This window comes from Streptomyces sp. NPDC127197, from assembly GCF_042672405.1.
Taxonomy (GTDB): domain Bacteria; phylum Actinomycetota; class Actinomycetes; order Streptomycetales; family Streptomycetaceae; genus Streptomyces; species Streptomyces flavusporus.
On record NZ_JBHXVG010000047.1, the window covers coordinates 1 to 50,833 of the forward strand.

45 protein-coding genes, 1 rRNA gene and 1 pseudogene are annotated in these 50,833 nt (G+C 70.3%); 28 read left to right on the forward strand and 19 right to left on the reverse strand.

Features of this window, described 5'->3' with window-relative positions; all coding sequences use genetic code 11:
- The 9 genes from rrf to ACFVJQ_RS39240 all read left to right on the forward strand — a co-directional run.
- Positions 1 to 86: ribosomal RNA gene (gene rrf / locus ACFVJQ_RS39200) — 5S ribosomal RNA — on the forward strand; the annotation flags it as partial.
- 62 nt (positions 87 to 148) lie between these two features.
- The gene (locus ACFVJQ_RS39205; RefSeq protein WP_385516116.1) at positions 149 to 793 is read left to right on the forward strand and encodes an HAD family hydrolase; all 645 of its coding nucleotides are present in this window, start codon (positions 149 to 151) and stop codon (positions 791 to 793) included.
- A gap of 91 nt (positions 794 to 884) precedes the next feature.
- The gene (locus ACFVJQ_RS39210; RefSeq protein WP_385790558.1) at positions 885 to 2,084 is read left to right on the forward strand and encodes an MFS transporter; all 1,200 of its coding nucleotides are present in this window, start codon (positions 885 to 887) and stop codon (positions 2,082 to 2,084) included.
- Positions 2,053 to 3,225 (forward strand): acetoin utilization protein AcuC, encoded by a 1,173-nt coding sequence (locus ACFVJQ_RS39215; RefSeq protein WP_385790560.1) that lies wholly within the window; start codon positions 2,053 to 2,055, stop codon positions 3,223 to 3,225. The genes ACFVJQ_RS39210 and ACFVJQ_RS39215 overlap by 32 nt, the downstream gene beginning before the upstream one ends.
- A gap of 362 nt (positions 3,226 to 3,587) precedes the next feature.
- Positions 3,588 to 4,403 (forward strand): phosphatase, encoded by an 816-nt coding sequence (locus tag ACFVJQ_RS39220; protein ID WP_385790562.1) that lies wholly within the window; start codon positions 3,588 to 3,590, stop codon positions 4,401 to 4,403.
- Between the two features lie 129 nt (positions 4,404 to 4,532).
- The gene (locus ACFVJQ_RS39225; RefSeq protein ID WP_004984898.1) at positions 4,533 to 4,745 is read left to right on the forward strand and encodes a helix-turn-helix domain-containing protein; all 213 of its coding nucleotides are present in this window, start codon (positions 4,533 to 4,535) and stop codon (positions 4,743 to 4,745) included.
- Positions 4,746 to 4,898: 153 nt separating this feature from the next.
- Positions 4,899 to 4,997 carry a 30S ribosomal protein bS22 gene (locus ACFVJQ_RS39230; RefSeq protein WP_003948845.1) on the forward strand — a complete coding sequence of 33 codons (99 nt, stop codon included), beginning with the start codon at positions 4,899 to 4,901 and terminating at the stop codon, positions 4,995 to 4,997.
- A 252-nt stretch (positions 4,998 to 5,249) separates the two neighbouring features.
- Entirely contained in the window at positions 5,250 to 6,311 is a 1,062-nt protein-coding gene (locus ACFVJQ_RS39235; RefSeq protein ID WP_385516112.1) for an NAD-dependent epimerase/dehydratase family protein, read from the forward strand.
- A 14-nt stretch (positions 6,312 to 6,325) separates the two neighbouring features.
- Complete coding sequence (locus ACFVJQ_RS39240; RefSeq protein WP_385516111.1) at positions 6,326 to 7,438, forward strand: lysophospholipid acyltransferase family protein; 1,113 nt, start codon at positions 6,326 to 6,328, stop codon at positions 7,436 to 7,438.
- 67 nt (positions 7,439 to 7,505) lie between these two features.
- Here the strand turns inward: ACFVJQ_RS39240 and ACFVJQ_RS39245 are convergent, their stop codons facing one another.
- The 3 genes from ACFVJQ_RS39245 to ACFVJQ_RS39255 all read right to left on the reverse strand — a co-directional run bounded on the left by ACFVJQ_RS39245 (position 7,506) and on the right by ACFVJQ_RS39255 (position 11,346).
- On the reverse strand, positions 7,506 to 8,789 hold the full coding sequence (locus ACFVJQ_RS39245; protein ID WP_385790564.1) for a DUF5667 domain-containing protein: 1,284 nt from the start codon (positions 8,787 to 8,789) through the stop codon (positions 7,506 to 7,508).
- Positions 8,790 to 9,067: 278 nt separating this feature from the next.
- Positions 9,068 to 9,838 (reverse strand): ECF subfamily RNA polymerase sigma factor, BldN family, encoded by a 771-nt coding sequence (locus tag ACFVJQ_RS39250; RefSeq protein ID WP_224736098.1) that lies wholly within the window; start codon positions 9,836 to 9,838, stop codon positions 9,068 to 9,070.
- Positions 9,839 to 10,434: 596 nt separating this feature from the next.
- On the reverse strand, positions 10,435 to 11,346 hold the full coding sequence (locus ACFVJQ_RS39255) for an HAD family phosphatase (RefSeq protein WP_129799447.1): 912 nt from the start codon (positions 11,344 to 11,346) through the stop codon (positions 10,435 to 10,437).
- 106 nt (positions 11,347 to 11,452) lie between these two features.
- Between ACFVJQ_RS39255 and ACFVJQ_RS39260 the strand changes: the two genes are divergently transcribed.
- The 6 genes from ACFVJQ_RS39260 to hemB all read left to right on the forward strand — a co-directional run bounded on the left by ACFVJQ_RS39260 (position 11,453) and on the right by hemB (position 18,312).
- Positions 11,453 to 11,740, forward strand: coding sequence for a glutaredoxin family protein (locus ACFVJQ_RS39260; protein ID WP_385516109.1), 288 nt, complete (start codon positions 11,453 to 11,455; stop codon positions 11,738 to 11,740).
- Positions 11,741 to 11,976: 236 nt separating this feature from the next.
- Positions 11,977 to 12,738 carry a redox-sensing transcriptional repressor Rex gene (locus ACFVJQ_RS39265; protein WP_385516108.1) on the forward strand — a complete coding sequence of 254 codons (762 nt, stop codon included), beginning with the start codon at positions 11,977 to 11,979 and terminating at the stop codon, positions 12,736 to 12,738.
- On the forward strand, positions 12,735 to 14,444 hold the full coding sequence (locus tag ACFVJQ_RS39270) for a glutamyl-tRNA reductase (RefSeq protein WP_385790567.1): 1,710 nt from the start codon (positions 12,735 to 12,737) through the stop codon (positions 14,442 to 14,444). The genes ACFVJQ_RS39265 and ACFVJQ_RS39270 overlap by 4 nt, the downstream gene beginning before the upstream one ends.
- Positions 14,441 to 15,400, forward strand: coding sequence for a hydroxymethylbilane synthase (gene hemC, locus ACFVJQ_RS39275; protein ID WP_385516106.1), 960 nt, complete (start codon positions 14,441 to 14,443; stop codon positions 15,398 to 15,400). The genes ACFVJQ_RS39270 and hemC overlap by 4 nt, the downstream gene beginning before the upstream one ends.
- Complete coding sequence (locus tag ACFVJQ_RS39280; protein WP_385516105.1) at positions 15,397 to 17,103, forward strand: uroporphyrinogen-III synthase; 1,707 nt, start codon at positions 15,397 to 15,399, stop codon at positions 17,101 to 17,103. The genes hemC and ACFVJQ_RS39280 overlap by 4 nt, the downstream gene beginning before the upstream one ends.
- A 216-nt stretch (positions 17,104 to 17,319) precedes the next feature.
- Positions 17,320 to 18,312, forward strand: a complete 993-nt coding sequence (hemB, locus tag ACFVJQ_RS39285; protein ID WP_385790570.1) for a porphobilinogen synthase — start codon at positions 17,320 to 17,322, stop codon at positions 18,310 to 18,312.
- 84 nt (positions 18,313 to 18,396) lie between these two features.
- Here the strand turns inward: hemB and ACFVJQ_RS39290 are convergent, their stop codons facing one another.
- Both ACFVJQ_RS39290 and argS read right to left on the reverse strand, forming a co-directional pair.
- Positions 18,397 to 19,200, reverse strand: coding sequence for a DUF4253 domain-containing protein (locus tag ACFVJQ_RS39290; protein ID WP_385790572.1), 804 nt, complete (start codon positions 19,198 to 19,200; stop codon positions 18,397 to 18,399).
- 43 nt (positions 19,201 to 19,243) lie between these two features.
- Positions 19,244 to 21,007 carry an arginine--tRNA ligase gene (gene argS, locus ACFVJQ_RS39295; RefSeq protein WP_385516102.1) on the reverse strand — a complete coding sequence of 588 codons (1,764 nt, stop codon included), beginning with the start codon at positions 21,005 to 21,007 and terminating at the stop codon, positions 19,244 to 19,246.
- Positions 21,008 to 21,317: 310 nt separating this feature from the next.
- Between argS and lysS the strand changes: the two genes are divergently transcribed.
- The gene (lysS, locus tag ACFVJQ_RS39300) at positions 21,318 to 23,060 is read left to right on the forward strand and encodes a lysine--tRNA ligase (protein ID WP_385790574.1); all 1,743 of its coding nucleotides are present in this window, start codon (positions 21,318 to 21,320) and stop codon (positions 23,058 to 23,060) included.
- Positions 23,061 to 23,121: 61 nt separating this feature from the next.
- Here the strand turns inward: lysS and ACFVJQ_RS39305 are convergent, their stop codons facing one another.
- From ACFVJQ_RS39305 to ACFVJQ_RS39315, 3 genes are all read right to left on the reverse strand, one after another.
- Entirely contained in the window at positions 23,122 to 24,444 is a 1,323-nt protein-coding gene (locus tag ACFVJQ_RS39305; RefSeq protein ID WP_385516100.1) for a DUF2637 domain-containing protein, read from the reverse strand.
- Positions 24,445 to 24,574: 130 nt separating this feature from the next.
- Positions 24,575 to 25,414 (reverse strand): DUF3558 family protein, encoded by an 840-nt coding sequence (locus ACFVJQ_RS39310; RefSeq protein WP_385790576.1) that lies wholly within the window; start codon positions 25,412 to 25,414, stop codon positions 24,575 to 24,577.
- Between the two features lie 154 nt (positions 25,415 to 25,568).
- Positions 25,569 to 26,423, reverse strand: a complete 855-nt coding sequence (locus tag ACFVJQ_RS39315; RefSeq protein WP_385790578.1) for a DUF3558 domain-containing protein — start codon at positions 26,421 to 26,423, stop codon at positions 25,569 to 25,571.
- Between the two features lie 214 nt (positions 26,424 to 26,637).
- On the opposite strand from ACFVJQ_RS39315, the gene ACFVJQ_RS39320 reads away from it, so the two are divergent.
- On the forward strand, positions 26,638 to 27,831 hold the full coding sequence (locus ACFVJQ_RS39320) for an RtcB family protein (protein ID WP_385790580.1): 1,194 nt from the start codon (positions 26,638 to 26,640) through the stop codon (positions 27,829 to 27,831).
- Positions 27,832 to 27,881: 50 nt separating this feature from the next.
- On the opposite strand, the gene ACFVJQ_RS39325 is transcribed toward ACFVJQ_RS39320, so the two are convergent.
- The 4 genes from ACFVJQ_RS39325 to ACFVJQ_RS39340 all read right to left on the reverse strand — a co-directional run bounded on the left by ACFVJQ_RS39325 (position 27,882) and on the right by ACFVJQ_RS39340 (position 30,585).
- Complete coding sequence (locus ACFVJQ_RS39325) at positions 27,882 to 29,147, reverse strand: GNAT family N-acetyltransferase (RefSeq protein WP_385516096.1); 1,266 nt, start codon at positions 29,145 to 29,147, stop codon at positions 27,882 to 27,884.
- A gap of 43 nt (positions 29,148 to 29,190) precedes the next feature.
- Entirely contained in the window at positions 29,191 to 29,346 is a 156-nt protein-coding gene (locus ACFVJQ_RS39330; protein WP_385516095.1) for a hypothetical protein, read from the reverse strand.
- Positions 29,343 to 30,116: an SDR family NAD(P)-dependent oxidoreductase gene (locus ACFVJQ_RS39335; RefSeq protein WP_385790582.1), complete on the reverse strand. Its 774-nt coding sequence runs from the start codon at positions 30,114 to 30,116 to the stop codon at positions 29,343 to 29,345. The genes ACFVJQ_RS39330 and ACFVJQ_RS39335 overlap by 4 nt, the downstream gene beginning before the upstream one ends.
- A 133-nt stretch (positions 30,117 to 30,249) precedes the next feature.
- Complete coding sequence (locus ACFVJQ_RS39340) at positions 30,250 to 30,585, reverse strand: YnfA family protein (RefSeq protein ID WP_385790584.1); 336 nt, start codon at positions 30,583 to 30,585, stop codon at positions 30,250 to 30,252.
- A gap of 164 nt (positions 30,586 to 30,749) precedes the next feature.
- On the opposite strand from ACFVJQ_RS39340, the gene ACFVJQ_RS39345 reads away from it, so the two are divergent.
- The 5 genes from ACFVJQ_RS39345 to ACFVJQ_RS39365 all read left to right on the forward strand — a co-directional run bounded on the left by ACFVJQ_RS39345 (position 30,750) and on the right by ACFVJQ_RS39365 (position 35,409).
- Positions 30,750 to 31,220, forward strand: coding sequence for a hypothetical protein (locus tag ACFVJQ_RS39345; RefSeq protein ID WP_385516093.1), 471 nt, complete (start codon positions 30,750 to 30,752; stop codon positions 31,218 to 31,220).
- Positions 31,221 to 31,328: 108 nt separating this feature from the next.
- Positions 31,329 to 32,420, forward strand: coding sequence for an LLM class flavin-dependent oxidoreductase (locus ACFVJQ_RS39350; RefSeq protein WP_385516092.1), 1,092 nt, complete (start codon positions 31,329 to 31,331; stop codon positions 32,418 to 32,420).
- Complete coding sequence (locus tag ACFVJQ_RS39355; protein WP_385516091.1) at positions 32,417 to 33,016, forward strand: FMN reductase; 600 nt, start codon at positions 32,417 to 32,419, stop codon at positions 33,014 to 33,016. The genes ACFVJQ_RS39350 and ACFVJQ_RS39355 overlap by 4 nt, the downstream gene beginning before the upstream one ends.
- Before the next feature lie 272 nt (positions 33,017 to 33,288).
- The gene (locus tag ACFVJQ_RS39360) at positions 33,289 to 33,999 is read left to right on the forward strand and encodes a response regulator transcription factor (RefSeq protein ID WP_385516090.1); all 711 of its coding nucleotides are present in this window, start codon (positions 33,289 to 33,291) and stop codon (positions 33,997 to 33,999) included.
- A gap of 27 nt (positions 34,000 to 34,026) precedes the next feature.
- Positions 34,027 to 35,409: an ATP-binding protein gene (locus ACFVJQ_RS39365; RefSeq protein ID WP_385790587.1), complete on the forward strand. Its 1,383-nt coding sequence runs from the start codon at positions 34,027 to 34,029 to the stop codon at positions 35,407 to 35,409.
- Positions 35,410 to 35,491: 82 nt separating this feature from the next.
- On the opposite strand, the gene ACFVJQ_RS39370 is transcribed toward ACFVJQ_RS39365, so the two are convergent.
- The 3 genes from ACFVJQ_RS39370 to ACFVJQ_RS39380 form a co-directional block, all read right to left on the reverse strand.
- A complete protein-coding gene (locus tag ACFVJQ_RS39370; RefSeq protein ID WP_385790589.1) occupies positions 35,492 to 37,120 on the reverse strand; it encodes a DUF6297 family protein in 1,629 nt (542 codons plus the stop codon).
- A 4-nt stretch (positions 37,121 to 37,124) separates the two neighbouring features.
- Positions 37,125 to 37,787, reverse strand: a complete 663-nt coding sequence (locus ACFVJQ_RS39375) for an ATP-binding cassette domain-containing protein (RefSeq protein WP_385790591.1) — start codon at positions 37,785 to 37,787, stop codon at positions 37,125 to 37,127.
- Between the two features lie 156 nt (positions 37,788 to 37,943).
- Positions 37,944 to 40,742 carry an ATP-binding protein gene (locus ACFVJQ_RS39380; RefSeq protein ID WP_385790593.1) on the reverse strand — a complete coding sequence of 933 codons (2,799 nt, stop codon included), beginning with the start codon at positions 40,740 to 40,742 and terminating at the stop codon, positions 37,944 to 37,946.
- Between the two features lie 134 nt (positions 40,743 to 40,876).
- Here ACFVJQ_RS39380 and ACFVJQ_RS39385 point away from each other — a divergent pair, with 134 nt between their 5' ends.
- A complete protein-coding gene (locus ACFVJQ_RS39385) occupies positions 40,877 to 41,233 on the forward strand; it encodes a VOC family protein (protein ID WP_385790595.1) in 357 nt (118 codons plus the stop codon).
- Complete coding sequence (locus tag ACFVJQ_RS39390; protein ID WP_385790597.1) at positions 41,230 to 41,682, forward strand: pyridoxamine 5'-phosphate oxidase family protein; 453 nt, start codon at positions 41,230 to 41,232, stop codon at positions 41,680 to 41,682. Before ACFVJQ_RS39385 ends, ACFVJQ_RS39390 begins: the two co-directional genes overlap by 4 nt.
- A gap of 172 nt (positions 41,683 to 41,854) precedes the next feature.
- Here ACFVJQ_RS39390 and ACFVJQ_RS39395 read toward each other — a convergent pair.
- The 3 genes and pseudogenes from ACFVJQ_RS39395 to ACFVJQ_RS39405 form a co-directional block, all read right to left on the reverse strand.
- Positions 41,855 to 42,058: pseudogene (locus ACFVJQ_RS39395) on the reverse strand (DUF397 domain-containing protein); the annotation flags it as partial.
- A 3-nt stretch (positions 42,059 to 42,061) separates the two neighbouring features.
- Complete coding sequence (locus ACFVJQ_RS39400; protein WP_385790599.1) at positions 42,062 to 43,285, reverse strand: cation:proton antiporter; 1,224 nt, start codon at positions 43,283 to 43,285, stop codon at positions 42,062 to 42,064.
- Positions 43,286 to 43,316: 31 nt separating this feature from the next.
- Complete coding sequence (locus ACFVJQ_RS39405; RefSeq protein WP_385790601.1) at positions 43,317 to 43,745, reverse strand: alkyl sulfatase C-terminal domain-containing protein; 429 nt, start codon at positions 43,743 to 43,745, stop codon at positions 43,317 to 43,319.
- Positions 43,746 to 44,644: 899 nt separating this feature from the next.
- Between ACFVJQ_RS39405 and ACFVJQ_RS39410 the strand changes: the two genes are divergently transcribed.
- Genes ACFVJQ_RS39410 through ACFVJQ_RS39420 form a run of 3 tightly spaced genes read left to right on the forward strand, consistent with a single transcriptional unit; the run spans position 44,645 to position 48,341 of the window.
- Positions 44,645 to 46,027, forward strand: coding sequence for a cytochrome P450 (locus tag ACFVJQ_RS39410; RefSeq protein ID WP_385790603.1), 1,383 nt, complete (start codon positions 44,645 to 44,647; stop codon positions 46,025 to 46,027).
- Positions 46,024 to 47,298 (forward strand): MFS transporter, encoded by a 1,275-nt coding sequence (locus ACFVJQ_RS39415; protein ID WP_385790605.1) that lies wholly within the window; start codon positions 46,024 to 46,026, stop codon positions 47,296 to 47,298. Before ACFVJQ_RS39410 ends, ACFVJQ_RS39415 begins: the two co-directional genes overlap by 4 nt.
- A gap of 11 nt (positions 47,299 to 47,309) precedes the next feature.
- Entirely contained in the window at positions 47,310 to 48,341 is a 1,032-nt protein-coding gene (locus ACFVJQ_RS39420; protein ID WP_385790607.1) for an aspartyl/asparaginyl beta-hydroxylase domain-containing protein, read from the forward strand.
- Here ACFVJQ_RS39420 and ACFVJQ_RS39425 read toward each other — a convergent pair.
- Entirely contained in the window at positions 48,336 to 49,427 is a 1,092-nt protein-coding gene (locus ACFVJQ_RS39425; protein WP_385790609.1) for a LuxR C-terminal-related transcriptional regulator, read from the reverse strand. The genes ACFVJQ_RS39420 and ACFVJQ_RS39425 overlap by 6 nt on opposite strands.
- A 129-nt stretch (positions 49,428 to 49,556) precedes the next feature.
- Here ACFVJQ_RS39425 and ACFVJQ_RS39430 point away from each other — a divergent pair, with 129 nt between their 5' ends.
- On the forward strand, positions 49,557 to 50,120 hold the full coding sequence (locus ACFVJQ_RS39430) for a GNAT family N-acetyltransferase (RefSeq protein ID WP_385790611.1): 564 nt from the start codon (positions 49,557 to 49,559) through the stop codon (positions 50,118 to 50,120).
- Positions 50,121 to 50,833: the final 713 nt, after the last annotated feature.

The following is a 50,833-nucleotide window of genomic DNA, read 5'->3' on the forward strand; positions in this document are numbered from 1 at the left end:
GTCACATTCCGAACCCGGAAGCTAAGCCTCACAGCGCCGATGGTACTGCAGGGGGGACCCTGTGGGAGAGTAGGACACCGCCGAACAATCTTTGAGAAAACCCCCGTGCCGTCCGGCACGGGGGTTTTCTGCGTTTAGGGTCGAGGTTATGCGCTATGACTTGGTCATCTTCGACAACGACGGGGTTCTCGTCGACAGCGAGCCCATCTCCAACCGGCTCCTGGCCGCCTATCTCACCGAGCTCGGGCATCCGACCTCGTACGAGGACTCCCTGCGCGACTACATGGGCGCCGCCATGCATCGCGTACACGATCTGGTGGAGGAGCGGACCGGGGAGCGGCTGCCGGTGGACTTCGATGATGTCTTCCATGGGCGGGTGTTTGCCGCCTTCGAGCGGGAGTTGACGGCGGTGGGTGGGGCCGTGGACGTGCTGGAGAAGCTGGCGGCGGACGGGGTGCCGTACTGTGTCGCGTCCTCCGGGAGCCATGCGCGGATTCGGGTGGGGCATCGGGCGGCCGGGCTGGACCGGTGGTTCGACGAGGAGCGGATCTTCAGTTCGGAGGATGTGGGGCGGGGGAAGCCGGCGCCGGACCTGTTTCTGTACGCGGCGGAGCGGATGGGGGTCGCGGCGGAGCGGTGTGTCGTCGTCGAGGACAGTCCGCTGGGGGTGCAGGCGGCTCTGGCGGCCGGGATGGATGTGTACGGGTACACGGCCATGACGCCGGCGGCGCGGCTTGCAGGGGCGACCGGACTCTTCGGTGGAATGGGGGAGTTGCTGGAGCTGCTGGTGTGAGCAGTCCGGCCGGCCGCCCAGGCTAACTTGAGGGAAATTCATCTTTGGCTGGATATACCCAGCGGTACACCGGGGCCCTACGCTCGCCGCCATGACTGATGTGCTGCGGCGCGGTAGGGCTTCGTTGGCGTTCGGCTTCTTTGCTCAGGGCGTGGCGTTTGCCCTGCTGGTGACGCGGATTCCGGCCATCCAGGACCGGTACGGAGTGTCGGATGCACTGCTGCCGGCCTTCCTGGCCGCCGTGCCGGTGCTGGCCGGTGTCGGGAGTGTGGCGACCGAGCGGCTGGTGAAGCGCATACCGCCAAGTCGGATGCTGCGGTGGTCGCAGCCGGTCGTGCTCCTGGCGCTGCTCGGGGTGGGCCTGGGGGAGCGGATGGTCGAGCTGGCGGTCGCGCTCGGCGTGTTCGGGCTGGCCGTGGGGGCGCTCGACGCCTCGATGAACATGCTCGGGGTGAGTCTGCAGCGGTCGTACGGGCGCAGCATCATGCTCGGGTTTCATGCTGCGTACAGCCTCGGGGGGATTGTGGGGGCTTCGCTGGCGTGGGTCGGGGCGCACTGGGATCTGGCGTTGGCCGTGTCGTATCTGCCGGTTGTGGTGGTGTTGTTGCCGGCTGCCCTGGTGGGGAGCCGGTGGTACGTCGACGGGGAGGGTGCCGGGGCAGCGGATGGTGGGGATGAGAACACGGCCGGGGGTGTCGTCTTCAAGGCGCTGTTGCCGTTGTGTCTGGTGATGACCTTCGCGTACATCGGGGATGCGACGGTCTCCAACTGGAGTGCGAAGTATCTGCAAGATGTGCTGGGGAGTTCGGAGCAGCTGGCGACGGTTCCGTACAACGTCTACATGGTGACCACGTTGGTGGGGCGGGCCGTGGGGGACTTCGGGGTGCGGCGGTTCGGGGCCGTGGGGGTCGTACGGGGTGGGGCGGTCGTGGCGGCGGTGGGGTTCGCCGTGGTGGCCGGGGCGCCTGGGGCGTGGGTCGGGATGATCGGGTTCACCTTGCTCGGGCTGGGGCTGTGTGTGCTCGTACCGCAGACGTTCGCGGCGGCGGGGCGGCTGTTTCCCGGGGCTTCGGATGCGGCTGTCGCGCGGCTCAATGTCTTCAACTACGTCGGGTTTCTGATCGGTTCGCCGTTGGTGGGGGCGTTGGGGGACGCATGGAGCTATCGCGGGGCGATGCTCGTACCGATGGTGTTGGTGCTGGTGACACTCGTGTACGCCCGTTCGTTCGCTGCTCAACCGGACCGATACGGTGGCGGGCATGAGCGGCCGCGCACAGCTGATGTGGGATGACGCAGTAACGGGTTACAACTTCGGGCCGGACCATCCGATGGATCCGGTCCGGCTGGCTCTGACCCGGAGACTGGTCGAGGCGTTCGGGCTCGATCGCGAGGTGGACGTCGTGGCGGCCAAGGCGGCCGGGGAGTCGACGTTGCGCCTTGTCCACCGGGCGGACTACATCCAGGCGGTGAAGGCGGCGTCGGTGGATCCCGGGGCGGCCGACCAGTCGTACGGGCTGGGGACGTTGGACGATCCTGCGTTCGCCGGGATGCACGAGGTGTCGGCGCTGATCGCGGGGCAGTCGGTGGGGGCCGCGGAGGCCGTCTGGCGCGGGGAGGCGCTGCATGCGGTGAACTTCGCGGGCGGGCTGCATCATGCGATGCCGGCGGGGGCGTCTGGGTTCTGCATCTACAACGATGCGTCGCTGGCGATCGCGCGGTTGTTGGAGTTGGGGGCCGAGCGGGTCGTGTACGTGGATGTCGATGTGCATCACGGGGACGGGGTGCAGGCGGCGTTCTGGGAGGATCCGCGGGTTCTGACGATCTCGCTGCACGAGCATCCGCGGACGTTGTTTCCGCAGACCGGGTGGCCGGAGGAGACGGGGGCGGAGTCGGCGGAGGGGAGTGCGGCGAATGTCGCGCTGCCGGCGGGTACCGGGGACGCGGGATGGTTGCGGGCGTTTCATGCGGTGGTGCCGGAGCTGATCGCTGATTTTCGGCCGCAGGTGCTGGTGACTCAGCATGGGGCCGATACGCATTTCGAGGATCCGTTGGCGCATTTGGCGGTGTCGCTGGATGCACAGCGGGCGGTGCAGGTCGCCTGTCATGAGTTGGCGCATGAGTACGCCGGGGGGCGTTGGGTGGCGCTGGGTGGGGGTGGGTACGCGGTGGTGGATGTGGTGCCGCGGTCCTGGACTCATCTGGTGGGGATTGCGGCGGGGCGGGCTGTGGAGCCGGAGGCGGTGATTCCGGAGGGGTGGCGGCAGGAGGTTTTTGCTCGTACGCGGCAGTTGGCGCCGATGCGGATGACTGATGGGCGGTGGCCTGTGGTGTGGGGGGAGTGGGAGGCGGGGTACGACCCTGCGGATCGGTTGGATCAGGCGGTGTTGGCTGCGCGGCGGGCGGTGTTTCCGTTGCGGGGGTTGTTGGCGTAGGGGTTCGTTGGCCTGGGTGCTGGGTGCTGGGTGCTGGGTGCTGGGTGCTGGGTGCTGGGTGCTGGGCGGGGGTGGGGTGCCGGGGTGCCGGGCGTGGGGGCTCGGTGGGGTGGGTCTCGCAGCCCGCGCTGACGGGGTGCCGCCCGCGCCCACCCGTGCCGCCCTGGGCGGCACGAATGCCCGCGGATTGACGCGGTGGCGGGTGTCGTCCGCGCCCGCCCGTGCTGCCCTGGGCGGCGCGAATGCCCGCGGATTGACGGCGGCGGCGTGAATGCCCGCGGATTGACGGGGGTTACGCCAACTGTGCGGTGTTTTTCGCGTTTTCGCGGTGGTCGTCGGGGTCCATCCGTCACGATCACCCCATGGTGACCGTCGGAGCTCTCCGTGCGCATCTTCTGGCTGCCCGGCTTGCCGGGGTTGTGGCGACCTCGCGGGAGGAGAGTCTTCGTAGTTACCGGTTGTTCGCTGCTCGGGATCCTCGGGTGCTGATCGGGATCGACCCCGAATGGTCATGGGGGCAGCGGGACTTGATCGGGTTGATGGCCGACAAGTGTGGGGTCTCGGCCGATCCTCGACATGTCTCCGGTCAGGACGTGATCGATCCGGAGCGGACGCTGGTCGCACTTGAGGCGTTCGCGGAGCGGCTCGCCCTGGTTGCCCGGCGTGGGGCTCCGGTGCTGCTCGGCACCGGGCATCCGCACCGTTTGCTCGGCTTCTACGCCGCCTTGGCGGACGCGCTGTCGGCGGCTGGATGTGCCGTACTCACACCGGCGAAGGGTCGCTGTGTCGACATAACGACCCGGTTCGGTCTACGCACGTACAACCTCGATTACGTGCAGGGTGTCGCGTTGGTGCGGGAACCCGGCGCTCCGGGCCCCGGTTGTGCGACCGGCGCACACACCCATTCGCCGCTCCCGGTTCGGACCGCGCTGGCCGCGATCGCCGAGGCCGGCGGGCCGCTGCCGGAGCTGGTGATCGGGGACCACGGCTGGGTCTGCGGAGCAGGTCAGCTGGGGTTGGAGGCCATCGGGCTGGCCGATACGGACGACCCCGCGCTCTTCGTCGGTGAGGCCGAGGGGCGCGTGTCTGTCGTCGTTCCACTTGATGACGCTGTGCGGTCTGATTACTACCGACCGCTTACCCGCTACGTACTCAATCGGGCGTGTCTGTCACAGTAGGCCGCCGATGGGTGCACCTCTTCCCCACTCGCATCACCCGCCCCTACATTGGGGAGTGAGCACGCAACGACGAAGAGTCACCGGAAGGGGAAGCCGGTGGCCGTCGAGTGCGGAAGGTTCAGGTGTGTCATGGCTGCAGCTGGCGAGAGGCCTCTGAACGAGGTTCAGTTCCTTACCGTGGCGGAGGTCGCCTCGGTGATGCGAGTGTCGAAGATGACCGTGTACCGGTTGGTGCACAGCGGTCATCTGCCCGCGATCCGGGTGGGGAGGTCCTTCCGAGTCCCGGAGCAAGCGGTACACGAGTACCTCCGCGAGAGCTACGTGGGGGTGGAAACCGCCTGACGGCGATCCGGGGGGATCGAGTACAGGGCACTTTCGATCTCCCCGGAGCCTCGATTACGACCTCAGCGCTCGGGCGGGTAGGCTAGCCCCTCGTAGGTCGTGTGGGCCCATGGCGCCCAAACACCGAGTGATGAGAAGTGAGCGAGGGTAGTCGTGGGCTCTGTTATCAAGAAGCGGCGCAAGCGGATGGCCAAGAAGAAGCACCGCAAGCTGCTCAAGCGCACGCGCGTTCAGCGTCGTAACAAGAAGTAGTACGGCGCACTGCAACGCCGCGAAAGCGTGTCTGTGGCCCTCCACCACACCCGGTGGGGGGCCACACGCATATCCCCGGACGGACAGACCGCATACGTCCGCCCGAGCACAGGTGACCGGCCCTGGTCGTACGACTGGGGGTTCTCGTCACTTGTTGCTTCGGGCAGTCATCACAGCGCAACATCAACCCGCTAAGTTGGCGAGCACACGGGGAACCCGGCAGGGACGAGGGCTGGAAGGAAGGCGCTGATCTTGGGCAAGGTCGTGCTCGTGACCGGAGTGGCCCGTCAGCTGGGGGGCCGGTTCGTACGACGGATCCAGCGCGACCCGGAAGTGGACCGGGTCGTCGCCGTGGACGCGGTACCGCCCGAGCACCATCTGGGTGGCGCCGACTTCATCCGCGCGGACATCCGGCAGCCCACCATTGCGCGCGTGCTGGCCGAGACGGCCGCCGACACGGTCGTCCACATGGACGTCACGGCCACCGCGCTGGGCAGCGGCAGCCGGGCCACGGTCAAGGAGACCAACGTCATCGGGACGATGCAGTTGCTGGGCGCCTGCCAGAAGTCCCCCACCGTCAAGCGGCTGGTGGTGAAGTCCAGCACCAACGTCTACGGTTCGGCCCCCCGCGACCCGGCCGTGTTCACCGAGACGACCCCGCCCAAGTCCCTGCCCAGCGGCGGCTTCGCCAAGGACACGGTGGAGGTCGAGGGGTACGTACGCGGCTTTGCGCGCCGCCGGCCCGACGTGGCGGTGTGCGTGCTGCGGTTCGCCAACATCCTCGGGCCGAGCGCCGACTCGCCGCTCGCCTCGTACTTCTCGCTGCCGGTGATGCCGACGGTGTTCGGCTACGACCCACGGCTGCAGTTCGTGCACGAGGACGATGTGATCGAGGTGCTGCGGATCGCCTCGCACGAGCCTCGGCGGGGCACTCTGAACAGCGGCACCTTCAACATCGCCGGCGACGGCGTCCTGCTGCTCTCCCAGTGCTCCAGGCGGCTCGGCCGCCCCACGGTGCCCTTGCTGCTGCCCGCGGTCACCTGGGCGGGCACCCTGGTGCGTACGCTGGGAATGACGGACTTCTCACCGGAGCAGTTCCGGTTGCTGACCCACGGCCGGGTGGTGGACACGACCCAGATGCGCGAGACGCTCGGTTTCCGACCGAAGCACACCACTGCAGAAACGTTCGCGGACTTCGCGCGCAGCCGCGGACCCGGACTCCTGCCGCCGGAGGCCCTTGCGGGGGCCGTCGACCGGATCGCCGCGCTGCCCATCGCGGGCGGCGGTCACCCCCCGACGCAGAGCGCCAACTGAGGAGCGCAACAACGATGGCGGACGCCAAGGTCATTCCGTTCGACGACGACCGGTCCCGCGGGAGCGCCGTGCAGCGGCCGTCGCGACGCCGGAGTGCGGGGAGCCGGCGGGGCGGCGGGGTCGGTGAGGGCCATGAGGTCGGTGAGGTGCAGGCCCTGCCCAGCCGGGCACATGCACAGGATGATGGACCTGTGCCTCGTGAGAAACAGCGGGAACAGCTGGACCACCTGCAACAACAGGAACGCCCGGACCAGCCCCACCAAGCCGCGCAGGAGCCGTCCGCCGCGGACGGTCTGGAGCGGCGCATCGCGGGCGGCCTGGCCTTCCTGCGCCGCCGCCTCACCGGCGACTACGAGGTCGACGACTTCGGCTACGACGCCGAACTCACCGACAATGTCCTGATGTCCCTGCTGCGCCCGGTGTACGAGAAGTACTTCCGGGTCGAGGTGAAGGGCATCGAGAACATCCCCTCCGAAGGCGGCGCCCTGATCGTCGCGAACCACTCCGGCACGCTGCCGCTGGACGGCCTGATGATGCAGGTCGCCGTCCACGACCACCACCCGGCGGGCCGGCACCTGCGCCTCCTCGCCGCGGACCTGGTGTTCGTCCTGCCGGTCGTCAATGAACTCGCCCGCAAGCTCGGCCACACCCTCGCCTGCGCCGAGGACGCCGAACGCCTCCTCAGGCAGGGCGAACTGGTCGGGGTGATGCCGGAGGGATTCAAGGGCATCGGCAAGCCGTTCAGCGAGCGGTACAAGCTGCAGCGCTTCGGCCGTGGCGGTTTTGTCTCCACGGCTCTCCGGCGGGGCGCGCCGATCATCCCGTGCTCGATCGTCGGGGCCGAGGAGATCTACCCGATGCTGGGCAACGCGAAGACCGTGGCTCGCCTGCTGGGCTTCCCGTACTTCCCGCTGACGCCGACGTTTCCGTGGCTGGGTCCGCTGGGTGCGGTTCCGCTTCCGACGAAGTGGACGATTCAGTTCGGTGAGCCGATTCCGACGGGTGGTTATCCGCCGGAGGCAGCCGAGGATCCGATGCTGATGTTCAATCTGACCGATCAGGTCAGGGAGCAGATCCAGCACACGCTGTACAAGTTGCTGGTGCAGCGCCGGTCGGTCTTCTTCTGACCGAGGTGGGTGTACGACAACGGGGACGCCCCTCCTGGGAAGGGCGTCCCCATCGTCGTACGGCCTCCTACTCGGCGTCCTCGCCTTCGATGCCCAGGCCGGGCAGCAGGCCCGGGAGCAGCGGTGGGAGGGTGACGTCGGGCTCGGTGGTCGGTGGCTTGGTCGGGGACGGGGAGCCGCTGCCGGTGTCCTTCGGGGGGTCGAGCAGGCCGCCGGTGTTGCCGCCGAGCAGGCCGTCGTCCTCGCTGTCGGAGTCGGCGGACCGGCTCGGGCCGTCGGTGCCGGTGCGCCCGGCGTCGGAGGAGCCGCTGCCGGTGCTGGGCGCTGTGGATCGTCCGGATTCGGCCGAACCCGGAGACTGCGCGGTGCCGGAGCCGCTCCGGCCGCCGTCCTCGCCGCCGCCCTGAGCCGGGGACTGCGGGAGCAGGGACTGCAGCGGGGCGACCTCCTGCTCTATGGCGTCGAACACCGACGACACCTGTTCGCTGACGTCCCCCAGTTGGACGGGCAGCCGGTCGCGCAGGGCGCCCCAGGTGTCGCGGTTCGAGCGGGAGAAGGAGGAGAGGGCCTGGATGGGCGCCAGCGAGTCGGGGTCGCGCTGGTAGGCCGCGCTCAGCAGGCGGTGGCCCTCGGAGGCGTCGTGCCGCATGCCGGACAGGGCGCGGCGGACCTCGCCCAGGGACTCGTGGTCGAGGGGGCCGCTGCGGTCGCGCTCCATCAGGCGGCGGGCTTCGTTCAGGCGGGTGGAGGCCTGGTCGAGGTACGCCTGTCCGCGCTCGTCGTCGCCGTTGGTGAGGCCGAGTTTGAAGTCCTCGATGCCGCGCTTGAGGCCGTACAGCGAGTCGCCGGGCAGGGCGTCACCGCTGGCGGCGGCGACTCCGCCGAAGGCGCCCGCGGCGACACCGACGCTGAGTCCACCCGCGGTGAGGCCCTTGGCCAGTCGCGTACGGGGCCGCAACTTCCCGAGCGGGGTTGCCCGGTGTGCGCCGCGGCCCCGGAAGCGCCCGCCCGTCTCCCGCCCCCGCCCTTCTGCGGAAGTCGCTGCGCTCCCTCTTTTTTGTTCGGGCAGCGCGGGGTCGGTCGCCTCGCCGCCCTCCTGCAGCATGGCCTCGAACTGGGCCACGAGCTGCGCTCGCTGGACGACCTTGACCTCGGGGTCCAGCTCCGGCTTGGGCAGCTCATCGAGACCGGCCGCTAGGGCCAACAGGCGGCCCTGCTCGGTCCGTTCCGCAGCAGCCGGGGCCGGTTCGGCTTCCTCGGACTGCTCGGCCACAGTGCCCCGCTCGGACTGCTCCTCCAGGGCCTGGGCGAAGGCGTTCGCCCGCCGGTGCGCCGATACGTTCGCGATCACTGGCGGCACCTCCTCTCGTCATGACGGTCGACTCCCCAGGGGGTCCTGAGGGTTGCACGCCCTGACCGCAACCACACGAACGAGGGATCGGAGTCGGCCAGGGAGTGACCACAGGGAGCCTGCATCCCGCACAACGAGCGGCGCGGCACTTCGGTTACGGACGGCGGATGAGTGGACCGTGAACTCAACAGAGCTTCACCGTTGGTGAGTTGGGGATTGCAGAGCGTATGGCTTCGGTGCGTGCGGGAGGCCGTTCGTCGTGGCCGCGTGCATGGCTGTCAGCGTGCGTCGTCCGGCAGGAGCCGGGCGAGGGTGCGTACGGCGCGGTACTGGAGGGTCTTGATGGCGCCCTCGTTCTTGCCCATCACGCGGGCGGTCTCGGCGACGGAGAGGCCCTGGAGGAAGCGGAGTGTCACGCACTCCTGCTGCTGGGGGTTGAGCCGGCGTACGGCGTCGAGGAGTGCGGCGTTGGAGAGGGACTCCAGGACGGAGTCCTCGGGGGAGCGTTCGACCTCGTTGGCGTCGAGCATCTCGCCGGTGGTCACCTCGAGGCGGAAGCGGCTCGACTTGAAGTGGTCGGCGACGAGGTTGCGGGCGATGGTGACGAGCCAGGCGCCGAAGTCGCGGCCCTGCCAGGTGAAGGTGCCGATCCTGCGCAGGGCGCGCAGAAAGGTCTCACTCGTGAGGTCCTCGGCGGTCGCCTTGCCCCCCACGCGGTAGTAGATGTAGCGGTAAACGGTGTCGCTGTACTGGTCGTAGAGGCGGCCGAAGGCGTCGGCCTCGCCGGCCTGGGCGCGCTCCACGAGGTCCATCATCCGGGCGCTGTCACTGTCGGCGGCCGGGCGGCGTGCGGTGGCCGCGCCGGCCGGGCGGCCTCGTCTGCCGACCGCGGCGCTGCCGTCGGCCAGTGCGTAGCACGGGCCCAGCGGCGCGGCGGTGGTGAATGCGGGGACGGCGTACGCGGTGGGGACGAAGCCGCGCAACAGGTCTTGGACCCTTGCGCGCAGCGTAGCCAGGCCCGAGGCGTCAACCCCGACGTGTGGGTACACGGGACTCCCAGAGGCAGAGCTTCCATCACGTGCAGTGCGGGACCTTTCACCCGTCGTGGCGACGGAGGGGTACCGGTTTGCGTCTGAGGAGAATAACGCTTCGTGCAGGCGCTGCTACGCCCAGTTGCTCAAATCATCGATTACGTCGCTTCTGTAACCGAATGACGCTCGGTCAGGTGCCGCAGAATGAACGGTTGTTGATTGGAAGGGTTCGGGTTTGGGGTGGGTAAGGGGCGTGTTGTGGTCGGGTGGGGGTGGGGGGACTGGTTGGGGGGTTGGGTGGGTACGGGAATTGGATTGGCCGGTGTTTCGGGTGCGCCCGGGCGTTGCGGCGGTGTCGGGGCGGGGGTTTTCGGGTGCGCGGCGTCAGGGTTGGGCGGGGGTGTCCAGGTGCCCGGCGTCAGGGCCGGGCGGGATGGGTTGCGCAGCCCGGCGCTGGCGGGGTGCCGCCCGCGCCCACCCGTGCCGCCCTGGGCGGCACGAATGCCCGCGGACTGACGAGGTGGCGGGTGCATCCGCGCCCCAAAGGGGCGCAGGGAACTGCGCGACCAGCCACGACGCACCCGCAGGTGGTGTACCCGGCTTCCGGCGGAGCGCTATCGGCGGCGGCGGTGGAGGGCGATGGCTGCTGCTGTGCCGCCTGCTACGGCGCCCACGCCTGCTGCTGCCGGGATGCCGACCTTGGCCGCCTTGCGGCCCGTGCGGTAGTCGCGCAGGCGCCAGTCCTTTTCCCGGGCGTGTTTGCGGAGCTTGCTGTCCGGGTTGATCGCGTAGGGGTGGCCCACCAGGGACAGCATGGGGATGTCGTTGTGGGAGTCGCTGTACGCGGCGCAGCGGGAGAGGTCCAGGCCCTCCGCGGCGGCGAGGGCGCGGACGGCCTCCGCCTTGGCCGGGCCGTGCAGGGGTTCGCCGACGAGCTTGCCGGTGTACACGCCGTCCACCGACTCCGCCACCGTGCCCAGGGCGCCCGTGAGGCCGAGGCGGCGGGCGATCACCTGTGCGATCTCCACCGGGGCCGCCGTGACCAGCCACACCCGCTGGCCGGCGTCCAGGTGCGCCTGGGCCAGTGCGCGCGTACCCGGCCAGATGCGCTCGGCCATGTACTCGTCGTAGATCTCCTCGCCGATGGACTGCAGCTCGGCGACCCGGTGGCCCTTCACGATGGAGAGGGCGGACTCGCGGACGTCCTGCATGTGGTCCGGGTCCTCGAACCCGGCCAGCCGGAACCACGCCTGCTGCCAGGCGAACTTGGCGAGGTCGCGGGTCTCGAAGAACTTCCGCTTGTACAGGCCGCGGCCGTAGTGGAACAGCGCGGCGCCCTGCATCACGGTGTTGTCCAGGTCGAAGAACGCGGCGGCCTTGTCGTCCCCGCGCACCGGGAATTCCGGCTCCTCGGCGGGGGTGACCTGCGTGGACTTGCGCGCGGCCTCCGCCGACGCCTCGCCTGCCAACACGCTCCGCGCCGTGGCGGAGCGCCTACGGGGAGTGAGCCATCCGAGAGCGGCCATGGCGTGAGCATAGCCATTCTGTGCGGCAGTTCCGGAGTCGGCAGGTTGGAACGCTGTGAACTCTCCGCGACCGTGCCGTTAAACAAGCGGCCGCCGCGGCGCGAGAATGGCCGACATGAGTCCCATCTTTCGGCGGAAGGCCGCCCCGGCTCCCCAGGACCGGCTCGTCACCCTCGTCCGTAAACCCGGTTGTCATCTGTGTGACGACGCACAGGTCGTGATCGAGAAAGTCTGCGGTGACCTCGGCGTGTCGTGGGAGCAGAAGGACATCACCGAGGACAAGGAACTCCATGACAAGTACTGGGAGCAGATTCCGGTCGTCCTGGTGGATGGCCGGCAGCACACGTTCTGGCGCGTGAACGAGGACCGGCTGCGCAAGGCACTGACCGAGTAGTCCAAAACGGCCGGAACGTCACCTGGGATCGACGGCGTCTTGGTCTCGGGGGCGGGAATCGTTGAGGAGAGTGTTCGGTTTTGGCCCCCGCATGTCTGCGCGTGACCCCGGTCACGTTGGCCGGACAAATCGGACACCATCTTTGTGCACGCGTTCACAAAGACATAGCCTGCTTTCGACGGGGCGGTCAGGGAACGTATGACCGCCTGCAGCCCCGCTCTACCCGCAGGAGCACCGTGGCAACTGGCCGAACTCACCGACCGGCGACCCGTAGCCGAGGGATTCCCGAGGCCACCGTCGCCCGGCTTCCGCTGTACCTCCGCGCCCTCACCGCGCTCTCCGAGCGCTCGGTACCCACGGTGTCCTCCGAGGAACTCGCGGCGGCGGCGGGGGTCAACTCCGCGAAGCTGCGCAAGGACTTCTCGTACCTGGGCTCCTACGGGACGCGTGGCGTGGGATACGACGTCGAGTATCTCGTCTACCAGATCTCCCGTGAACTCGGCCTGACCCAGGACTGGCCGGTAGTGATCGTCGGCATCGGTAACCTCGGCGCCGCGCTCGCCAACTACGGCGGCTTCGCCTCCCGTGGCTTCCGGGTCGCCGCGCTGATCGACGCCGATCCCGAGATGGCCGGAAAGCAGGTCGCCGGGATCACCGTCCAGCACAGCGACGACATGGAGCGGATCATCTCGGAGAACGGCGTCTCCATCGGGGTCATCACCACCCCGCCGGGCGTCGCCCAGCAGGTCTGCGAGCGGCTGGTGGCCGCCGGGGTCACCTCCATCCTGAACTTCGCGCCGACCGTGCTGTCGGTGCCGGACGGCGTCGACGTGCGCAAGGTCGACCTCTCCATCGAGCTGCAGATCCTCGCCTTCCACGAGCAGCGCAAGGCGGGCGAAGAGGCCGCGTCCGACGGTGGCGTCCCGGCCGCCGTCGCCCGCAAGCAGTCCGCCGACAAGGGGCCCGACGGGGACGTACCCGCCGTGATGCCGGCATGAGTCTCCTCGTCGTCGGGCTGAGTCACCGCAGCGCTCCGGTCAGCGTCCTGGAGCGGGCGGCACTGACCGCGGACGGCCAGATCAAGCTGGCCCAGGACACGGTCGCCGCCGAGCCCGCTACCGAGGCCGCGGTCCTCGCCACCTGCAACCGCATCGAGCTGTACGCCGACGTGGACAAGTTCCACGCCGGTGTCGCCGAGCTGTCCACGCTGCTCGCCCAGCACAGCGGTGTCGGCCTGGACGAGCTCACGCCCTACCTGTACGTGCACTACGAGGACCGGGCCGTCCACCACCTGTTCACGGTGGCCTGCGGGCTGGACTCGATGGTCGTCGGCGAGGGGCAGATCCTCGGCCAGATAAAGGATTCGCTCGCCCGGGCGCAGGAGCTGCACACCGCCGGGCGGCTGCTCAACGACCTGTTCCAGCAGGCGCTGCGGGTCGGCAAGCGTGCCCACTCCGAGACCGGCATCGACCGCGCCGGCCAGTCCCTGGTCACGTTCGGCCTGGAGCAGCTGGCCTCCGGCGGGGCTGTCGAGAAGTGGGCCCACGGCAAGCGGGCCCTGGTGATCGGCGCCGGTTCGATGTCCTCGCTGGCCGCCGCGACGCTCGCGCGTGCCGGGGTCGCCGAGGTCGTCATCGCCAACCGCACCCATGAACGCGCCGAGCGTCTCGCACAGATCCTCAACGAGGCCGACGACACGGACGTGCCGGCCCGGGCGGTACCGATGGAGTCGGTACGGGCCGAGCTGACACGTGCCGACATCGCCGTCTCCTGCACCGGCGCGACCGGGCTGGTCCTCGACGCCGAGGCGGTCGCCGCCGCGGTCGAGGGCCGTACGGGCCACGCCGTCGCCGTCGAGGAGAGCCACGAGGAGCGTCGTACGTCGACGAAGGCCGACGCACGGAAGACGCCGCTGCCGCCCGCCGGAGTCGGCGCCGACGAGGCCTGTCCGCTGGATCTGACGGCTCCGGGCTTCTCCGTGATGGGCGAGGCCGCCGTGGCCGGCATGGATGCGGCGACCCTGGAGCAGCACGCCGCCTGGGCCGCGGGCAGCGCCGTCGACCGGCGTGAGGCTGGGCGTCGTACGCCCGAGGCCGACCTCGAGCTGATCAGCGCGCTCGCCGCGACCGCGGCCACCGTCGGCCGGGTCCCCGAGCTCCGCAAGCCCGAGCCGGTCGCCGAGGTCCCGCGGCCGGAGCCGGTGCTCTTCCTGCTCGACCTCGCCATGCCGCGTGACATCGACGCCGCCGCGCACCGGCTGGCCGGGGTGCGGCTGGTGGACATCGAGTCGCTCGCCGAGGCCTCCGCGGACGCGCCGATGGCGGCCGACGTCGACCAGGTCCGGCGTATCGTCTCCGACGAGGTCGCCGCCTTCGGGGCGGCGCTGCGGGCCGCGCACATCACGCCCACCGTGGTCGCCCTGCGGACGATGGCCGCCGATGTCGTCGCCGGTGAGATCGCCCGGCTCGACGGGCGACTGCCCGGCCTGGACGACAAGCAGCGCAGCGAGATCCGGCAGGCGGTGCACCGCGTCGTGGACAAGCTGCTGCACGCGCCGACCGTACGGGTCAAGCAGCTCGCCGCCGAGCCCGGCGGCGCCGGGTACGCGGACGCGTTGCGCACCCTGTTCGACCTCGACCCCGAGACGGTGGCCTCCGTCTCCCGCGCCGAGGACAGCACCGAGAAGAACCGAGGGCCACAATGAGTGACAAGGCACTGAGGCTCGGAACCAGGCGCAGCAAGCTCGCCATGGCCCAGTCCGGGCTCGTGGCGGACGCCGTGAGCCAGGTGACCGGAAGGCCCGTCGAGCTCGTCGAGATCACCACGTACGGCGATGTCTCCCGCGAGCACCTCGCGCAGATCGGCGGCACGGGCGTGTTCGTGACCGCGCTGCGCGACGCGCTGCTCAGGGGCGAGGTCGACTTCGCGGTGCACTCGCTGAAGGACCTGCCGACCACGCAGCCCGCGGAGCTGGCGCTGGCCGCCGTACCCGAGCGCGAGGACCCGCGGGACGTGATCGTCGCCCGGGACGCGCTGAAGCTCACCGACCTGCCGCGCGGGGCGCGCATCGGCACCGGTTCGCCGCGCCGGATGGCGCAGCTGAACGCGTACGCGCGCAGCCACGGGCTGGACATCGAGACGGTCCCGATCCGCGGGAACGTCGACACGCGGATCGGATACGTCCGCGACGGCGAGCTCGATGCCGTCGTCCTGGCCGCCGCCGGACTGCACCGGATCGGCCGGATCGACGACGTGACCGACTTCCTGTCGGTCGACACGGTTCTGCCCGCCCCCGGCCAGGGGGCCCTGGCGATCGAATGCGCCGCGGACAACGCGGACCTGATCGCCGCGCTCGGTGAGCTCGACGACCCGTTCACCCGGGCCGCCGTGACCGCCGAACGGTCACTGCTCGCCGCCCTGGAGGCCGGTTGCAGCGCCCCTGTGGGCGCGTTGGCCGACTTGTTGGCCGACGGGCAGATTGTCAAGGAAATGCGCCTGCGCGGCGTCGTCGGCACGACCGACGGCACCCGGATGGTGCAGCTGTCCACCACCGGTCCCGTGCCCGAGACGCAAGACCGGGCAGTGGCGCTCGGCCGCGAACTCGCCGCCGAGATGCTCGCCCAGGGCGCGGCCGGTCTGATGGGGGAGCGAGCACAGTGAGCCCCACCACCCTTCCCGCCGCCGGTCCGGAACACGGGCACGTCACCTTCCTCGGTGCCGGACCCGGGGATCCGGGACTGCTGACTCTGCGAGCCGTCGAGGCGCTGGCGAACGCGGACGTACTCGTCGCCGAGCACGAGGTGCTCGACGTCGTACGTACGCACGCCAGACCTGGCGTCGCCGTCGTGAACACGGAGCCGGGTCCTTCTTCGGACCCCGTTCCGGGCACGGGCACGCCTCAGCTGACGGTTGTTGACGGCGCGTCAACAACCGCTGGGGTCCCCGCAGTGCGGGATGCCGCACATCTTGTCATGGAGGCCGCGCGGGGCGGCAGGCGGGTCGTCCGTGCGGTGTCCGGGGACCCGGGACTTGATACGTACGCCGCCGAGGAAATGCTCGCCTGCGCCGCGGCCGGTGTTCCCTTCGAGGTCGTCCCCGGTGTTGCGGCGGCGGTCGGTGTGCCCGCGTACGCGGGTGTGCCGCTGCGGGACGCGCAGGGCGCGGACGTCCGCTTCGTGGACGCGCGGACGGCGTCGGACCGGTGCTGGACGGAGGTGGGGGCGTCGGACGGGACGGTGGTCGTGTCGACGACCCTGGACTCCGTCGCCGCTGCCGCCGGGGAGCTGGTGTCGGCCGGGCGCAAGCCCGACACTCCGCTGACGGTGACCGTCGCCGGTACGACGACCCGGCAGCGGACCTGGACCGCCACCCTGGGAACCATCGCGCAGACGCTGAAGCAGGCGAAGGTGCTGCCGTCGCCGGAGGGCGGGCGGCCGGTGATAGCCGTGGTCGGTGAGCGTTCCGCCGCCGCTCAGCGGGAGCAGTTGTCGTGGTTCGAGTCCAAGCCGCTGTTCGGCTGGAAGGTGCTCGTGCCGCGGACCAAGGAGCAGGCGGCTTCGCTTTCCGACCAGCTGCGGTCCTACGGGGCCGTGCCGCACGAGGTGCCGACGATCGCCGTCGAGCCGCCGCGGACCCCGCAGCAGATGGAGCGCGCGGTCAAGGGGCTGGTGACGGGCCGTTACGAGTGGATCGCCTTCACTTCGGTCAATGCCGTCAAGGCCGTGCGGGAGAAGTTCGAGGAGTACGGGCTCGACGCCCGGGCCTTCGCGGGGATCAAGGTCGCCGCGGTGGGCGAGCAGACGGCGAAGGCACTCATCGCCTTCGGCGTGAAGCCGGATCTCGTGCCGTCGGGGGAGCAGTCGGCCGCCGGTCTGCTGGAGGACTGGCCGCCGTACGACCCCGTGTTCGACCCGATCGACCGGGTCTTCCTGCCGCGGGCCGACATCGCCACGGAGACACTGGTCGCCGGGCTGATCGAGCTCGGGTGGGAGGTCGACGACGTCACGGCCTACCGGACCGTGCGCGCGTCGCCGCCGCCGGCCGAGACGCGGGAGGCGATCAAGGGGGGTGGGTTCGATGCCGTGCTGTTCACGTCGTCGTCCACCGTGCGGAATCTGGTGGGTATTGCCGGGAAGCCGCACAACGTGACCGTGATCGCCTGTATCGGGCCGGCCACCGCGAAGACCGCCGAGGAGCATGGGCTGCGGGTGGATGTGATGGCTCCCGAGCCGTCCGTGCACAAGCTGGCGGAGGCGCTGGCCGACTTCGGCATGAAGCGGCGCGCTGCCGCGGTGGAGGCGGGGGATCCGGTGACGCGGCCCAGTGAGCGGCGGCCGGGGGCTCGGCGGAGGCGGACGACGTAGTCTTGCCCGGCGTTGGGGCTCGGGTGGGGTGGGTTGCGCAGCCCGGCGCTGCGGGGTGCCGCTGCGCCCACCCTCCCCCACTCTCGGCTTCGCTCGAGCGGGGGGACCCCCATCGCCCCAGCGGCACGACTGCCCGCAGCTACGGCAGCTGCGGGGGCGTGGGCCCCGACGTCCCGTCGGCAAAGGTGGGGGTCTGGCGGGCGTAGCGTAGGGCGTATGACGAAGTACGGATCCTTTCCCGGTTCGCGGCCGCGGCGGCTGCGAACCACTCCCGTCATGCGGCGCATGGTTGCCGAGACCCGGCTGCATCCGGCCGACTTCATCCTGCCCGCGTTCGTGCGGGAAGGTGTGAGCGAGCCGGTGCCGATCGCGGCGATGCCCGGGGTCGTGCAGCACACCCGGGACAGCCTGAAGAAGGCGGCCGTGGAGGCGGTGGAGGCCGGGGTCTCCGGGATCATGCTGTTCGGGGTGCCGGAGGAGTCGAAGAAGGACGCGGTCGGGACACCGGGGACCGACCCGGACGGGATCCTCCAGGTCGCGATCCGCGATGTGCGGGCCGAGGTCGGCGACGATCTGCTCGTCATGTCCGACCTGTGCCTGGACGAGACCATCGACCACGGCCACTGCGGAGTGCTCGACGAGCAGGGGCGGGTCGACAACGACGCCACCCTGGAGCGGTACGCCGAGATGGCCCAGGTGCAGGCCGACGCGGGCGCGCATGTCGTCGGGCCCAGCGGGATGATGGACGGGCAGGTCGGCGTCATCCGCGACGCGCTCGACCAGATCGGGCGCGAGGACGTGGCCATCCTCGCCTACACCGCCAAGTACTCGTCCGCCTTCTACGGGCCCTTCCGCGAGGCCGTCGCGTCCTCCCTCAAGGGCGACCGCAAGACGTACCAGCAGGACCCCGCCAACGTACGGGAGTCGATGCGCGAGCTGGCCCTCGACCTGGAGGAGGGGGCCGACATGGTGATGGTGAAGCCCGCCGGACCCTACCTCGACATCCTGGCGCGGGTCGCGGACGCCGTGGACGTGCCCGTGGCCGCCTACCAGATCTCCGGCGAGTACTCGATGATCGAGGCCGCCGCGGAGAAGGGCTGGGTCGACCGGGACCGGGCGATCCTGGAGACGCTGACCGGGATCAAGCGGGCCGGCGCGCAGAACATCCTCACGTACTGGGCCACCGAAGTGGCGCAGAAGCTGAGGTAGTCCGCGCATACGACGTCCCGCTGGGCGGCATCGAGAAGCCGGTGATGGTGCCGCTGGGCGGGCGGGGTGGCCCGGCCGGTGCGGTCAGTCCCACCAGAAGGACCAGATCTCCTGGTCGATCAGGTGATCGGCGTACGACCGCAGTCCGGGGGCGCTGCTCTGCAGGATGTTGTCCGGGCAGAACGCGAAGTGCTCGACGGCCACCGCCTCCGCCTCCGCCAGGGTGGCGGGCGGTGCCGCGACCGAGACGATCAGCTGGTCGAAGGTGAGCGCGACGACGCGTATGCCGAAGCGGTCCTCCCAGGAGCGGAGCACCGCGCAGAGGCGGGCCACGTCGTTCTCGTGGTTCAGCGGGCCCGACCAGCCGATCGCCGCCGGGATGTCCGCGCTACGGCGGGCGGGTACGAGGGCGAGGCGCGGCTCCTTCAGCCAGGAGCCGTCTGCCACCAGGAAGTCGGCTATCTCGGCGGCGAGTTCATCGGGATCGGGGTCGCCCGTGCCGCGGGCCGGCGCGGACGCCAGGCCCGGCCATTCGCCCTGCTCGGCCTCGTCCGCCGCGTACTCCTCCCAGTACTCGGCGAGTACGTCCTCCGGGTCGTGATCCCCCGCGTACGACATCTCGCCGGGCATCAACTCCCAGCTGTCCGGCCCTTCTTGGCTGCCGCCCACATCGACGAGCAGCGGGAGGAGCCCACCGGTCCGCCGGGCCGGTTCCAGCGCCGCCCAGGCACCGGCCGCCGCCGGTATGTCGGCATGCCACAGCAGCGGTTCGTGCCACTGCCCCTCGTCCGTCGCGTCGATCAGTCTCCCGGGCGGGAGTTCGAGCCCGAGGGCGCGGCCGGTGGGGTCGGAGGCCAGCTTCGGCAGCGGGTTGGGAAGAGTCGCCATGTCAGTGACTGTAGGCGCAGCCACTGACAATCGGACTTTGCGATCAGAGGCGCTCGGGGGTGCGGATGCCGAGCAGGGCCATGCCCTGGTGGAGGGTGCGGGCCGTGACGTCGCACAGGAACAGGCGGTTCTCTACCTGGGCCGGCGTCTCCGCCTTCAGGACCGGGCACTTGTCGTAGAACGTCGTGTACAGGGACGCCAGCTGGTAGAGGTACGCCGCCAGCTTGTGGGGGGCGTACTCCGCCGCCGCCTCCGCGACCGTCTCCGCGAACGCGTCCACGTGCAGGCCGAGGGCCCGCTCCGCCTCGTGCAGGTCCAGCTCGGGGTGCGCGGCCGGGCGTACCTCGCCGGCCTTGCGGAGGATCGACTGGATACGGGCGTACGCGTACTGGAGGTACACGCTCGTGTCGCCGTTCAGCGACACCATCTGGTCCAGGTCGAACTTGTAGTCCCGGTTCGCCGACGTCGACAGGTCCGCGTACTTCACCGCGCCGATGCCCACCTGGGCGCCGCGCTCGGCGATCTCCCCCTCGGACAGGTCCTGGGCCTTCTCCCGTACGACGGCCGAGGCGCGGTCGATCGCCTCGTCGAGGAGGTCGACCAGCTTGACCGTCTCGCCCTCACGCGTCTTGAACGGCTTGCCGTCCTTGCCGAGGACCGTGCCGAAGGCCAGCTGGTACGCCTTCACGTCGTCGTTCAGCCAGCCCGCCCTGCGGGCCGTCTCGAAGACCATCTTGAAGTGGAGGGACTGGCGGGCGTCCACGACGTAGATCAGGCTGTTCGCCTTCAGGTTGAAGACGCGGTCCCTGATCGCGGACAGGTCCGTCGCCGCGTAGCCGTAGCCGCCGTCGGACTTCTGGACGATCAGCGGGACCGGCTTGCCGTCCGGGCCCTTGATGTCGTCGAAGAAGACGCACAGGGCGCCCTCGGAGCGGACGGCGACGCCGGATTCCTCCAGGAGGCGGCAGGTCTCCGCGAGCATGTCGTTGTAGCCCGACTCGCCGACGATGTCCGCGTCCCGGATCTCCATGTCCAGCTTCTCGAAGACGGAGAAGAAGTAGATCTTCGACTCGTCGACGAACTTCTGCCACATGGCGAGCGTGTGCGGGTCGCCGGCCTGGAGGTCGACGACGCGGCGGCGGGCCCTGGTCTTGAACTCCTCGTCGGAGTCGAAGAACTTCCGCGCGGCCTTGTAGAGGCGGTCGAGGTTCGACATCGCCTCCTCACCGGTGACCTGGGCGTCCTTGTGGTCCAGCTCGTGCGGGTGCTCGTCCAGGTACTGGATGAGCATGCCGAACTGCGTGCCCCAGTCGCCGATGTGGTGGCGGCGGATCACGTTCTCGCCGGTGAACTCAAGGAGCTGGACGACCGAGTCGCCGATCACCGCGGAGCGGAGGTGGCCGACGTGCATCTCCTTCGCCACGTTCGGCTGGGCGTAGTCGATCACCGTCGTGCCGGGGTGCTCCGCGCGCGGCACACCCAGACGGCCCTCCGGGTCGGCGGCGCGGGCGGCGAGGTTGTCGGTGATCGCCTGGTCGGTGACCGTGATGTTGAGGAAGCCGGGGCCGGAGACCTCGACGTCCTTGATCACATCGCCGGTGGTGACCTGGGCGACGACCTGCGTCGCCAGCTCGCGCGGGTTCGCCTTCGCCTTCTTCGCGAGGGCCAGGATCCCGTTGGCCTGGAAGTCCGCCCGGTCGCTTCGTCGCAGCAGCGGGTCGACTCCGTCGGCTTCCGGGAGGGCGGAAGCGAGGGCGTCGGCGAGGTGCTGGTGGACGGAAGCGGTGAGGGACGTGACCGGGGCCATGGAGTGGGTGCCGTTCTCCTCGTGGGATGGATAGACACGGCCAGTATCCCATGGGGGGTAAAGGGGTTTTTCCGGGTGCCGTGAGCTGTGTGCCCCGGTGTGGGGGTGGGTCGCGCAGCCCGGCGCTGGCGGGGTGCCGCCTGCGCCCACCCGTGCCGCCCCAGCGGCACGACTGCCCGCAGCTGGGCGGGTGCGACTGCCCGCAGGCTCTCACCGCGGTGAAAAGGGGTTTTCGTGGATGCTCGGCTTGCTGGGAGAATGGAGCGGGCAGCCGTGTGACCGGGCCGGCTGCGGATGAGGAAAGAAGGACGTGCCGATCGTGGGTCAGAGCACCGAGACCACCGACTGGGTCTCCCGTTTCGCGGATGAGGTCATCGAGGAGTCGGAGCGTCGGGCCCCGGGCAAACCCGTTGTCGTCGCGTCCGGCCTGTCACCTTCCGGGCCCATTCACCTGGGGAACCTGCGCGAGGTCATGACGCCGCACCTGGTCGCCGACGAGATCCGGCGCCGGGGACACCAGGTCCGGCATCTCATCTCCTGGGACGACTACGACCGGTACCGCAAGGTGCCGGCCGGTGTCGCCGGGATCGACGAGTCCTGGGCCGAGCACATCGGCAAGCCGCTGACCTCCGTGCCCGCGCCGAAGGGCTCCGCCCACCCGAACTGGGCCGAGCACTTCAAGGCCGCGATGATCGAGTCGCTGGCCGAGCTGGGCGTGGAGTTCGACGGGATCAGCCAGACCGCGCAGTACACCTCCGGGGCGTACCGGGAGCAGATCCTGCACGCCATGAAGCACCGGGGCGACATCGACGCGGTGCTGGCCCAGTACCGGACCAAGCCCAAGGCCGGCGCCAAGAAGTCGCAGAAGCCCGTCGACGAGGCCGAGCTGGAGGCCGAGGAGGGGTCCGGCGCCGCGTCCGAGGACGACGGCAGCTCCGGAACCGCCGGGTACTTCCCGTACAAGCCGTACTGCGGCAACTGCGAGAAGGACTTCACCACCGTCACCTCCTACGACGACACCACCACCGAGCTGACGTACGCCTGCACGGTCTGCGGCTTCTCCGAGACCGTCCGGCTGAACGAGTTCAACCGCGGCAAGCTGGTCTGGAAGGTCGACTGGCCGATGCGGTGGGCGTACGAAGGGGTCATCTTCGAGCCGAGCGGTGTCGACCACTCGTCTCCGGGGTCGTCCTTCCAGGTCGGCGGGCAGATCGTCGGGATCTTCGGCGGCAAGCAGCCGATCGGGCCCATGTACGCGTTCGTCGGCATCAGCGGCATGGCGAAGATGTCGTCGTCGCGCGGTGGCGTGCCCACCCCGGCCGACGCGCTGAAGATCATGGAGCCGCAGCTCCTGCGCTGGCTGTACGCCCGCCGCAAGCCCAACCAGTCCTTCAAGATCGCCTTCGACCAGGAGATCCAGCGGCTCTACGACGAGTGGGACAAGCTCGACGCCAAGGTCACCGACGGCTCCGCCCTGCCCGCCGACGTCGCCGCACACTCGCGTGCCGTGCGGACGGCCGCCGGTGAGCTGCCGAGGACGCCCCGGCCGATGCCGTACCGGACGCTCGCGTCCGTCGCCGACATCACCGCAGGGCACGAGGACCAGGCACTGCGGATTCTCTCCGAGCTCGACCCGGAGAAGCCGCTGGCCTCGCTCGACGAGGTGCGGCCGCGGTACGACAAGGCCGAGGCGTGGATCAACACGCATGTGCCGGCCGATCAGCGGACGATCGTGCGGGACGAACCCGATGCCGAGCTGCTGAAGTCGCTCGACGAGGCGTCCCAGCAGTCGATCCGGCTGCTGCTCGACGGGCTGGAGGAGCACTGGTCGCTGGACGGGCTGACGCACCTTGTGTACGGCGTGCCCAAGGTGCAGGCCGGGTTCCCGGCGGACGCCACGCCGAAGGAGCTGCCGCCGGAGATCAAGACGGCTCAGCGGTCGTTCTTCGCGCTGCTGTACCACCTGCTGGTGGGGCGGGACACCGGGCCGCGGCTGCCTACGCTGCTGCTGGCGGTGGGGCAGGGCCGGGTGCGGAAGCTGCTCGGGGAGTAAGCCACGCTACGACGATGGGGGCGCCCGGTGTTCTCCGGGCGCCCCCATCGTCGTATGCGGGTTACGCGATGTGGTCTTCTTGCAGTTCCGCCGTGTGGCGGTTGGTGAAGCGGTTGACCATGCGCTCGGCCTCGCGCTGCGGGAGCACGCTGCCGTAGGTCGCTTCCACGTCGTCCCTGAACTGGCCCGAGGTGGGATAGCTGCCGTCGATCGACTTCTTGAAGACCTGGTAGTAGTCCTCCTCCGTCAGTTCGGGGGCGGGGGTGCCGCCGCCTTCGCCGAGTTCGCGGGTGCGGTTGGGGCCTACCGGGATGGGGAACGTGCCGGTGTCCTCCGGGGAGGGTTCCGGGGGCGGAGGGGGTTCCTCGTACTGCTGCTGGTACTGCTCGGCCTGTTGCTGTTCCTCGTACCAGCGGGCGTAGGCGGCTTCGGGGTCGTAGGTGGGGTCGTAGCCGCCGTGGTACTCGATGGTTTGCGGGTCCCGGGCGTGCAGCCAGGGGTTCTGGGGCTCGGTGTAGTCCACGTGCTCTGCGTCGGGGGTGCTGTCGCCTTGGGGGCGCTGCCCGCTGTTGGGCGCCGCTGCGCCCACCCGTGCCGCCCCAGCGGCACGACTGCCCGCAGCTGTGGCGGCAGACTCATCGGCCACGTCCGCCGCAGTCAGCTCATGCCTCGGTGCCGGAGGTATCAGCGTTGGCTCGATGCCCGCCGCTGCCAGGCCCGCTGGGGCCGTGTCGGCCAGGGGGACGCCGTACTTGGCCAGGCGTAGGGGCATCAGGGCCTCCACCGGGGCCTTGCGGCGCCAGGCCCGGCCGTAGCGGGAGCGGAGGCGGGCCTGGTAGACGAGGCGTTCCTGTTCCAGCTTGATGACCTGGTCGTAGGAGCGGAGCTCCCAGAGCTTCATACGGCGCCAGAGCAGGAACGTGGGGACAGGGGAGAGCAGCCAGCGGGTGAGGCGGACGCCCTCCATGTGCTTGTCGGCCGTGATGTCGGCGATCCGGCCGATCGCGTGGCGGGCGGCCTCCACCGCCACCACGAACAGGATCGGGATGACCCCGTGCATGCCCACGCCCAGCGGGTCCGGCCAGGCCGCCGCGCCGTTGAAGGCGATCGTCGCCGCCGTCAGCAGCCACGCCGTCTGGCGCAGCAGCGGGAACGGGATGCGGATCCAGGTCAGCAGAAGGTCCAGGGCGAGCAGGACACAGATGCCCGCGTCGATGCCGATCGGGAAGACGTAACTGAAGTCCCCGAAGCCCTTTTTGAGCGCGAGTTCACGTACCGCGGCGTACGAACCCGCGAAACCGATGCCCGCGATGATCACGGCACCGAAGACGACCACGGCGATGAGAACGCGGTGCGTCCGTGTCAGCTGTAGTGGCGCGGCCACCCGTACTCCCCTCCCACTGCGTGTTGTTGCGCGGCCAACAGGGTGGCACATGCGTACGGGGGGCGGGTGGCCGGTCCGGGCACGTCAGCCCTTCCGTGACTCTACCGGTGGCGTCCGGTGACCCGCGGCGTCAGCTCTCCTTGGACGGAGACTTGGAGGAAGTCGCCGACTTCGAGGGGGACTTGGAGGCCTCAGGAGCGGCGGCGGAGCCGCTCTCGCCGTTCGCCTTCGTCACCGCGGCCACCGCCTCCTCGGCCGCCTTCTTCGCCGCCTTCATCAGATCGTCGGCGTCGGGGGTCTTGTCGCCGGCCAGACCCGCGCCGTTGTAGTCGAGGGTCACGACGACGTTCTCCACGCGCGCGACGATCGTCTGCTGCTTGAAGGTGCCTTCCTTCTTCTTCAGGTCGTAGCGCACCGCCGTCGCCTGGTCGCCCGTCCCGGACACCGACTCGGTCTTGGTGCCCTTCGCGCCCTCGGTCGCCTGGACGTCCTTGACCTGCTTCGCGAAGTACTCCTGCGCCAGCTTGTCGCCCTCGCCGCGGGTGACATCGGACTCGAAGCGCAACAGCGAGACGTTCAGCCAGCGGAACTGCGAGCCGTCGACGCCGTTGTTGTCGAGACTGTCCCAGGAGCAGCTGCCCCGCATCGACACATCGTCGGAGTTGCCCTCCTTGCCCGACTTCGAGCCCTTCGGGACGAGTTCGCCCAACGTCTTCTTCGACAGCACCGCGCACGGCTCGGGCAACTCCGAGTACGCCGCCGCCTGCACGGTGGGCGAGGGGCTCGCGGACACGCTCGACGCGCTCTCGGACGCCTTCTTGGCGTCATCACTCGAGCCGGAGTCCGAGGAGCAGCCGGCGGCGATCAGCATCACGGGAACGGCCGCCGCGCAGACAAGGACGCGGTTCAGGCGCTTCGCCCGCTCGGCACGCTGGTCAGCCTGGTCGTCTCGCTGTGCTCGTCGCTGCATGGTTCCTTCACTCACGCTCTGGTTCCTGAGGCCGGATGGGTCCCGGTGCCGCCGGTGGCGCCGGCGTCCGGATCGGGTCCGAGGGGCCACGGTACGCGGTGAAGGAACTGTGCGGACCCGCTTCATCTGCTTTGCAGTCCGGCCCGAAGGGGTGTCATTCCGCCAGCGAGTCGGCCAGCCGGGACGCCAGCTTCCGGGCCCTGTCCTGCATTTCCTTGCTGTCGGGCACGACGCCGACCGTGGCCGGCTGCTCCTCGTACTGGACGGTCACGATGACGTTGGACGTGCGGAACGCCACAGTCACCGTGCGCTGTTTGGCCGTCGAACCGGAGCTGCTCAGCTCGTCGTCGAGGAAGGCCTCGTCGCCGAGGTCGTCCAGGATGCGGGGCTGGAGCTCGGCCGGGGTGGCGCTCGCGGTCGAGGTCGGGTTGGTGGAGGAACCGTCCTCGGGGCTGCCGGAAGAGCCGGGCGAGGCAGGGGAGTCGGCGGACTCCGACGGTGTCGAGGACGGGGAGGACGTCGACGACGGGGCGGACGGCGAGGATTCGGAGGCGATGGGCTCCGGCAGGTCGGCCGCCGTCTGCCGGGTGGCGAAGAGCTGCTCGGCCTGGCTGTCGTCGCTGACGGCGTTGTCGTAGGACACCACGCGCTCGAAATCGACGTACAGATGGTCCGTGGCGGACGTGGACTCCACCTTCCAGCGGCAGCCGACCTTGCGGTCGTTGTCGTAGGTGAGGGTGGGCTCGCCCGCGTAGGCCGTTTCGCGCTGTTCCTCGTCGGCGATCTGCTGGATGCCGGGCAGGAGGGAGTCGAGGGTGTCCTGACCGACCGCGCTGCACGGTTCGGGGAGCGTGCGGTAGCGGCCCGGCTCGGCCGCCGCCGTCGCCGTACCGGAGCCGCCGGGGTTGGAGTCGTCCGTGGTGCCACCGTCGTCCGAGCTGCCGGTGCAGCCGGCCAGCAGGGCCGCGAGGAGCGCGGCGACGCCGGGTACGTACGCCTTCCGCTGCACGGTCAGGCTCCTCTCCACGGTGGTGCGCTTGCCTGGTCTGCCAGTGTCCCCGCTGGTTATTCGGTTGCCGCACGGGGGTGCCGCCTGGAGACAATGTGTATCGCACGCACTGCCGTGAACGCCGGTCCGTTGTCCGTTACGTCGACCTTGGCGCCGGTTTTGCGATTCAGGACTTCTGGTTTGTTTTCACCGGTTTTACGGGGGATGAGGCGATATGTCGTACGTCGAGATGCCTGGCGCGAAGGTGCCGATCCGGATGTGGACCGACCCGACGACGGTCGAGGACGTGGCGCTCCAGCAGCTGCGGAACGTCGCGACGCTGCCGTGGATCAAGGGGCTGGCCGTGATGCCGGACGTGCATTACGGGAAGGGTGCGACGGTCGGGTCGGTCATCGCGATGCGGGGGGCTGTTTGTCCTGCGGCGGTGGGGGTGGATATCGGGTGCGGGATGTCGGCGGTGAAGACGTCCCTGACGGCCAATGATCTTCCGGGGGATCTTTCGCGGCTGCGGTCGAAGATCGAGCAGGCTATTCCGGTGGGGCGGGGGATGCATGACGATCCCGTGGATCCGGGGCGGTTCCATGGGCTGGCCACGGCCGGGTGGGACAACTTCTGGGAGCGGTTCGGCGGGGTGGCTGAAGCGGTCAAATTCCGTCAGGAACGTGCCACGAAGCAGATGGGAACGCTCGGATCCGGCAACCACTTTGTCGAGGTGTGCACGGATACGACCGGTTCTGTCTGGCTGATGCTGCACTCCGGTTCCCGCAACATCGGCAAGGAACTCGCCGAGTTCCACATCGGTGTGGCCCAGAAGCTCCCGCACAACCAGGGCCTGGTCGACCGCGATCTCGCCGTCTTCGTGGCGGACACCCCGCAGATGGTGGCGTACCGGAACGACCTGTTCTGGGCGCAGGAGTACGCGAAGTACAACCGCACGATCATGATGGCGCTCCTCAAGGACGTCATCCGCAAGGAGTTCAAGAAGGCAAAGCCGACCTTCGAGCCCGAGATCAGCGCGCACCACAACTACGTCGCCGAGGAGCGCTACGACGGGATGGACCTGCTCGTGACCCGCAAGGGCGCGATCCGGGCCGGCTCCGGCGAGTACGGCATCATCCCGGGCTCCATGGGCACGGGTTCGTACATCGTTAAGGGCCTCGGAAACGAGAAGTCCTTCAACTCGGCCTCGCACGGCGCAGGCCGGCGCATGAGCCGCAACGCCGCCAAGCGGCGCTTCTCCACGAAGGACCTGGAGGAGCAGACGCGGGGCGTGGAGTGCCGCAAGGACTCCGGCGTCGTGGACGAGATCCCGGGCGCGTACAAGCCGATCGAGCAGGTCATCGATCAGCAGCGGGACTTGGTGGAGGTCGTGGCGAAGCTGAAGCAGGTCGTCTGTGTGAAGGGCTGAGGTTCGGCTCACGTGGGGCCCGGGTCGGCGTGGCTCGGGCCCCGACGTGGTCATGCGAGTCGCTTCTCCAGCAGCGTGACCGCGTACGTGCTGCCCGAGCCGTCCTCCTTCGCCCGCTGTTCGCCGACCACCCGGTAGCCCGCCGCCTCGTAGTAGGCGCGCAGGCGTGGGTTGGAGGCGAGGCAGTCCAGGCGGGCCAGTTGGCGGCCTGTGGCGGTGATGCGGGATTCGGCCTGGGTGAGCATGGCGCGGCCGGTGGCTGGTGGGGCCGTGTGCGGGGTGGTCATCAGGCGGTGGATGTAGCCGGCCTCGGGTGGGCGGGGGCCCCAGGCGGCCGGGTCGTCCCACCAGAGTTCCCAGGCGCCGACCAGGTGGCCGTCCGCGTGGGCCAGCCAGACCTCGCCCTCCGCCATGCGTCGGCGGAAGTGGGCCTCGTCCTTCTCGCCCGGCTGCCACTGGGTGATGCCGCGGGCCAGTTGCCAGATCGCGGCCGAGTCGCGCAGGCGGACCAGGATGGGGGCGTCGGCTTCGGTGGCCTGGCGGTACGTCAGTTCCGGCCAGGTCGTGCGCGTCGGTTCCAGAAGGGCCGCGCGGAGGGTTGCGGCCAGGGCATCCGGGTCGAGGGAGAGCGCCTGGCGCACGTAGCCCTCGATCGAGCCGTAACGGGCCGTCAGATCCCTGAGGAACAGGTGCATGACCGGGGCCGGGGCGCGGCCGAAGGCCGGCCAGGTCGGTGTTCTGCCGTTGTTGCGGGACCGCCAGTCGGCCAGCAGTGCCGGTGCCGCCAGCTCGGTGAGGGCGAAGTCCTCGACGATTGTCGACTCGGGGACGCCCAGCAGGCCCAGGACCAGGGCGGCCAGCAGGCCCGTGCGGTCCTTGCCCGAGGCGCAGTGGAAGACCAGAGGGTCGGCCGCCTCGGCCGCTGCCGCGACCAGTTCCAGGGAGCGGCGGATCTCCTTCGTGCCGTCCTCCGCAACGTTCAGGTAGCGCTCCGCCAGATACGGGCCCGGGTCGATGTCGGGGGTCAGCGCCGTCTGGTCGTAGGGGCGGTGCTCGATGCTGAGGTTGTGGTACGTGAAGGACGCGTGCTCCGGGATGCGGCCGTGGCTCTCGATTTCCCACGGGTAGCGGAGGTCGATGACCGTGCGGACGCCGAGGGCCAGGAAGCGGTCCCAGTCGGCCGTGCCCTCGGTCAGCTTGCCGAGGGAGTCCGCGCGGTAGAGGCGGGACGAGCGGACCCGTCGGCCGTCGCCGGTCGGGTAGCCGCCCAGGTCGCGGAAGTTGTGCAGGCCGTCGAAGCGTATGTGTCTGTCCACGATCAGCGACTCTAGGTGACGGTCGGTGCCGCCATCTGCGGTTTCACTTCGGGGCGTGCAGTACCGCGTAGATCATGACGAACGCGATGATGTGGATGCCGAAGAGGAAGTAGGCGAGCCATATCCACATGTGGCGTTCACCGCGTTTTTCCTCGGCCTGGCGGGCCAGGCGCCGGTGTTCGGGTTCGGGGTCCGTCACCGGGGATCCCGGTGGACCTTGGTGTTGGAGGCCTGGGCGCGCGGGCGGACCACGAGGAGGTCGATGTTGACGTGGGCGGGGCGGGTGACCGCCCAGGTGATGGTGTCGGCGACGTCGTCGGCGGTGAGGGGCTCGGCGACGCCCTCGTAGACCTTGGCGGCGCGGTCCTCGTCGCCGCCGAAGCGGGTGAGGGCGAACTCGTCGGTCTTGACCATGCCGGGTGCGACCTCGATCACCCGGACCGGCTGTCCGACGATCTCCAGGCGGAGCGTCTCGGCGAGGACGTGGGCGCCGTGCTTGGCGGCGACGTAGCCGGCGCCGCCCTCGTACGTGCCGTGGCCTGCGGTCGACGAGACGACCACGACGGTGCCGTCGCCGCTCGCGACGAGGGCGGGGAGCAGGGCCTGGGTGAGGTTGAGGGTGCCGATGACGTTGGTCTCGTACATCTGGCGCCAGTCCGCCGGGTCGCCGGTCGCGACCGGGTCCAGGCCGAGCGCGCCGCCGGCGTTGTTGACCAGCACGCCGATCGTCTTGAAGGCCGTGGCGAACTCGTCGACCGCCGTGCGGTCGGTGACGTCCAGCTGGTACGCCGTCGCCGAGTGGCCGGCCGCGTTGATCTCCTCGGCGAGGGCCTCGATACGGTCCTTGCGGCGGGCGGTGAGGACGACGCGGTAGCCGACCGCGGCGAGCTGCCGGGCGGTGGCGGCGCCGATGCCGCTGCTGGCACCGGTGACGACGGCGATACGGGACGCGGCGGCGGGGGTCGTCATACGGCTGCTCCTCTTGCGCGGTGTGGTGCGGGTGGGCGCCACGCCGGTGTGGGGCCGCTGGTCGATGTGCTTCTTCGCCAGGATAGGCGGGGGATGAGGTGGGGAATCGAGGTGGGTGATCATCTCGTGACGTTCAGCCGCCGCGCGGCGTCCACATGATCACGGCCATGCCGGCCAGGCAGATCAGCGCGCCGGTGATGTCCCAGCGGTCGGGCCGGTAGCCGTCCGCGATCACGCCCCAGGCGATCGAGCCGGCGACGAAGATTCCGCCGTATGCAGCGAGGACGCGGCCGAAGTGGGCGTCCGGCTGGAAGGTGGCGACGAAGCCGTAGGCGCCGAGGGCGAGGATGCCGCCGCTGATCCAGAGCCAGCCGCGCTGCTCCCGGTACCCCTGCCAGACCAGCCAGGCGCCGCCGATCTCGAAGAGGGCGGCGACGACGAAGAGGGCGGCGGAGCGGAGGATGAGCATGCGGGCAGCTTCGCATGCCGGGGTTCCGGGGCCGGCGTCGCCGTTTCCTGGGGAGGGATCGCTGTTTCCCGGGCTTCGCGTCACCTGATGGACGGTGCCTGGGGTCGGCTCCGCGTGGGATACATCCCGTACGAAGCCCACGGCGGAGTGAGGAGTGTGGCGGTATGCGAGGCATGAGGGTGCTGGGCGTGTGGTGTGCCGCCCTGATGACGGTCGGTGCGGTGGCTCCGCTCGCCGGAGCGGAGACGGCTCAGGAGGCCGATCTGGCCTATCACGGAGCCGCGACGCTGGATTCCGGCCGGGTCGAGGTGCGGATCACCCCGCGTAATCACGGGCCGTCCGCCGTGCCGGACGCGACGGTACGGCTGCGCTGGTCGCAGCCGCTCGAGAACCGGCAGACGCTGCCCGACGGGTGCGCGCGTTCCGGTGCGCGGGTGGTGCTGTGCCGGGTGGGCGCGCTGCCGGCGGACACGCTCGGTGCGGATCTCAGGCTGGGGGTACGGCTGCGGGGGACGCCGACCGAGGTGCTGATGGAGGTCGACACGGTGTGGAGCGGTGGGGCGGTGGACCGTAACCGGCAGAACGACCGGCAGCGGGTGCTCGTGCTGGACACCGGGGACACGTACTACTTCTGACCTCGGCTTCTGTTCTCCTTTTTTCGTCTCCAGGGGTGCTCGGAATAAGGGCACGATGTCGACCGTTCGAGGGATATAGTTCAACGGTCAACAACCTTGGAGGCGACCATGCAGTTCGGGATCTTCAGCGTCGGCGACGTCACGCCGGACCCGACGACGGGCCGTACGCCGACCGAGCGCGAGCGGATCAAGGCCATGGTCGCCATCGCGTTGAAGGCCGAGGAGGCCGGCCTGGACGTCTTCGCGACCGGCGAGCACCACAACCCGCCGTTCGTGCCGTCCTCGCCGACCACCCTGCTCGGCTACATAGCCGCCCGCACCGAGCGGCTGATCCTGTCCACGTCCACCACCCTGATCACGACCAACGACCCGGTGAAGATCGCCGAGGACTTCGCGATGCTGCAGCACCTGGCCGACGGCCGGGTGGACCTGATGATGGGCCGCGGCAACACCGGGCCGGTGTACCCCTGGTTCGGGCAGGACATCCGGCAGGGCATCAACCTCGCCATCGAGAACTACGCCCTGGTGCACCGGCTGTGGCGCGAGGACGTCGTGAACTGGGAGGGCAAGTTCCGTACGCCGCTGCAGGGCTTCACCTCCACGCCCCGGCCGCTGGACGGCGTCCCGCCGTTCGTCTGGCACGGGTCGATCCGGTCGCCCGAGATCGCCGAGCAGGCGGCCTTCTACGGCGACGGGTTCTTCCACAACAACATCTTCTGGCCGGCCGACCACACCAAGCGGATGGTCGAGCTGTACCGGGAGCGGTACGCGCACCACGGGCACGGCACGCCCGAGCAGGCGATCGTCGGGCTCGGCGGGCAGGTGTTCATGCGGAAGAACTCGCAGGACGCGGTGCGGGAGTTCCGGCCGTACTTCGACAACGCGCCGGTCTACGGGCACGGGCCGTCCCTGGAGGACTTCACCGACCAGACCCCGCTGACCGTGGGCTCGCCGCAGCAGGTGATCGACAAGACGCTCAGCTTCCGCGAGTACGCCGGTGACTACCAGCGCCAGCTGTTCCTGATGGACCACGCCGGACTGCCGCTGAAGACCGTGCTGGAGCAGATCGACATGCTGGGCGAGGAGGTCGTGCCGGTGCTGCGCAAGGAGTTCGCCAAGGGGCGGCCGACCGGGGTGCCGGACGCCCCCACCCACCAGTCCCTGCTCGCCGCCGCCTCGGAAAGGGTGAACGCCGCATGAAGCTCGTCGTCGTGTCCGCGGGGCTGAGCGTCCCGTCCTCCACCCGGCTGCTCGCCGACCGGCTGGCCAAGGCCACCGCCGACCGGACTTCGGCGGAGGTGCAGGTCATCGAGCTGCGCGAGCTCGCCGTCGAGATCGCGCACAACTTCACCAACGGCTTCGCCGGGCGGCAGCTGAGCGCCGCCCTCGACGCGGTGACCGAGGCCGACGGGCTGATCGTGGTCACGCCGGTGTTCTCCGCGTCGTACAGCGGGCTGTTCAAGTCCTTCTTCGACGTGCTCGACAAGGACGCGCTCGCCGGGAAGCCGGTGCTGATCGCCGCGACCGGCGGCACCGCCCGGCACTCGCTGGTGCTGGAGCACGCGCTGCGTCCGCTCTTCGCCTACCTGCGGGCCGTCGTCGTCCCGACCGGGGTGTACGCCGCCTCGGAGGACTGGGGTGCCGAGGGGCTGGACGGGCGCATCGAGCGGGCGGCCGGGGAACTGGCGGGGCTGATGGGCGGGCTCACGCCGAAGGTGCCGCGGCCGGCGAAGGCCGGGGGGTTCGAGGTGGTGCCGTTCGAGGAGCAACTGGCGGCGTTGCGGCGGGGGGCGTGATGCGGTTGGCCGTCCGGGCGGGGGCGGGTGGGGGCTGGCGCGGGGTGCGGTGCGCAGCCCGGCGCTGACGGGGTGCCGCCCGCGCCCACCCGTGCCGCCCCTGGCGGCACGAATGCCCGTGGACTGACGAGGTGGCGGGTGCCGCCCGCGCCGCCCCAGGCGGCACGAATGCCTGCGGATGGGCGGGTCGGCCTGGTGAGAGGCCAGTAAGAAGGCCGGGTGGGTGCTGCTCATACGGTCGTACGACTCGGGCGCTTTGTCACACTGGACGCGTGGCCCCGACTGTTCTGCTGGCTGAAGACGATCGTGCGATCCGGCACGCCCTGGAGCGGGCCCTGACGCTGGAGGGCTACGCGGTGACGGCGGTCGCCGACGGGGTCGAGGCGTTGGCGCAGGCCCACCGCACCCCGCCCGACGTGCTCGTCCTGGATGTGATGATGCCGGGGATCGACGGACTCCAGGTGTGTCGGGTGCTGCGCGCCGAGGGTGACCGGACGCCGATCCTGATGCTGACGGCGCTGGTGGAGACGGCGGACCGGATCGCCGGGCTGGACGCCGGTGCCGACGACTACGTGGTGAAGCCCTTCGACGTCGAGGAGGTCTTCGCCCGGCTGCGGGCCCTGCTGCGGCGCACCGCGAACGGCGCCGCCATGGACGTACGGGAGAAGCCGCCCGTGCCCGGGCGGCAGATCGAGGCGGCCGGGCTGCGCATGGACCCGCAGGCCCGGCGTGCCTGGCGTGGCGGGCGCGAACTGGAGCTGACCCGCACCGAGTTCGAGCTGCTCGAACTGCTGGTGCGCAACGAGGGGATCGTCCTCGACCACTCCACGATCTACGACCGTATCTGGGGCTACGACTTCGGGCCGGGCTCCAAGAACCTCGCCGTGTACGTCGGCTATCTGCGCCGCAAGCTCGACGAGCCGGGGGCGGCGCCGCTGATCCACACGGTGCGCGGGGTGGGTTACGTGCTGCGGGGGGACTGAGCGGTGCGCCCGTCGTGGTCTCCGGCCGTGCGGTGGCCGCGTCTGGCGTCGCTGCGGACCACGTTCGCGCTGTCGTTCGCGGCCATCACCGCCGCCGTCACCGTCCTCGTCGGCATCCTCTCCTACGGCGCCGCCGCCCGGCTCGTCCGCGTCGACCAGCAGTCCGTGTTCGACGAGGTCGTGCAGGACCTGCGGGTCGAGGTGAGCCAGCGCCGGATGGATCCGGTGGACTTCTCCTCCGCGCCGGGACACGACTTCGTCCGCCCCGCCCGCACGGACGTGCAGGTGCTCGGCCCGGACGGCAGCGTCGTCGACAAGGGCGACCCCGGGCTGCCGGTCACCGACGCCGACCGTGAGGTCGCCGCCGCCGCTGCCGCCGGGCGGCTGGTGGAGCACCGGGACGTCGACGTCGGCGACGACGTCTACCGCGTCGCCACCGTCGCGCTGGGCGGTGAGCGGGGCGCGGTGCAGGTGGCGCAGGAGTTCAGCGACACCGAGGATCTGCTGCGGGCGCTTCAGCAGCGGACGCTGCTGCTGATGGCGGCGGTGGTGACCGGGGCGGGCCTGTTCGGCTGGTGGCTGGCGCGGCACATCACGCGCCGGCTGGTGATCCTCACCTCGGCCGCGGAGGCCGTCGCCCGCACCCGGCGGCTCGGCATCGACGTGCCCGTCACCGGCAGCGACGAGGTGGGCCGGCTCGGCCGGGCCTTCGACCGGATGCTGGGCCGCCTCGCCCAGTCCGAGGAGGACCAGCGCCGCCTGGTCCAGGACGCGGGCCATGAACTCCGTACGCCGCTCACCTCCCTGCGTACGAACATCTCGCTCCTGCGCCGCATCGACGAACTCCCGCCCGCCTCTCGGGACGAACTGGTCGCCGACCTCGGCCAGGAGGCGCGTGAACTGACCGATCTGGTCAACGAGTTGGTGGACCTCGCGGCCGGACAGTCGGACACCGAACCCGTGCAGCGGGTCGACCTCGCCGACCTCGCCGAGGATGTCGCGGGCCTGACCCGGCGCCGTACCGGACACCGGATCGTGGTCCGCGCGTGCGGCGACACGACCACGGAGGGCCGGCCGGGCATGCTCACCCGGGCGATTTCCAACCTCGTCGAGAACGCCGCGAAGTTCGACCGCGACGGCACCTCGCCCATCGAGATCGTCGTCGCCGGTCCCGCCCGGCCGGGCACGATCCGTGTAGAGGTCCTGGACCGCGGCCCCGGCATCGAGGACGCCGACCTCGTCCGGGTCTTCGACCGCTTCTACCGGGCTGCGGATGCGAGGTCCCTGCCGGGGTCGGGGCTGGGGTTGTCGATCGTCCGGGAGGTGGCGCTGGCGCACGGGGGAGCGCCGTTCGCGCATCGGCGGGAGGGGGGCGGGTCGGTGATCGGGTTCACGGTGGGCGGGGGGTGAGGATCAACGCGGTGGCCTGTGCCCGGCGTGCTCGACCCACCCGTACCGAGCCGTGCTCACCCACGCACGGTCCTGCGCGCGGTCACCCCCGCACGGTCCTGCGCGCGGTCACCCCCGCCCACCAGGCCGTCCCCGCCCCGACGAGCGGCGGCCACAGCAGTCCCACGACGTCCGGTTCCGCCCCGCGCAGCGGACCGTCCACCACGGCCAGCGCACCCAGCGCCACCAGCGGCCCCCGCACCTGCCACAGCAGCGCGCCGAACGGCCCCGTGTCCCCGAGCGGTGTCATCGAGCCGGTCATCAGATGCACCGGGACCGTGCCCCGGTACGCGCTCACCAGCGCGGCGCCGACCAGCGCCGGCACCAGGGCGGGCAGGACCAGCAGACGGTCCGACCACAGGCCGGCCGCCCCGGCCACCGCCGGGCCGAGAACGAACAGCACCAGCAGCCCCGCCGCCGGCACCAGCCCGTGCCGAAGCACCAACCCGGCGGCGGTCCAGGGCAGTTGGGCCGAGCGCCGTACGTCGTCCGCCTCCAGCCGGGCCGGTTCCGCCAGCTGTGCGGCCGCGAGATACCCGGCCGGCAGCGCCATCAGCGTGACCGGCGCCGGTACGTCGTCCAGGCCCACCAGCGCGACGGCGACGGCCGCCCACACCACCGCCCACAGCAGCCGCCCGGGCGCCCGCAGCAGCGCGGTCGTGTCGCGCCACGGGACGAGCAGCCCGGCCCGGCGCGGGAACGGCAGGCGTACACCGGAGCGCACGGGACGGGACCGGGACGTCCGTACCGCCGCCCGGGCCTGGCGCAGATCGAGCGAGTACAGGGACGCCTGCACCCGTAGCGCTGTGCCCGCCTGCGTCCGCAGCACCCGGGCCGGAATCCGCGCCGCCGCGCCGGTACCGACGGCACCGGCCCACGCCACGACCAGGGCCGCCAGCCCGCCCCCGACTCCTCCGGCGGCCACCGGGGCCCCGCCCGCGACCGCCACCAGCGGCAGCGCGGCCCAGCCCCACGGCCCCGACCAGCAGGCGATCGATTCCCCGGCCCACGGACCGTGGACCAGCGACACCACGGCGAGCAGCCAGAGAGCAGCCACCACCGCCCACCCGGTACGCCGGATCCCGGCCCGTTGCCGCAGCAGCGTGTCGCAGTGGCACTGCACGACAGCGCCCAGCGCCGTCCCCGCGAAGCCCACCGCACCGCCGGCCGCCGCGCCGGCCCCGGTCGCGGCCCACCAGGAGCCGACGCCCAGGGCGTGCAGCAGGAACCCGGCCGTCGCGCCGACCGCGGTCGCGATCGCCGTGTTGGTCACGGACGCCGCGACGAAGCGCGGCCGCAGCAGCGCACGCCGCTGCACGGGCTGCGGCACCAGCCAGGTCAGCGCCGCCCGTTCCAGCAGGACCGGGCCCTGCCACATCGCCCGCGCGGCCATCATCATCACCACGGTGGCCAGCACGGCGGGCGCGGTCGTCGGCAGCGCCGAGACCAGCCGTTCGGCCACCGGCCCCCGCAGCCGCCCGTCCGCGCCGGCCCGCGCCGCGGCCAGCAGGAGCGGCACGCCCCAGATGGCGAACAGCAGTGCCGTGCAGTAGAGCGTGTACGCGATGCTCTTGCGCCGCTCGTCGCGCTGGTGCGTCCGCAATATGCGCAGCTGGGCCAGCACAGCCTCGGTGTGGTCCTCGTGCACGGTGGGTGGCGAAGGACGCGTCACCGGCTCAGTCACTGGCCGCACCCGCGACCAGCCGTCCTTCGCCGGACAGCGTGTACTGCGCGTCGGCCACGGCCTCGGCCAGCGCCCGGTGGTGCGTGGCCAGCAGCACCGCGGTCCCGTCCTCCTTCGCGGACCGCAGCCGCCCGGCCAGCCGCTCGCGGGCGTCCGCGTCGAGCCGTTGTTCCGGTTCGTCGAGGACGATCAGTTCTGCGGGCCGTACGAAGGCCTGCGCAAGGGCCATCAACTGGCCCTGTCCGGAGGAGAGTTGGTGGGGGAGCGCCTCGGCGCGCCCGGTGAGGTGGTGCTCGGCGAGCACCTCGTCGACCGCGCCGGCCGCCTCCTCGCCCAGGCCGTGGGCCAGCGCCACCAGCATCAGATGCTCGCGGACACTGAGGTCGGGATACCCCGCCCCGCCCGCCAGAACGGTGGCGACCGCGGCCCGTACGCTCCCGTCGTCCTCGCTCATGGTCCTGCCGCGGAAGGTCACGCTCCCCGTCTCCGGGATCTCCTGCCCGGCCGCGAGCCGCAGCAGGGTGGACTTCCCGGAGCCGTTCTCGCCGAGCAGGGCGACGCATTCGCCCGCACCGACGGTCAGGCTCACGCCGTCGAGGACCACGCGGCCGTCGTATCCGTGCCGTACGTCCGTCAGCTCCAGCAGGGCGGTCACGATTCCGCGTCCGCCGATGCCCGCGAGCAGGTCGTCGTAAGCATGGGTCCCATGGCCGATGACGCTAGGCGGATGGCAAAGAGCCGATCAAGAACAAATGATCGGTATGACCGGAAGTCGACCTTGAATTGCGTCGCCGCACGTTGATCGACGCGGTCAGCAACCAGCGTCGGGTCTGGGAAACGCGAGGCCGAGGCCGGCGAGTGCGGCTGTGCCGGCGGTGGCGTGCTCGCCCCTGGCGAGCAGCAGTGTGCGTGCCGACTGGTAGGGGCAGCCGGCCGCGTCGAACGCCGCTGCGGCGGCGAGCTGGCGCGGCAGGTCGCCGTCGAGCAGCGCCTGTGCCCGGTCCAGCTGGGCGGTGGCGACCGGGTTTCCGGCGACCAGGGTCCGGGCGGCGTCGACCCGGTCCCGGGCGTCCGGATGCCCGGCGAGCACCGACGCCTCCGCCCGGAGTGCCACGTACCAGTGCAGCCAGATCCAGGAGACCCACTTCCACACCTGGTCCGGCTCCGGTGCGACGCGCTCCAGGGCCGCGTCTGCGTCTCCGTGATGGAGCAGGACCATGGCGTCGAAGACCGCGCCGTAGCCATGGCGGTGCTCCGCCGCGGTGCCCGCCCGGTCGACGACCGCGAGCCAGGTTGCCCGGGCGTCGTGGTCGCCGCGCAGGCCGTGGATCATTGCGACCGACGCGGCGCCCGGGCCGAGAGAGAACGACCGCTGCCGGCCGTTCCGCTGCCACGCGTCGAGGAATCTCACGCTGCCGGTGAGGACGTCGTCGGCATGGCCCGCGAACGCGTCTGCGATCAGGAGCCAGGACGTGGCGTGGTGGCTCACCTCGGCGAGCAGTGGATGGTCGGCGAGCTGCCTGCCCCACTGCCGGGCCCGCGGCAACTCGCCCACACCGAGGGCGGCTCCGGCGGCCATGGCGACGGCGTCCATCCACTCGTGCGTACGGGCGGGGGTGCGCGGTGCCGCATCCAGGATGTCGATCCGACGCCGGGCGGCGGCCGCGGCGCCGAACGGGTCACCGGCCCAGCAACGGGCGCCGGAGAGCGCGTCGAGGGCGGCGGACTCGGCCACCGGGTCGCCCGCCCGCCGGGCGAGCCCGACGGCCTCTTCGGCTCGCTCGACCGTCTCCTGCGCGGTGTTGTCCACGTCTCCCTGGACCGCACCGAACGCGTCCGCGACCACCGCCGCCTCGGCCAGCGCAACGGCTGCCACGGCGGCCGGGGCATCACCGGACAGCTCTCGCGCGGTCGCGAGCATGGCGGTCACCTCGTCCACGGGGGGAATGCGCGTGAACTCGCTGGAGAAGCGGTACGCGACGGTGGCGGCGGCCGCCAGGTCGCGGCCGGCGCCGGCGGTGTCCCCGGCCCGCCGGGCGGCCTGTGCGGCGGCATGGTGCAGACGGAACATGTCGTCGCCGAGCCTGCGGCACCCGGCCACCGCGGCGGCCTGTCGCAGCGCCGCGGCGCCGCCGTCGTCAGCGAGGGCGGCCGCTTGCTCGTACCGTTGCTGAGACTCGCCCAGCAGGTTGCGGGAGAAGGCCAACTCGGCCAGGGACAAGGCGAGACGACAGGCATCCGCGCGCCGCTCCGGCTGTTCGGCGGCCCAGGCGAGAGCGGCCCTGAGGTCGTCCGCCACGGCGTCGAACCGGGCACGCCAGTCCGCGCCGCCGGCTCCCACGAGGGCGGTCGCGCCGGCCAGGCACCGATCCACATGGCGGGATCGGACAACGGTCAGCTCACCGGCGTCGGCGAGCCGCTCCATGCCGTACTGGCGGATGGTCTCCAGCGCCTGGTACCGGGTGCCGGCCGCGGACGGTGTCACGGTGAGCAGGCTCTGCTCGGCAAGCCTGCCCAGCCCATCGGCAACCGCAGCCGGATCCAGCGGGGCGAACCCGGCCACCTCAGCGGCCGCCTCGGCGGTGAACGGCACGACGAACACCGACACCCGCCGCAGCAGCGCCCGATCCTGCGGCTGAAGCAGGTCGTGGCTCCAGTCGAGCACCGCCCGCACCGACCGGTGCCGGTCGTCGGCGCGGGGTCCGCCGGTGAGGATCCGCAGCTGATCGGAGAGACCGGCCGTCAGGCCGTCCAGCCCGAGCGTGGGCCACCGCGCCGCCGCCAGCTCGATCGCCAGCGCCATGCCGTCGAGCCGTTCGCAGAGGGCCACGACCCCCTCGCTCACCGCCGGACCCGGCGGCCGGCCGACCGCCGCCGCCCGGTCCATGAACAGGGCCACCGCCTCCGACTCGTCGCCGCCGGCCCGCGACAGCGGCGGGACCGGGAAGACCCGCTCGAACGGCACCATCAGCCGGGCCCGGCTCGTGGCGAGCACCCGCAACCGCGGGCAGGCCGTCAAGAGCCGCTCCAGGAACGGCGCCACCCCGTCGCGTACCTGCTCGCAGTTGTCCAGCACCAGCAGCGCCCGGCGATCCGCCAGCGCGGCCAGCACCGCGTCGTCGATGCCGCGGCCGGGTTGCTCGCCCACACCCACGGCCGCCGCGACCGCCGCCCCTACCCGCCCCGGATCGGTGACCGGGACCAGATCGACGAACCACACCCCGTCGGCGAAACCGTCGGCCGCCTCCGCCGCCACGGCCAGCGCCAGCCGGGTCTTTCCCACCCCGCCCGGACCGACCACGGTCACCTGCCGGTGCGCCTTCACCGCCTCGGCCAGCTCCCCGCGCTCGCGCACCCGGCCGACGAACGCCGTCAGCGGTGCCGGAAGGGCGGCTGCCGAGCGCGACTGCTCGGCGGGAGCGAGCTCGGCCGCGCGCCGGGACAGCGCCCGCCGGTCCGGCACCTGAAGCTTGCGCAGCAGCGAGGAGACATGCGACTCGACCGTGCGTACGGAGATGAACAACCGCGCGGCTATCTCCGCGTTGCTCAGGTGCTCCCCGAGCAGCGCGAGCACGTCGGCTTCCCGAGCCGAGACCACCGGACTGGACACCGGCTCATTATCCGTGGTGCTTTCCGTGGTCAGCACGGAGGCGGACCGCATCCCGGCCGGGAGAGGCTGTGACCACGGCGATCAAGCCCGACAAGACACCGGGCCGATCGAGACTCACGACCACAGGAGTGACCATGACCGGTTCTTCCACCCAGGGAATCAGGACGGTGCTGCATCCCGTGTCCGACCTGGCGAAGGCCAAGGCGGTGTACGCCGCCCTGCTCGGAGTCCCGCCGCAGACCGACGAGCCCTACTACGTCGGCTTCGAGACCGAGGGCCAGCACATCGGGCTGCTGCCGGGCGGTGGACCGCAGGGCCTGACCTCGTCGCTGGCCTACTGGCACGTGCCGGACATCGAGGCGAAGCTGGCCGAGGTGACCGCCGCGGGCGCCACCGTGCAGGAGCCCGCGCACGACGTCGGTGGCGGCCGACTGGTGGCCACCGTCACCGACCCCGACGGCAACGTCCTCGGCCTGCTTCAGGACCGATGAGCGCCGAACCCCGCTCCCGCGCTCAGCGCCGCCGCGACACCGAACACCGGCTCACCCACGACGTCGACGTCTGGGTGGCCAGTGCCTCGGCGGACGGCGCACCGTATTTGGTGCCGCTGTCCTTCGACTGGGACGGCGAGGCGATGCTGCTGGCCACCCCGACGGACAGCCCGACCGGCAGGAACCTGGCCACTACCCGGGTCGCTCGGCTGGGGCTCGGCCACACCCGCGACGTATCCATGATCGACGGCGACGTCGAGGTCCTCGAGATCGACGCGGTGCCGCAGGAGCGCGGGGACCGCTTCACCGCACGCACCGGCTTCGACCCGCGTACGCCGGCCACGCCGTACCGCTGGTTCCGTATCACCCCGCGCCGCATCCAGGCTTGGCGTGAGGTGAACGAGATGACCGGCCGTGAGCTGATGCGCGACGGCCGCTGGTTGGTCTGACGCGGAATTCAGGATTTCGCCCTCGCTGAAGTGGGCGCACAGGGCGGCGATGCTCACGACGGCGCCGTCGGGCAGCGACAGGATGTAGACCGCGACGCCGACCGTAACTGCGCTTCAACTCGCCTATGAACGCCGCCCAGGAGGCCGCCACGGAGGCCACCGCCGGACCGTCGGGTGCCTTGCTGTCACGGACCGGGGCGACTCCGGGGAACCCGTCGGCCACCTCCACGCAGTGGCCACCCTCCGCCGAAGCCACAAGAAGCGTCACCTCTGAGTGCAGACTTCGGTCTTTGCCGCAGGCAGCCTGGTCGCCCAGGTGCGGAGGCGGGTGATGCGGTGGACGGCAACGGGGCTGGTGGTGTCGCAGTCTCCGCACCGGTCACCACGCCTCGGCATCGTTCGCCGCGCCCGGGGCGGGCTCCGCCCGGCCCGCCCCGCCAGCCGTCGACCGCAGCCGCATCGCGAGCAGGGGAAGTACGAGTACGGAGATCATCGCGGCGCCCACCAGCGATGCGGCCTCGTCCGAGCCGAGGAGCTCCTGGTCCACGCCGATGGTCGTGATCGCGACTACGAGTGGAAGGCACGTCGAGGCGAAGAGGGCCAGGGCGGTCCGGTCCGATCGGCCGAGGTCCTTCGGGGCGAGCAGGTACACCGGCCCGCCGCGCACCAGCAGGACCAGCAGCAGGAAGACCGGCACGAGCAGCAGGGCACCTGGGTCGTGCAGTAGCGCGTCCAGGTCGAACTCGATGCCGGTGACCACGTAGAACAGCGGCACGAGGAAGCCGAACCCCATGGCCTCCACCTTGCCGAGGACCTGCTCGCTGCTCTCGGGCGCGGCACGATGCAGGACGAGGCGGGTGAGCACGCCGGCGGCGAAGGCGCCCAGCAGCACGTCGAGGCCGAAGACCTCGGCAAGGCCCAGCATGCAGGCCAGCAGCAACATCACGAACCGGACCGCGAACTGTCCGCTGCTGTGCAGGGTCCGCTCGGTCAGCCAGGTGAACCAGGGTGGCCTCGGACGCAGGGCCCAGAAAACGGCGGCGGTCGTGATCGCCCCGAACGCGGCCAGCAGGGCCGCCGACTCGGCCGGTCGGCGTCCGCTGAGCAGCAGCGCCACGGCGACCACGGGACCGAACTCGCCGACCGCGCCGAACGCCGACATCACCGTCCCGAAACGGCCCCGCAGCTGACCGCTGTCGCGCAGCATCGGCAGGACCGTGCCGAGCGCAGTACTGGTGAGCGCGGTGCCGATGACGAATGCCTCGAACACCTCCCCGCCGCTGATCAGGAAGGCCGGCCCGATGCCGAGGGCGAGGGCGACCAGCCAGGCCCACAGCGCGCGGCGCAGCGTGTCGCCGCGAACGACCGCGAACTCGATCTCGTAACCGGCCAGGAAGATCAGCATCGACAGCCCGAGGTCGGAGAGGGCGTCGACGACTTCGTCGGGGTGGGCCCAGCCGAGGACGTCCGGGCCGATGAGGATCCCGAGGGCGATCTCGAAGATGACCAGGGGGACGCGGACCCGGCGGCCCGTGGCGTAGACGAGGAGCAGCGCCAGTACGGCGACGGCCATGATCAGGACGAGGGTGCCCGGGTGTGTCATGGGTCGCTCGGGTCGTTCGGGTGTCGCCGGGTCACGGGGTGACGATGGCGAAGTCGGGGTCTGGGGCGCCGAGGTGGCCGAGGAGTTCGGCCGGCTTCGCCGGATCCCCGGTGATCTCGACATCCGATCGGTCGGCCAACTCGTCGGGAGTGGTGGCCCCGAGGAGGACTGTGCGCAGGGTGGCTTCGTCGTGGGCGAGGGCCGCTGCGGCGGTCTCGGCACACAGCAGCGGATCGATCACGAGGACATCCTGCTCGCCCTCCACCAGCGTCATGTTCGACAGGTCGAAGCCGCGGACCTGGTAGATGCCCTCGACGACCGCGAACAGGCCGTGGTCGGCGGCCGGCCGGCTCTGCCGCCACAGGTCCTGCGTGTCGTCGAAGAGGAAGCGCTGCCGGAGCGCCTGGTCGGCTTCTGCGATCACCGGCTCCGCGGGCTTGGACTCCGTGTTCCCGGGCATCGACATCTCCCTCGCAGGCGGCATGCGGAGGCCGGTGACGCGACGACGCGCGGCCATGTGCCACTCTCACCCAGGCATCGGGGACGGACTACCGGATGTAAGCCGTCGGGGGGGGGATCGGCGGGCGCAGGAGTCCGAGCGATCTCATACAAGTGGCCCTCGCCGGCTCGCCCCGCACCTCGTGCGGCCAGAAGCTTGAGGCCCCGTTCTCGCAGTGCCGAAAACCGACGAGGCCGATGAGCGAGCATCAGGACTCACTCGACCGCATCGAACGGGCCGGCAGCGCCACTGGAGCCACGAGCGGACTCGGCGCGAAGGGCGGAGTCCGAAAACCCCGCCCAATAAGGCTGATGCCCCGCCTCATGCAACCGATGGCTGAAGTCCTGCCACTCGTGCAGCAACTGGGAGCGGTGGGGCGCTGACCTCGAAGTGCAGCGTGTGCGAGAACCCGAGGCCTTTCTGTCGGTGACCTCGTTGCGCGTTCCGGCAGCGCGCGGCGGCTGCATGTCCGGTATCTCCATAAGTAACCCCTGGTTATTTGATGCATGCAGCTACTGCTGCCCGATCATGCTGGACCTGCCGAGTGGGCAGTCGGCAGTCTGAACGGGCAACAGAAATTCCGAGAAAAATTTGCGGAGTTGAAAACGTGACCACTCTGGCCGTTTCTGTTCGGGACGGCCCCTGCCATGGAAGAAGGTGCTGACGATGGCCCTGCTCAAGACTGCCTCGTACGCGATTGCCCGCCGCACGAAGATGACCGCCCTGGCCGGCTTCTACAAGTACTGAGCAGCTGCCCCTGATCTGCGGTCAGGGAGCTGATTCCTGGGGCTGGACAGAGCTTCGCTTCTGTCCAGCCCCAAGGGCACTACAGGCCGGACCGACTTACCCAAGGGGATCAGATGAACCGACCTCCAGGCCCGCGTGGCGCGCGTCTTGCCGGCAACGGACCGGCCTACGACGAGGACCGTCTCGGCTTCATGACCAGCATGTCCGAACGGTACGGAGCCATCTGGTCCTTCGACCACCACATCGTCGTCGTATCCGACCCGGCCCTGGCGGGTGAGGTTCTCCTGCGCACCAACAAGGACTTCGGCGGAGAGGTGGACTTCCTCCACCGGAAGCAGAAAGAGGATGAGGCAACACTGCAGCAGTGGTCCTCTTCGCGTGCTGCCCGGATGCGCGGAATGCGTCCGTCCGCAATGCAGGCCAAGATCCCCATGATCGGGGCGGAAATGCGGACCGCGATTCAGTCTTGGGCCTCCGGCGGTGACATCGAGATCGTCGCGGAAATGCGGCGCCTTACCTCCCGGCTCGGCGCGATGATCTGCTTCACGCAGGATGCGCCGACAGCGGAGGGCTTGGAGCAGGAGCTGTTCGACGCCCTCCTTCCGGTCATCCGTAGCACGATCGCTCTGCCCTCCTGGCTGCCGCTGCCGCGTCACCGGCGCGTGGCACGCGCCAACCGGGCATTGGAGGACGGAATAGCCCGGGTGATCGACGTCCGCCGGAGGGAGGGGCGGACCGGAGCGGATGACCTGCTCGGTGTGCTGATGAAACCGACAGGTCGGCATGGAGTGCTTTCCGACCGGATCATTCGCGAGACGTTGGCGGCCACCCTGCTGGCTGCCCAGAGCGCGCCCTCTTCCGGGTTCGGCTGGATCATCCACGAGCTGGTCAAGAACCCCGAGGCCCAAGAGCGCATCGCGACCGAGGCCGCCGCCGTGCTCCCGCCGTCGGACCCGATCACTCATGCCCACTACGAGCAGCTCGAATACACCGGGCGAGCGGTCAAGGAGGCACTGCGCCTGTGGCCGCCGAACTGGGTGTACGCCCGCCACACCCTTCATGACACGGAGCTCGGCGGTTACACCCTGGCCCGCGGCACCAAGGTGATGGTCCCCTCTTACGTCATCCAGCGTGACGCCCAGTGGTTCCCCGACCCGCTGTCCTTCGACCCGGATCGCTGGCTCTCCGATGGATCCGGTACCACGGCTGTGCCCCATGCCTATCTGCCCTTCGGTGCGGGCCCCCTGGTGTGCATGGGCCTGTCCTGGAGCCTGATCGAGATGACGCTGGGCACTGCGCTGCTGCTCCGCGACTTCCGCGTGGAGGCCGCTCCTGCCACGACCGTGGTTCCCGATCCCGCCCGGGAGTTGACGCCCAGCGGGCTCATGGTGCACCTCACCGCGCGCGCCGCACCTGTTCACGTCGCCCGTGCCGGAACAGCCCGGCAGGGCCCTGCGCCGACCGGCTGCCCGATGTCCTTCGGCTCACCCGCATGAGCGGGCCGATCACCTACAAGGTCCTGCTCGGCAACCGTGAGTTCAACGGTCTGTTCGCGGCCCACACGGTGTCCATCCTCGGTGACGTTCTCACCAAGATCGCACTGTCGGTCCTGGTGTACGACCGCACCGGGTCCGCCCTGGCCGCCGCGCTCACGTACGCGCTCGGCTTCGTGCCCCAAGTATTGACGGCGGCCCTGCTGTCCTCCGTCGTGGACCGGTTCCCGGCCCGCCGGGTGATGCTCATCGGCGATGCCGCGCGCATGGTGTGTGTGCTGCTGATGACCGTGCCCGGCACGTCGGTTGCTGTCCTGCTGTGCCTGGTGACGGCATCCGGGGCGCTGACTCCCGCATTCCGCGCGGCCCGTCAGACCATGCTCCCGGAGATCGTCGGCATGGAAGGTTACGCCCTGGCCCGCTCAATGTTCTCGGGCACCATTCAGATCGGCCAGACTCTGGGCTTCGGCCTCGGCGGTCTCCTGCTGCTCCTGGTCACTCCGCGGGCCGCTCTGTTCCTGGATGCGGCGACTTTCGCCTTCGCCATCGTGGTCGTGCTCCTGACGGTTCGCCCCAGGCCTGCTACTTCCGCCGGGCGGCAGGAGAGTACGGGCATCATCCGTGCCACTGTGCAGGGCAACCGGATGATCCTGACCACGCCGCTGCTGCGGCGTCTGCTGTTCCTGCAGTGGCTGCCCACCGCGATGGTCGTCATGCCGGAAGGACTCGCAGCCCCCTACGCCGAGCAGTTGGGGGGAGGACCCACCGCGGTGGGCCTTCTCCTGGCGGCCCCGGCCGTCGGCACCGCGCTCGGCGAGGCGGCAGTCGCCCGATTCCTCGGAGCCGAAAGGCGCGCCCGGAGCGTTCCCGCCCTGCTGCTTCTCGCAACGGCCCCGCTCGTCTGCTTCGCCGTCGAACCCGCACTGCCCTGGGCCCTCGCCCTGCTGCTGCTGAGCGGAGCGGGAACCGCCTACGCCCTCCCTCTCGACCAGCTCTTCATCGAAAGCGTGCCTCCACATCTGCGCGGCCGCGCCATGACCCTCGCCGGCACCGGATCCATCACCACCCAGGGCACCGGACTGGCCATCGGCGGGCTCGTGGCCGAGTGGATCTCCGCGCCTTGGGTGTTCGCCGCCGGGGGACTCACCGCGCTCGCAGCGGCGGCCGCGACCGGCAGGACCCGCCCATGGCGGGCCGATCCGCACACCGTGATGCAGACGGCCCCGGCCGACCAGGCCATCAAGGACCAACCGCCACAGCACAGTGACAAGTGAGGAATCCCAGAATGCCCGTGTCTTCCGAGCCCCTGACCTCTGTGGACAACGCCACGTGGGCGCATCTGCCGCCCGCCGCACCGCTGGACCTCACCGTCGACGCCGTACGGCTCGCCGCAGAGGTCGCCGCCCTGTCGGATCTCACCTGGCGCCCCAACCGTCCGGTGAGCCAGAACGGCCTGGGTGCGGAGGACGCCTTCGACTGGAAGATCATCCCTCTGCGCAGTCCCAACGGCAGCCTGGCACGAACCGACCCCGGCGGCGCCGGGCTGGAGGACCACCTCGACACCGAAGCCCTGGCCCGCAGCCCCTACCACGCCGAGGTGCTGGGCAGGATCCCCGCTCCACTCCACAGCGTCCGTCTCATGGCACTCGGGCCGGGAGCCGAAACCCATGAGCACCGGGACGGCCGCACCAACTTTCCCTGGGGCTCGCTCCGGCTGCACATCCCGATCGTGACCCAGCCCGGAGCGGAACTCGTCGTGGGCGGCGAGACCTGTCACTGGGAGGCCGGGCAACTGTGGTACGCGGACTTCGACCGCCTGCACATAGCCCGCAACCGCAGCGACCGGCGACGTATCCACCTGGTTGTCGACTGCGTTCCCACCCCGGAACTGATGGGTCTGTTCCCGGCCGACTTCCGCGCCGAACTGACGTGGAGCGATGTGCTGTTCGCCCGGAGCGAGGTGCCACTCCAGCCCTTCGAGAGGGAGGGCCTGGCCTGCGAGCTCGATGTGCCCGCCACCTTCCCGGACTGGTCCGACGACTCCGGCGCCGACCCGACCGGCCGCCTCCCCGGCACGATTGAGCTGATCGACGGGCGCCCGGTCCTCTGCATCGCCGGCGAACCGCGCTTCGGACTCATCCACATCGGCAACGCCGAATTCCGGTTGCAGGGCTGGACCGACGAACGCACCCTGCTCCTGGACCTCGAACGGCCCGATCCCATCGCACGGTCCAGGGTCCGCTGCGGCAGGTCGCTCACCGAGTACGTCGTCCATGACGTCCGCGCGGTCGAGCGCATCGGGCCCGGACAGTCATGACCGATCGGAGCAGGCGGCATCAACCACGCTGTCGATGTGACCGGAACCGGGGTTGCCGGCATCGCCCAGCCGCGCGCGGATGAGGTAACCGAGTTGGAATCGGCTCTCGGCGCGGAAGCTCTCCATGATTTCCTTGATGTGCTTCCGGCAGGTTCGCAGGGACATGTTCAACCGGCGGGCTATGACTTCGTCCTTGAGGCCTTCGGTCAGCAGCCGCACAATTGCCTGCTTGGCCTCGGTACTGATGGTGGGCGTGCCGAAATGGCCTGGGTTGAGGGGGGTGGCGAGCACCCAGGAGTGCTCGAAGACCGAGCAGAGGTAACTGACCGTGAACGGGTCACGAATGATGACCGCGCCGTCCTGCGCATTGTGGTGAGAGATGAACGCGATCTCCTCGTCGATCACGGTCATCCTGCCGAACAGCTCGGGCAGGGTCCGGACCTGGGCTCCGGTCGAGGCGAGCTGCTTGACGTACTCCTGTGTCGTTGTGTCGTGGCGAGCTGTGTGCTGGTAGAGGGTGCGCATCTGTACGCCGCGCCGGAGGAGAGCCAGGTCGCGATCGCTCGCAAGCTCCACCGGTCCTGTGGGGTGCTCGCGGCGGGGTTGGCAGGTGAGCACCTCCGCTCGGCACCGTGCCATCGCGTCGTCGATCCGTTCGGCAAAGGTCTTGGTGTCGTGGACCTCTTCGATCGGAGTGTGGTGACGCCGAGTTTGCCGCATCTCGGCGTACAAAGGGCCGAGCGCGTTGAATTCCCCTCGCAGCTCTTCAGTGCGTGCCAACTGGCTGCGAAGTGCCGTCTCGATGGGGGCGAGCAAGGTCGCTGCCGCTGTCTCGGGAGCGACGGACACGAGCCGAGTCTCCGCTGCGGGCCCTTGCAGTGGCCGAAGCAAGTGCCGGGCGGTGAGCACGGAGGCCGCGTGTTGCACGTCCTCCGCTGTCAGCCCCAGATCCTGAGCCGCTGTTTCGATGGTCAAGTGGCCGTGTTGTGTGATCCAGCGGAAGACGCCGATTTCGACGTCACTCAGCCGACACATGCCTGCTATGGAACTGTTCTCCACGGTTTGCCCCCTGGACAGATCCTGCATGCAGCTCAGTGTGCCGGGTGATCACGCTGGACGGGGAATGGAATGGCTCGGCAGGCTGAAAGGCCCACCAGGAACTCTGCAAAAGTTACCGACCGCAGACGCCTCATTCTGACGCGGAGCCGAGGAAGTATGGGTGTGATCACTGAGGGTGTGGAGATGAGGGCGGCCGTCCTGGACGATGCCGGAGCACTTGCCGGGACGCTGCTGCGGAACCGTACGTACATGCGCCCTTGGGAACCCGACCGGCATGAGGAGTTTTTCACCGAAGGCGGCCAGCGAGCCCGGATGAGAGACCAGCTCGCGCAGCGGGAAGCGGGGCAGGCCATGCAGTGGGTGCTCGTCGAGACGGACGGCGGGCGGCTCGTCGGCGTCATCTCCCTGTCCAGGATCGCCCTCGGTCCGCTGTGCAGTGCGAGCGTCGGCTACTGGGTCGACGGGGAGCGGGCCGGACGCGGCATTGCCACTGCCGCCGTCGAAGCGGCGTGCCTGGCTGCGCGAGAGGAGTTCGCACTGCACCGGGTCGAGGCGGGGACGATGGTGGACAACAAGGCCTCGCAGCGGGTTCTGACGAAGGCCGGATTCGAGCAGTACGGCTTCGCGCCGAAGTATCTGCACGCCAACGGTGCCTGGCGGGATCACCTTCTCTTCCAGCGAATCCTGCACGACGAAGGACCACGTGGGCAGGGCCTGTAAAGGTCCTGCACTCCCGGGCGGTGAGCACCACCCAGTCGTCCCGGCGTCACCGTGTCGGCACTGGCCCCTTCCCTCGGCTCAACGGTCAGTGCTTCTCGCCGCCCGGCACGGCCATGTCCGTCAGGCGTGCCGCCCAGGGCGCGAGGTCGGGCCACGGGCCCGGTGCGCGCAGCACGGCGACCGCGACGCCGGGAACTGCTCGCGGACCGGTCGAGGACGTCGCCGTCCGCCTCGCCGGTGAGGGTGAGGACCAGGTCCTCCAGGCCGGGGTTGTGGCCGATGAGGAGGAGCGTGCGGACGGAGGCCGGATCAGGCCTCATATGCCCTGGCAGTCTGAAGGCCCCTCCCGGCGCATGACGAGGGCGGGGTCCGGAAACCCCGCCCGCACTCAACGAAACACCAGGTCAGGGCCACACCAGGCAATACGGCTGATGCCCCGCCTCATGCAGCCGATGGCTGAAGTCCTGCCACTCGTGCAGCGATGGGAGTGGGGGGAGTGACCTGGGGCCTCTTGGTGAGGTCGGCGTCGAGGGCCGGTGGCGGTCGGGTGAGGGATCCCACAAGCGGGTCGATCGGTGGCGCGCAGACGCCAAGAGGGCTATCGTCGAGAGGTAGAACGACCGGTCTTCCTGCCTCTTGGGGACGGTCGCTCGGACTTCCTAGCCGGGCTGCCCCCAGGCCGGGACATGCCAGTAGGTCGCCGGTGCACGTCG

Coding starts and splice junctions, on each gene's coding strand:
- ACFVJQ_RS39255 (WP_129799447.1), bottom strand. CDS start 11,346: ATGGCCGCTCTCGGATGGCTCACTCCCCGTAGGCGCTCCGCCACGGCG.
- ACFVJQ_RS39350 (WP_385516092.1), top strand. CDS start 31,329: ATGCAGTTCGGGATCTTCAGCGTCGGCGACGTCACGCCGGACCCGACG.
- ACFVJQ_RS39270 (WP_385790567.1), top strand. CDS start 12,735: ATGAGTCTCCTCGTCGTCGGGCTGAGTCACCGCAGCGCTCCGGTCAGC.
- hemB (WP_385790570.1), top strand. CDS start 17,320: ATGACGAAGTACGGATCCTTTCCCGGTTCGCGGCCGCGGCGGCTGCGA.
- ACFVJQ_RS39340 (WP_385790584.1), bottom strand. CDS start 30,585: ATGCTCATCCTCCGCTCCGCCGCCCTCTTCGTCGTCGCCGCCCTCTTC.
- ACFVJQ_RS39240 (WP_385516111.1), top strand. CDS start 6,326: ATGGCGGACGCCAAGGTCATTCCGTTCGACGACGACCGGTCCCGCGGG.
- ACFVJQ_RS39220 (WP_385790562.1), top strand. CDS start 3,588: ATGGTGACCGTCGGAGCTCTCCGTGCGCATCTTCTGGCTGCCCGGCTT.
- ACFVJQ_RS39430 (WP_385790611.1), top strand. CDS start 49,557: ATGGGTGTGATCACTGAGGGTGTGGAGATGAGGGCGGCCGTCCTGGAC.
- ACFVJQ_RS39345 (WP_385516093.1), top strand. CDS start 30,750: ATGCGAGGCATGAGGGTGCTGGGCGTGTGGTGTGCCGCCCTGATGACG.
- ACFVJQ_RS39425 (WP_385790609.1), bottom strand. CDS start 49,427: ATGCAGGATCTGTCCAGGGGGCAAACCGTGGAGAACAGTTCCATAGCA.
- ACFVJQ_RS39410 (WP_385790603.1), top strand. CDS start 44,645: ATGAACCGACCTCCAGGCCCGCGTGGCGCGCGTCTTGCCGGCAACGGA.
- ACFVJQ_RS39335 (WP_385790582.1), bottom strand. CDS start 30,116: ATGACGACCCCCGCCGCCGCGTCCCGTATCGCCGTCGTCACCGGTGCC.
- ACFVJQ_RS39405 (WP_385790601.1), bottom strand. CDS start 43,745: ATGCCCGGGAACACGGAGTCCAAGCCCGCGGAGCCGGTGATCGCAGAA.
- ACFVJQ_RS39310 (WP_385790576.1), bottom strand. CDS start 25,414: ATGCAGCGACGAGCACAGCGAGACGACCAGGCTGACCAGCGTGCCGAG.
- ACFVJQ_RS39320 (WP_385790580.1), top strand. CDS start 26,638: ATGTCGTACGTCGAGATGCCTGGCGCGAAGGTGCCGATCCGGATGTGG.
- ACFVJQ_RS39400 (WP_385790599.1), bottom strand. CDS start 43,285: ATGACACACCCGGGCACCCTCGTCCTGATCATGGCCGTCGCCGTACTG.
- ACFVJQ_RS39390 (WP_385790597.1), top strand. CDS start 41,230: ATGAGCGCCGAACCCCGCTCCCGCGCTCAGCGCCGCCGCGACACCGAA.
- ACFVJQ_RS39215 (WP_385790560.1), top strand. CDS start 2,053: ATGAGCGGCCGCGCACAGCTGATGTGGGATGACGCAGTAACGGGTTAC.
- argS (WP_385516102.1), bottom strand. CDS start 21,007: ATGGCCCCGGTCACGTCCCTCACCGCTTCCGTCCACCAGCACCTCGCC.
- ACFVJQ_RS39225 (WP_004984898.1), top strand. CDS start 4,533: ATGGCTGCAGCTGGCGAGAGGCCTCTGAACGAGGTTCAGTTCCTTACC.
- ACFVJQ_RS39210 (WP_385790558.1), top strand. CDS start 885: ATGACTGATGTGCTGCGGCGCGGTAGGGCTTCGTTGGCGTTCGGCTTC.
- ACFVJQ_RS39420 (WP_385790607.1), top strand. CDS start 47,310: ATGCCCGTGTCTTCCGAGCCCCTGACCTCTGTGGACAACGCCACGTGG.
- ACFVJQ_RS39385 (WP_385790595.1), top strand. CDS start 40,877: ATGACCGGTTCTTCCACCCAGGGAATCAGGACGGTGCTGCATCCCGTG.
- ACFVJQ_RS39205 (WP_385516116.1), top strand. CDS start 149: ATGCGCTATGACTTGGTCATCTTCGACAACGACGGGGTTCTCGTCGAC.
- hemC (WP_385516106.1), top strand. CDS start 14,441: ATGAGTGACAAGGCACTGAGGCTCGGAACCAGGCGCAGCAAGCTCGCC.
- ACFVJQ_RS39290 (WP_385790572.1), bottom strand. CDS start 19,200: ATGGCGACTCTTCCCAACCCGCTGCCGAAGCTGGCCTCCGACCCCACC.
- ACFVJQ_RS39415 (WP_385790605.1), top strand. CDS start 46,024: ATGAGCGGGCCGATCACCTACAAGGTCCTGCTCGGCAACCGTGAGTTC.
- ACFVJQ_RS39355 (WP_385516091.1), top strand. CDS start 32,417: ATGAAGCTCGTCGTCGTGTCCGCGGGGCTGAGCGTCCCGTCCTCCACC.
- ACFVJQ_RS39260 (WP_385516109.1), top strand. CDS start 11,453: ATGGCCGACATGAGTCCCATCTTTCGGCGGAAGGCCGCCCCGGCTCCC.